The following is a 48998-nucleotide window of genomic DNA, read 5'->3' on the forward strand; positions in this document are numbered from 1 at the left end:
ACGCCAGCATCGGTCCCGCTCGGCGGTCAACCGTTCCCGGTCGAACCGGTCGGGGTCAAGCTGGTAGCGCCGGTGGCCGGAGGCCGTACGGACCGCGTCGGCCGGAACCCGGTCGGCACCGGGCGGGATGAACTTCAGCGCCTCCTCGATCGCGCTCGCGGCGCCGACGAGCAACCGAACCACCGCCTCGTCATCGGTGCCCGCGGGCTCCCGGTCGGCCCGCGTGTGGTCGGCCACCTTCCCGTCGTCGGTGCCCGCCGGCTCCCCGTCCTCGACCCCCGTCAGGCGGGCCGGCTCCCCGCCCGAAGATGCCTGCGCCCCGTCCGGGCGTGACGGCTCCTCCCGTGCCGGCTGCTCCTCCCGGCGTGCCGGCTCCTCGTCCGGGTCGGCCGGGACGCCGAGCAGGTCGAGCACCGTGCGGTAGTCGTCCGCGACGTCCAGCCACTGGCCGGCGTCGATCACCTCGGACGGTCCGTCCTCCGGGTAGCTGAACCGGTAGGGCGAGTCCGGCACGACGCCGGACCGCTGGGGAAGACGCATGGTGACCGCGCGCTGCCGGGCGCAGTCGTCGCAGGATCCGGCATAGCGGACCAGGATTCCCGCCTCGTCGTCCTGAAGGATCTCCATCTGCCCGCGGGGGAAGGACGCGCAGCCGCACACGCACGGGTGCAGGTCCAGGTAGAGATGGGCCTCGGCGAGGGTGCGTACCCGGATCGGCTCGCCGTCGGCCGTCGCCTCGGCGGCCTCCGCACCGGTCGGCGGAGCCTCCTGGTCGGCGAGCGAATCCGGCCGGTCGAACCGGGCGACGACGTCGTCCAGTTGGCGGCGGTACTCGGCGCGGACCGTGTCGAGCCGGGATCGGCGGAACAGCTCGGGTTGCTCGGCCCTCAGCAGCCGCCCGAGGTCGGTCCAGAACGCCGTGGCCGGCACTTCGTCGTCCTCCGCCGGGCCGCCGTCGACCGGTGGTGAGAGGAACTTCGCCACCTCGTCCGCCGCCGCCCGCGCGGCGTCCCAGGCGCCGAAGATCGCCCGGTACGTCCCGTCGTCCGGTGGCGCCCCGTCGAGTTGGGCCAGCCCGGTGTGGGCCATGCCGGCGTTGGCAAGCTCCAGCAGGCACCACTGCCCGGCGTCGATCAGCGTCGACCTGCCGTCCCCGTAGCGCAGGCGCGACTCCTCCCGGGCCTCGGCGGAGGGCACGGGTACGGACACCTCGACCGTGTGGTGTTGGTCCTCGTACGGCCCGTCGAAGCGGAGAAGATAGGTGTCGCCGAACCGGTGCAGGCTGGTGAAGCGGTCGAAGTCGATCCACTCGTCGCCGGGCGGCAGGCTCAGCTCGACGAAGGCGTACGCCTCGGCGAGCGTCCGCGCTTCCACCGGGGTGCCGGACCCGGGCGGGGTGGGGTTCGCGACCACCTCAGTCCCCGAGCGGTAGTGGACGGTCCGGCAGGGTCAGCGGCCCGGCCTGGAACGGTGGCGGCCGGTCCGCCTCAGGCAGGCTCTCACCGATCCGCTCCAACTGCTGTAGTCGGTGGAAGATCGTAACGGTCCGCCTCCTCAGGTGGTCGGTGTCGAAGGCGAAGACCGCCAACTGCTCCTCGGGCGCCGTGCCGAGGGTACGTTTGCGCAGCTCTTTTCGGGCCTGGGAGACGAGCGTCTCGTTGCCATCGTACGAGAGGTTGGATGCCTCCTGGGCGGCGATGAAGGTCACCACCTGCGCGGCGGAGGCGACGGGGTTGGAGACCGTACCGGCCGCCGCGGCAGCGATGGTGCCCGCCGCCTGCGTGGTTATCGTGCCGGCGAACTTCGTCAGCCGGGCGCGGGCGCTGGGCAGGCCCGCCGGCGCCGCGCCGACCCGGTCCATCTCCTGCTCAAGCCAGGCACGCACGCCGGTTGCGATGTCGTCGGGCGAGCCGGTCGGATCGACCCGGAGCATGTGGGTCACATCGGAGTTCACCCGGTACGCCATCAGCGTGTTGCCGTCGGTCTGGCCGGTGCCCAACTCGAACGTGAGCATCTCCGGCCGTCCCTTGACGCCCCGGAAGAGAACCCGGAACGTGTGATCGCTGTCTGGAACGGGCTCGACGCGCCCGTTGCGCGGCAGGTCCCGGAACGCCGCCACCCTGCCGGCGACATCGTCGGGCAGGCGGTGATCCGGAACCCGGCCCAGCTCGGCGGCCAGCGCCTCCACCTGCGGCTTGGTTCGGCCGTCCTGGGTCAGTCGCTCCTCGATCCGCCGTACGTGGTCCTCCAGGTCCCGTACTGCCGCGCGCTGCTCGGCGAGCGCCCGCCGCAGGTCCTGTGGGGACACGTCGTCGTCCTTGACGTCGAATTCCTTCCGCAGCGAAATGTCGTTCTTCCGCATGTCGTGGTACCGGGCATTCCACCGGGTCACCAGGTGTCCGGTCGCGGTGATGCCGGCCAGGGCCCCGATCCACGGTCCGCTGACGGCAGCGAGCGCCGCCGCACCGGCCAGGCCGACGCCGGCGGGCATGACGTCCTCCAACATCCGGCGACGTGCCGGCAGTGTCTGCTGCCGGTCGAAGAGGATGTTGTCGCAGGCGTGTCGCAGCCACCGCTCGATCTCCTCCGGCGCAGCCTTGGTGTTGACGGTGAACTCGAAATGGCCTCGCTTGAGCCGGCGGGTCACCGGCACCAGAGGCCGGTCACCCTCGACGGTGTCGGCGAAGGTGAGGGAGAGCGTCACGTCCCGCTTGATGCCGAACCGATCCGACCGGTAGACCCAGGTGTCGGTGTTTCCCTCTCGTGACCTGCGCCTCTCCGCGTCGAGATCACGGTCCAAGCGATGCTCAAGCCCTCGGTTGACCTCGTTGACGCCCCTCGTCACGGCAAGCTTGGCCGGCGCGAGTCCTGGGAACCTCCCCGTGCTGGCGGCCGGTCTGGTCCCGCCGACGGCCACGTCGATCGCCCGGGTGACCGACTCACCGCCCCGGACCAGCGCGACGATCTGATTGGCCACCGATCGCCGATCGGCGGCGGGCAGCCGGCTGGTGTGCTTCGTGTCGTGGTTCTCCCGCCGGTCTTCCAGATCCTTCTCACGGCGCCCGGCGGCGCGGTCGATTCCGGCCTGCACCGCCGAGCGGACGGTGGCTGAGATGCCGGTGGCGACTCCGAGGTTTTCCCGGACCTGTTCTCCCGCTGGCACGGTTGGCGAGACGCTGGTGACGGTGCTGGTCACGGCCTTCTCCACGTGGCCGGCGATCCCGGCCTCGCCCTGGCTGATCTTCTCCTGGCGGTCCGCCACCTCCTTGACCGCTTCCCGGGCTACCTCCTCGAACTTGTCGTCCGGGAGGTGGCGAAGGTCCGGCGGTACCCGGAGGACGACCTCGCTCTCGGCGAACTCCACCTCGATCTTCGTCGGGTCGTCGGTGTGCACGACCTCGACCCGGACCCGGGCGTCGTTACCCTCACCCGCGATCTTGAACCGGTACCGCTCGTCATCGCCGCGGTGCCGGACCCGGCGGAGGTGCTTGTCCTCCTTCGCCACCTTGGGGTCCGCCTTCAGCTCGGCGTCGAGCTTCTCGATCGCCGTGCGGAGACGCCTCCGGAGGTCCGTGGCCTGTTTCGGGTCGATCGGAGGTGGTGTCGGAGCCGGTGCGGGCGTCGGCTGGGCCGATGGACGACTGACCAGGTCCGGCCTGCCGACCGTACCGGCGGCCAGTTCGACTGCCTCGTCGAAGCCGCGGTCCACCAGGTCGCGTAGGCCGTCGCCGGTGTCAAGCTTCCCGCGGTCGGCCCGCAGGGCGAGTTGACGAGCGTGCTCACCGCTCAGCTTGTCGCGCTTACCGTCAGCGGCGAGGGCCTCCTGACCGGCCACCTCCGCCGCGCCGATCACTGCGGTCTTGACGGCCATCGCGGGAACGCCGACAGCGTCCGCGACCCAGAGCATCGTGAGGGTGCCGGTGACGGTCGGCACGCTCACCAGGGCCTTGTCCCGCAGGCGGCGGGACACCTCCGCAGGCCGGACACCCTGTTCATCGATCTTTCTCGTGAGGCTCGCCCGCAACTCGTTCCGGAGATGCGACAGCCCTCGGGGCAACCTCGGCGTCGCACCCGTACGGTCCACCAGGTTGGGGTCCACGACCAGGGTGAAGTGCCGGTCCACCGACGTGTTCTCGATGGAGAAGCTCTGCGGGGCCGAGCTGCCCCGCGTGGTGGAGGGAGCGGACCGGACTTCGATCGTGAACGGCGCCTGTCCCTTCTTGGCCCATCCCTCCGGCTCCACCTGGAAGAGGGCGCCCCGTCCCCCGGGCACCGGCTTGATCCGGGTGCTGTCGTTCAGGAGGCCGGTCTGGAGAACACTCCGGGTAACCGCGACGGCGGGATCTGAGCTGAACTCCCAGCGCGCCTCCTCGGTCAACGTCCGTTGCGCCGCGGGGGACAGATGTTCCCGCGCCAGCCGTTGGCGGTCCTCCGCGCCGGGGAAGCCCTCGCGAAGCCCGTACCGCTCGACGAAGTCGCGGATCCTGGCCCTGAACCGGATCTGATCGGGTCCGGTCGGCGCCGACGAGGCGAGGTGGGCCAATGCCTCGAACTCGCCGAGGCGTCCCACGTCCGAGTCGGTCAGCGCGGGACGGCGGCCGGGCGGCTGGTCTGCCAGGGCCGGCACCGTGGGAGTGATCTGCACCATCGTCGGCCTGGACGTGTCGGCCCGGCTGACCCGCGCGTTGACGTGCAGGACCGCCTGGGTCACGGTCAGTGCCAGGTCAGCCCGATTCAGGTCGTCGAGCTGGTCATGGAAGAACGTCAGCTCGTGCTTCCGGTGCTGGTCGAGCTGGAGTGCGAAGGCGTCGCCCGGTCCCTGAGCCGCGGTGCGCAGGTCGAGCTGGTAGGGCGCCCCGACCTCGGGCCGGACCTCGACGACTCCGGGGGTCGTCGGTGGCGAGATGTCCCGGATCCCGGGCACACCGCGCAACGCACCGACAACCTGCTGCTGGAGCACGTCGTTCAGCCGTTCGGCGAGTCGGCCGTCCACGTCGGTCGACCGGGGCGGCAACCAGTCGGCGACGCCGGTCAGGTCCAGTCCGGTCAGATCGATCGGGGTCCTGGTTACGTCGACCTTCTCCTGGGCGGGCGTGCCGGATGCCGGATGCGCGGGCGGCGGGGAGACCTTCACCTCCACCCGGTACGCCTGCACCGTCAGTTCGCCGCGCGCCAGCGCCCGGTGCAGCGCGTCCCTCAGGTGTGGATGGTTCCGCAGGTGCTCGTGCAACCGGCGGCTGCTCCGCAGCACGTGCCGGATATGCGCTGGGCTGCCCTGCTCGGCGATGCTGCCGTCCGCCAGCAGATCCCGGCGGCTCGGTGATTCGGTTTCCAGCACCACCAGTCGCTGGTTGTCCGGGTCGAACCCGGCGACCGCGAACTCGCCCGGCCAGCGCTCCCCGGAGACGCCCTGGGTCAGCTGGGCGTCACCGCTGATGCCGAAGTCCGCCGCGAGGATGTGCCGGGCCGCCGTCCGGGGCGTCTCGCTTCCGGCCTTCCTGCGCTCCGCCACCGTCCGGGTCACCGTGGCCGGATCGGCGAGCCGCTGCTTCGGTCCGGGCGTCCCGGCCATGACCGGGTGCTGGACCGGCTTGGTACGGGCGAGGAGCGGATCCGGGATCCGCTGGTTGGTCGATGCCGACACGAGCCGGAAGGTGCGGTCGTCGCGGTACGTTCTCTTGACGTCGTCCTGGTCGTGGTGCAGCCGCCCGGTCGCGTCGTCCCGGAAGCTGCCAGGTGGATCGCCGCGCCGGTGCAGCCGGTTCTGCGAGTCCCGGTAGGTGCCCACCTGGTCGTCGTCGGTCCGTCGGTCGCCCCTCAGGTCCGGCGGCAGCGGCCTCGCGGTCCGTTCCGTGGACCTGGTGGAGGTGCCGAGCCGGCCGGACGGGTCGAAGGTGCGCCAGCTTCCGTCCGGTCGCTTCTTCGGCCGGTGGGGCGTGCCGCGCTCGGGCTCGGCCACCACCACGCTGCCGTCCGGGTAGGTCCACACCTTCGCGCTGGCGCCGACGACGTCCTTCCCCAGCGTCCTGGCGAGCACGGAGGCGAGGGACGGCTGCCCCGGGAGGCCGATCCCCGAGTAGTTCGACACCAGGACGATCTGGCCGCTGTCCAGCTTGAGTTCGGTACGCAGTGCCTTCGCGGCCTCGGCGAAGTCACGCCCGCTCATCCGGGCGGTACCGAGGTTCACCTCTCCGCCGTCCGGGCCGCGGGAACTGGTCAGGACGATCTTGACCACGTTGGGCTCGGGACGTATCGCGGCGGCGTACCGGGAGGGCACGTGTCCACCGGTCAGATCGAACCCTGCCGGGATGGCTCGCATGGTGGCGCGTACCGCGTCGATGGCGTTCTGGCCCGTCACCAGCGGTGGCTGGTTGCCCGTACCGGGCTGACTCCCGGGCGCGTCCGGAACGGTCCGTCCGAGGCCGTCCGCGTCGTCCGCCGGGTGGTGGGTGGTCGGCTCCTCGGGTCGGGTGGACACCGCCGGATCGGCGTCCGGGTGCACCGTGGTCGGGTCGCCATCCGGGTTGAGGGGCAGTGCCCACACCTGGTCGGTCTTCTGCTGGTAGAGGGGCGCCTGGTCGGAGATCTCGCCGCTCTGTGGTTCGACCCAGACGACTGTGCCGTGCTGGTTGACGGCGGCCCACATGTGGGAGCCGCCCTCCGGCCAACTGGTGACGACGACGGTGGCGGCGCCGTGGCCCTGGGCCAGCAGGCGGGATCTGACGGTGTCGAGGCCGCGGGCGCCGGCGCCCTGGTGGGTGAATGTGCCGCCGAGCCATCGTTCGGTGCGGGTGGTGCCGTTGGCGACGCCGCCGGGGAGGTCGTGGTTGAGGGATCCCGAGACGCTGGGGTTGCCGTACCAGGTGGACAGGAAGGCGCGGACGGTGTCGGTGCAGTTGGTGGCGCGGCCGGGTCGGGTGGGGCCGCCGTCGTTGAGGTAGGCGACCCACCGGGAGGGGTGTCGGGGGTCGGGGTGCCGGACCGGGGTCCGCTGCCCGTCGTCGACGGGGACGCGGCTGCTCAGTTCCCGCTCGTCCCAGGCCGAGGCGGGGTCGAGGTCGTCGGCGGGGGCGGGCCGGTACGCCAGCGGACCAGGGGGTGTGGCCGCGTCGGTGACCGGCGCGGCGGGTCGGCGGTACGGGAGGTGGTGCTCGGGGTGTGCCGTGGCGGCCACGCCGAGCAGACCGGTGCTGGCGGCTGCGGTCGGCCCTTGGTCGGTGGCGGCGATCGGGGCTGGGGTTGGCCGGGCGTCGGTGCCGGTCGAGGTTGTGGTCGGGCCCGTGCCGGTCGGGCTGCCGGCCGGGCCATTGTTGCTGCTGGAGGGGCCGTTGCCGCTGCCGGCCGGCCCGGGGTTGCCGCTGTTCGCCGGGCCAGGGCTGCCGGTGCTGGCCGGGCCAGGGTTCGTCGGCCCAGAGTTGGTCGGTCCGGGGTTCGTCGGGCCAGAGTTGGTCGGCCCGGGGTTCGTCGGGCCAGAGTTGGTCGGCCCGGGGTTGCCGCTGTTCGCCGGGGCAGGGTTGACCGGGGCGGGCGCCGAGGGCGTACCGGCCTGGCCTACCGGGGTGGTCGAGACCTGCCCGGAGGCGGGGGCGGTCGACGTTGGCGTCGGTCCGGTTGACGTTGGCGGGGTGCTGGCCGGGGGGAGGTAGCCCCCAGCCGTGGCAGCCGGCGGGGTGACGCTGGTCGGGCCGGGTGCACCTGTCGGAGTGGGTCCGGTCGAGGCCGGTGGGGTGACGCTGGTCGGGCCGGTCGAGGCGGGTCCGACGGCGGGCGGTGCCGACGGCTGCTGCCGGCCGGTGGCGGGGTGCTGGTCGGGGTGGGCCGGCGGCACCGGCTCCGGCGGCGGTGGCTTCGGCGGATCCGGGGCGGTGGGCCGTGTGTCCACGCCGCCGCCGGGTGCCGGCCCGGGACGGCCGGGGTCGCCTGCGGTCGGGGGATCGGGTTGGGTGGGCGCCGGAGTGCCGGGCTGGCCGGGGCCGGGTTGACTCGGCTGCGGCTGCGGCTGCGCGGGCTGGCCGGGCTGCGCCGGAGGGCCGGCCGGGTCGGAGCCGTCCGGCCCGCCCGGTGCGGGTTGCCCGCCGCCCGAGGGGTTGGGCGGGGCGGGGACGGGTGTTCTCGGCTGGGCCGGGCCAGGGCCGCTGGGCTGCCCGCTTCCAGAGCCACCGGGGGGTGCCGGGACGGGCGTGCCGACCGGAGGAGCGCTCACCCCGCCCGAGTCCTGCTCCCCCGTCGGCGCGGGCGACGCGGGTGGCGGCCCGGTCGGGGCGACCGGCACCGGAAGCGGCTTGAGGGGAAAACTGGGGGTCGGAATGGCCGGGACGGCCGGCGTCTTGGCGAACTTGTCGAGCGCGTCGTCGCGGCCCTGGCCGAGTCGGCCGTGCAGTCCCTCGGCCGCCGCGTTGTTGACGAACCCGTCGGTGTCGATGCTCCAGTCACCGGTACGCAGACCGTTCACCCCGGCGCCGCCCAGTGCCTCCGCCCCCGCCTCGTGGGCGCCGTCGATTCCGGTGCGGAGAGCGTCACCGAGCAGGTTCTTCGGGGTGCGGTGACCCAGTGCGTTCGCGAACGGTCCGGTAGCGGCCGCCAACCCCCCGATGAAGATCCCGGCAAACGTCGCCCAGCCGGTGTTCTCGGCGTCCCATTCCGGCCGGGTGCCCTTGAGGGCCTGGATACCCTGCACGGTCAGATCGGTGGCCAGCTCCTGCAAACCCTCGAAGATCGCGGCCCGCAGCACGAACTGCCCAAGGGACTGCGCGGCCCGGGATTGCAGCCAGCGGAACACCGCGCTGATCGCGGCGCGGGCGATACCGATCGGCCCGGCCGCGGCGGCCAGCGCCGCGCCGAAAGTGAAGAACGACAGCACGATGATCGCGAAGATCTCCAGGCAGCAGGTGATGACCGCGATCAGGACCGAGAGCTTCTCGTACTCGATGTCCAACGCGGCCTGGTCCGCTGCCTGCGCCACCTGCTGGGTCAACGCGGCCAGTTGCGGCATGGCCTGGTCGACCACCTTGCTGAACTCGGCCTGGAACATCAGCCCGGACGGCCCGGCCCAGGACTCGGCCAGGGCGTTGCGCTCCGCGGACGCCTCCGCCACCGTCTGGCTCAGCCCGACGCCAGCCTCCCGCCACGCCTGCGCCAACTGCCGGACGAGGTCCTCGTTCGCCTCCGGCCAGGACGAACCCCCGGTGGACAGCCAGACCAGCAGGTTCCACACCTGCTGCCAGGGCTCACCCCAGTCAGGTGGCTCGATGGCCATTTTCGCCGAGCAGCTTCCGCGTCCGCAGGTCCACCTCGATCAGAGTGTCCACACTGGTCGACGCGACGGCGCCGAACGCGCTCACCGACTCGGCGATCCGGGTCAGCGCCACCTTCAACTCGGCGGTGGCGGCGAAGCTGTTCCGATACTCCTGCCCGATCTCGTCGTTACCCCACGGGTCGCCCGCCGCGTCCAGCGCGGCGACCGCCCGGGCCATGGCCGTCGACAACCGCTCGCCCACGCCGTTGAGCCGACCGGCGGCGGTGAGCGCGGCGTCCGGGTCCGGCACATGCGTCACGTAACTCATCGAGCACCCCGTTTTCGCTCACCGGCCCGCGTCTTCCCCCGGCAGTTGTTCGACCATGCGGCGGATCGCACCGTTGAAGTCGTTGTTGCGGAAGGCGGTCAGGGACTCCTCCGACACGTAGGGACTGCACGTGTCGAGCACCCGGCGCTCCGCCTCCTCCGCCGCCACCCTGATCGTCGCCTCGATCTCCTCGGCCAACTGGCGCGCGTCGGCGTGCTCGAAGACCTGCGGGGTGAGTTCCAGCCGCCGCAACCGGCCGTCCGGACCAACGGTGGCGGTGATCGAGCGGTCCGCCGAGGTCGCCGTCACGGTTACCGCCTGAACCCGGGTGGAGATGTCACCGAGCGCCGAGCTGGCCTGGCGAAGCTGGGCGGTGAGCTGTTCGGCTCGGGCTCGCAACGCGGCGACCTGCTCACCGTCCACAGTCATGGAACAACGGTACTGGAGGCCGATCAGCAGCCGCTACCCTCTGGACATGCCCAGCCCTCCCGTGGCCGTCGCGCTGATCGGCGTACTGACCGGGCTGCCGGCGCCGCCGGCCGCCGCCCCGGCCACGCTCGGTTGTCCCACCGCGGCGAACGCCACCTCGACTGTCGCCCGTGAGCCAACCTGGTCGCATCACTGGCTGGCGCCCGGCCGGCTCGCCCCGCACACCGGGGCGGGGATCACGGTCGCGGTGGTGGACACCGGTGTGAACACCAGTCATCCGCAGCTCGCCGGCAGGATCGCGAAGGGGTACGACGTGATCCGTGACCGGGCCGGGGCCACGGTCGACCACACCGGACACGGCACCGCGGTGGCCAGCATCATCGCCGCCAAGCCGATGCCGAACACCGCACTGATGGGCCTCGCCCCGGGGGTACGGATCCTGCCCGTCCGGGTAAGTGACTGCGCCCGTACGGTCCTCGACCGGGACGTCGATCCGGTACGCCTGGCGGACGGGATCCGGTGGGCGGCGGACAACGGCGCACGGGTCATCAACGTGTCGCTGGCCGTACCGGAGAGCCACGGGCGACTGCGCGCCGCTGTGGAACACGCCCTGCGCCGCGACGCCGTGGTGGTCGCGGCGACCGGCGACGCGCGGAGCAGCGCGACGTCGTACCCGGCCGGGTATCCGGGGGTCATCGCCGTCGGCGCGCTCGACGAGGAAGGGAACGTGGCCGGGATCCGGGCACAGATGGACCTGGTGGCGCCCGGCGACGAGGTGCTCGCCGCCGCCCCGCGCTCGGGGCACATCGTCTGGGCGGGCACGGACGCGGCGGCGCCGGTGGTGAGTGCCACGGCCGCGCTCGTCCGGGCTGCCACGCCGAGCGCCACTGTGGACCAGGTACGCACCCGGCTGGCCAACACCGCCACCCCGCTGCCGAACGCGCCGGGAGCGGTCGACCCTTACCGCGCCATGCGCGACCTGCTCGCCTCACCGGCTCCGGTGCCTCCCGTGGTGATGGACCTGCGGCCACCGGACCGGATCGAGTCGCCCTGGCCGCGACGGGCCGGCCCGTGGGCGGGACTGCTCGCCGTCGCCGCGTTGTTCGTGCTGACCGTGCTCTGGCTGCGGTCCCGCGCCGTCCGGGAGGATCGGTGATCGATCGGGTCGAGGCGGTGCGGCAGGCCCGGGAATGGGCCCGCCAGGAGCTGGGCAGCGAGGATCCGGGCATCGCCGAGTTCGAGGCGGGGTACGTCGTCTGGGACCGCTCGACGCACGTCGGCGATACGGCGCCGACCCAGGTTGGCGCGGCCCGCGGCGTGCTGGACCGGGCGACGGGTCAGTGGTCCCTGTGGCCGTGCCTGCCGGTGGACGAGGTGATCCGGCTCTACCTGAACCATCGCGCCGGATCGGCCCGCTTCCCGGACGACGTGCGGACGATGCTGCGGCTGTCCGGCTGGGTGCCCGGACGCGACGGCTCCGCACTGCTCGGAAGCTGGTGCCGCCGGCACGGGGTCGACGACGAGGTACTGTTCCCGGCGGCCCGGGCCAGCGCCGCCGACTTCGGCGGACTCACCATCGTCGGATATCGGTTCACCCCGACCCCCGACGACCTCGTCCCGCCGCCGCATTCGGACCTCGCGGAGCGGCTCGGCCTTCGGGTGTGGCAGATCGCGGCCGGTGACGCACGGCTGCTGGTGATGGACGAGTCTGGCGCGGTGCACCGACGTGACTCCTCGGGCGATCTGCCCTTCGCACCGACCGTGGACGAGGCGGTGGTCCGCCTGGTCCGGGGAGAGGACGACTGACCGGACACCTCCCCCGGCTGCGGCGGGACCGTCCCTACATGTGGTGCGCCCGCATCATCGTGACCAGTTCGCTCTCGGCGTCGGACATGAGCGCGTGCGACCCGCTGATCTTGCCCTGGATCTGGCCACCCATCTCCATCAGGACGCGCGCGGCGTCCCGCCATTCGGCGCGGAGCATCTCGTATTCCTGTACGGAGCTGCCCCGCCAGGTCGTCATCAGCTCCTCGATGTGCTTCTCGATGGAGGTGAGCCGCTGGTTCATGTTCTCCATGGCCTGCCCGTACGCGGCGGCGCCCGTGGTCATGGTCGCGCCGACCATACGAATCTGCATGACAGGTCCTCCCGATCAAACCTTCAGGGCGGCGTAGACGCCGCTGGACGTGTTGCCGTCGAGCGCGGTGCCGGGGATGCCCTCACCCAGGTCGATCATCGAGGCTCGGATCTGCGAGTCGGTGAACTCGTGCTTCTCGGCGACCCGGTTGAGGAGTTCGGCGAGCCCTTCCAGAGCCGTCCTGATCCGGTCGAGCTGCTGCTGGTAGCCGGTGTTGACCTCGCCGAACATCGCGCCACCGGCGCCCATCCAGTCCTCGGGCATCTGGCTGGTGCCGGTCTGGATGGCGCCCTTGACCTCGCTTTCGATCAGGTTGGCCTGGACGCGCACCTGACCGGAGGTTTCCCGCATCTCTTCGAGGTAGTTCTGCACCAGTTCCTCTGTGCCGCCTGCCACGGCCGCTCCCTTCACTGGTTGGGTCCCGTCCGGCGCGACGAGCTGACGCCAGAGTACTGTGGACGATTGCCTCGGACTGTCCCACCTATCTGGGACGCCCGGCCGTTACCACCCCGTGATTCGCGACGTTCCACCGACTCACGTCGGCGCCCGGGTCGCCGCCGCCGGATCCAGGGTCGGGCCGTGCGGTATCCGGGCCATCAGGCCGGTGGGGAGCGAAACCGCCTGTGTCGCCTGGTATCCGAGCTGGCCCAACACCTCCGTGGTCGGCACCGGATAGGCGATTCCGTGGTCCGTCACCAGCAACCACGTGCCGCCGGTGGCGTCCGGCGTCGGCTTTGCCAGCACCACCACGCCCCGCCCCGGCTCCACCGCCACGTGGTCGGCGAGCGGCACCCCGGCCGCCGTGGCCGGCGGGCGGGTCGCGGTGTCCGGGTTCCCGACGAGCGGCACGCCGACGGTCACGGTTCGCCCGTCGCCGGCGTCGGCGACCCAGGTGCACACCGCGCTACCCGCTACGACCGGTAGCACGGTCGGGGGTGGCCCGGTGGGCAGGAGGCCGCCGGTCGGCAGGTCCCCGTCGACCGTCAACGGCGTGCCGCCGACCAAAGCCGGGTTGGCCGGGCCGGGATAGGCCGGGTCGGCCAGCAGGATCCGTGCCTGCAACGCGGTGATCCGGTCGACGCTGTTCAGCTTCGCCAGGTAGTGCTGCTGGGTAGCCGGGTCGAGCAGCACCTCGCCGACCTTCGTGCCCTTGCGCCAGGCGGTCTCCCGCCCCCGGTTGGCGACCTTGACCGCGCCCAGCGGCGCGCCGGCCGGCAGTACGTCGAGCCAGGCGAGCGTCACCGGATGAGCCTGGTTCGGCGCGACCCGCAGCGCGTTGGTGACGATGGCGTCGTCCCGGATGGCGTGCCGCCGGCCGTACCAGATCAGGTGCCGGGCACCGGTCGGGTCCACCACCAGCACCGCGGCCGAGCCGAGCGGGCTGCCACCGGCCGGCTGCCAACCCGCGTACACGTGGGTGAGTGGCACCGGGTAGCCGGCCGCGTCGCGGGCGGCCAGACCGCAGACGGCCCAGGCACCGGTACGCAGCTTCTTCGGGTCGGGCAGGTTGTCCGGCGCCCCGGCGATGCCCACCTGCGGCCCCTTCGGCCAGGTCAACGATGCCCGGGCGACCTGGTACGGGTCCTTGGGCCGGGACAGCAGCAGCCGGGCCGAGGCGTAGTTCGCCACCGGGTACAGGGTGCGCAGGTCCGTCCGGCAAAAGTATTTGGTGCCGGTCTCCCGTTCGATGACGACCGCGTCGCAGGCCTGCCAGCGCTTGTTGCCGCTGGGGAAGAACTTCCCGTAGATGCCGACCGCGGCGAGCGCGATCACCGTCACCATCAGCGCGGCGAGCGTGGCGCCGCCGAGCCGCCGGCCGGGCCAGTCCAACGGGTCGGGCTTCTGCGCGATCAGGGCGGCGGTGAGCCGCCCGCGCAGGAACTGTCGGGAGTGGATGAGATCACGGCGGGTCAGCACGACATCGTCCCCGTCCGGTGCGTACCACTCATCCGAACAGCCCTCGGGCCAGACCGAACAGCCCCAGGACGGCGCAGGCGAACAGGGGAGCGAGGACGACACAGACGATCTCGATGATGTCGCCGACCCGGCCGAGGGTGGGCGGGAGCGGGCGTCGGACCGCCGCGGCGGCCACGCCGTACGTACCGGCGGCGACCGCGAGCAGCCCGGCCAGGACCGGGATGAGCAGGTCACCCCGGGTCGCCGGGGCGAGGGTCAGCCAACCCGCGCCGAGCAGCAGGTGCGCGCCGACCAGCGCGGTGAGCCCGAGCGGGATCCGGTGCCGGACCGCCGCGAAGGTGCGCATCCGCAGCGCGCAGATCAGCACCACCAGCGCGGCCAGGATGGACGCGCTGACGTCGGCTTCCCGGACGAGCACCGCCACGCAGAGCGTCAGGATCGCGGCGCTTCCGGCGAGCACGCCGGTGAGCAGTTCGTCCGCCCGCCGCACCAGCGCCGCCAACTGGGCCAGCGGCGGCAGCGTGGCGACCTCCGACAGGTCCTGCCCCGGCCGGGGTACCTCCGGGGTGGGCAGGCCGCCCTGCGCCGAGGCCAGCCGGGGCAGCACCGGGGCCAGCAGGACCAGCCCGGCGGCCACGCCGGCGGCTGCGGCGGCCGGGCGTACCTCGGTGGCGACCAGTGCCCAGATCGCGCCGAGCAGGCCGATGGTGAGACCGGCGTACCAGACCGGCCGGTGCAGGTCGAGCCCGGCCAACCCGAGCGCGGCGGCGAGCAGCAGCGCGGCGGAGCCCACCAGCAGTGGCCAGGGGGCCAGGGCGGCCCCGAGGTCCGTCGGGCCGGGCACCAGCGCGCCGCCGACGGCGGCGTAGCCCATCCCGTACGTCCCGAGCAGCGTGGCCAGCGGGGGTTCCCGGCGCCAACGGGCGACCGCGGCCCCGGCGCCGACCAGGACCGCGGCGACCGCCAGCGCCACCTGGCCGGTTCGGACCAGGGCGGGTCCGGCCAGCAGGAGCAGGACCAGCGCGCCACCGAGCACGACGGCGGTGGCGGCCAGCCCGGCCCGGAAGGTCGAGTTCGCGTTCCACACCCTGCCCTGCCGGGCGGCGCCCTCCGCCACGCCGTCGGCGAGGTCGTCGTAGCCGGGCTCCGGCCAGTGCTGGTCGCGTGGCGAGAGCAGCAGCACCTCGCCGTCCCGGACCCCGAGCGCGGTCAGCGACTTGACCGGCTCCAGCACGCTGCCGTCCAGCCGCCGGACGACCCAGCCGCCGTGCGGCACGCCGTCCTCGGCGAGTCCGTCGCCGCCGTGCCGCAGCAGCGCGGGTTGCAGGTAGGTAAGCGGCAGATGGTCGGGCAGGGCCATGTCCACCCGCCGCCTCGGAGTCATCAGGACGATACGGGTGAGACCGATCGTGGTCGACGTCGACATTGAACCTTTTTCAACCTCCCCTTGCGGTTCGTCGGACCGCAAGGTCGGACGCGGTTCGTGAGCGCCGCGCGGTTCAGGTTGAAAAAGGTTCATTGTGCAGCCTCACAAGGGAGCCGGTCGGCAGCGGAGGTTTCCGACGCTCTCGCCGTGGACCCGTATCCCCTACGATGCCCGGGTGAAAGCGTCCGCATGGGCACACTAGTACGCAGACGACCGGCGCGACGGCTGGCTCCGCCCTATCCGCAGGGCGAGGTGGTCCTGGAGCCGGTACCGGAGATCCCGCCGCCCGGTGGCCGGTCGTGGAGCCGACTGCTCATCATGCTGCCGATGCTGGCCGGTGCCGCCGCGATCGCGCTGATGTTCGCCGGAGGCGGCGGCAGCAACCCGTTCCGTTGGCTGACCGGCGGGCTGTTCGGGATCTCGATGCTCGGCATCGTCGCGGTGCAGTTCGCGACCTTCACCACCGGCGCCAGCAAACAGGAGATGCAGCAGCAGCGCCGCGAGTATCTGTTCCAGCTCGGCCAGCAACGGGGATCGGTGCGTCGGGTCATCCGGCGGCAGCTCGCGGCGGAATACTACGCGCACCCGGACCCGGACACCCTGTGGTCCTTTGTCGACAGTGCGCGGCTCTGGGAGCGGCGATACACCGAGGCGGACTTCGGCCAGGTCCGGATCGGACTCGGTCCGCGGGACCTCGCCGCCACCCTGGCCGTGCCGCCGCCCGTACCGGCGGAGAAGGCCGAACCGGTGAGCGCGCTGGCGCTGCACCGGTTCGTCGAGGCGTACCGGCGGGTGCCGGAGCTGCCGATGGTGCTGGCCCTGGGCGGATTCGCCCGGGTCTACCTCCGCGGCGACCAGCGCCGGGTGCGGGCGCTGGTCCGGGCCCTCCTCGCCCAGGCCGCCGTCTGGCACGCCCCGGAGGATCTGGTCATCGCGGCGTGCGCCGGCCGGGCCGCCCGGCCGCAGTGGGAGTGGGCGAAGTGGCTGCCGCACACCCTGCACCCCACCGCGACCGACGCCCTCGGCCCGGTACGCCTGATCGCCCCCACTGTCGTCGCGCTGGAGGCGATGCTGGAAAGCCTGGTCGCGGACCGGCCGAGGTTCGACCCGACGGCCACCGAGGCGCAGTTCGACGGCGCGCACCTGCTCGTGGTGATCGACGGCGGCGATCCGGCCGGCTCCGACCACCTGCTGATCGACGGCGGCGTCGAGGGTGCCACCGTCCTCGACCTCACCAGCGAGCCGCCACGCAACCTGGACCGGGCCACCATCGTCCTCGACGTGACCGCCGACGGCGAGTTGCGGGCGACCACGTACGCCTCGCAGCAGCCGCTGGGCCGGGCGGACGCGCTCAGCCTGGTCGCCACGGAGGCCCTGGCGTTGCAGCTCGCGCCGCTGCGGTTGGCCGGTGCGGGCGGGCCGGACCGGGCGATGAACGCCGAGCACGGCCTGGCCGAACTGCTCGGGCTCGGCGACCCGTACGAGTACGACGCGGCGGTGGGCTGGGCGCCCCGGCCGCACCGGGAACGGCTGCGGGTGCCGATCGGGATCGGGCCGGACGGGGCCAAGGTGGAGCTGGACCTGAAGGAGTCGGCACAGGACGGGATGGGGCCGCACGGCCTGCTGATCGGGGCGACCGGCTCGGGCAAGTCGGAGTTGCTGCGCACCCTGGTGCTGGCGTTGGCGGTGACCAACTCGTCGGAGACGCTCAACTTCGTGCTCGTCGACTTCAAGGGCGGGGCGACCTTCGCCAGTCTGGACCGGCTGCCGCACACCAGCGCGGTGATCACCAACCTCGCCGACGAGCTGCCGCTGGTGGACCGGATGACCGATGCCATCAACGGCGAGTTGATCCGCCGGCAGGAGCTGCTGCGCAGGGCCGGCAACTACGTCTCGCAGCGTGACTACGAGCGGGCCCGGGCGGCCGGGGTGCCGCTGGCGCCACTGCCGACCCTGCTGGTGGTCTGCGACGAGTTCAGCGAACTGCTCAGCGCCAAGCCCGACTTCATCGACATGTTCGTCCAGATCGGACGGCTGGGCCGGTCGCTCGGCGTCCATCTGCTGCTGGCCAGCCAACGGTTGGAGGAGGGGCGGCTGCGCGGGCTCGACACGCACCTGTCGTACCGGGTCGGGTTGCGTACCTTCTCGCCGGTGGAGAGCCGTACGGTGCTCGGCGTCAACGACGCGTACGAGCTGCCCCGCGCGCCTGGGCACGGGTTCCTCAAGTTCGGCACGGAGCCGCTGGTCCGGTTCCGGGCCGCGTACGTCTCCGGAGCGCACCGGCGGGCCGGCACGGCCGAGCCGGCCACCGGCGACGAGCGAATCCGGATCTACACCTCGGGGTACGTCCCGGTGGACGACCCGGCCGACAGCGAGGCCGAGGCTCGGCGGGGCGAGGCCGGCCCCGACGGCCAGGGCTCGGGCGACGAGCGGCGGGCCCAGGCGGGTCCCGACAAGGGCGGTGCGGGCGACGGGCGGCGGGCCGACGTCGAGCCGGACGAGCCGGCCGGGGAGACGCTGCTGGAGATCCTCACCAAGCGTCTGACCGGGCGCGGCGTGCCCGCGCACCAGGTGTGGTTGCCGCCGCTGTCCACCCCGCCCAGCCTCGGCGAACTGCTCGACGGCGGGGAACCCGAGCCGCTGCGCGTGGCGGTCGGGGTGGTGGACCGCCCGTTCGAACAGCGCCGCGACCCGCTCTGGCTGAACCTCTCCGGTGCCGGTGGCCACGTCGTCGTGGTCGGTGCGCCGCAGTCCGGCAAGAGCAGCCTGCTGCGTACGCTGATCGTCAGCCTCGCGCTCAGCCACACCCCGCGCGACGTGCAGATCTACTGCCTTGACTTCGGCGGCGGCGTGCTCGCCTCGGTCCGGGACCTGCCGCACGTCGGCGGGGTGGCGGCCCGCCGGGACGCGAACCAGATCCGCCGCACCATCGCGGAGGTGGAGACCGTCCTGGCCGCCCGCGAACAGCTCTTCACCGAGCGTGGCATCGACTCCGTGGCCACGCTCCGCCGGATGCGCGGCGCGGGCGAGCTGCCGGAGGAACGGTTCGGTGACGTCTTCCTGGTGGTGGACGGCTGGGCGACGATCCGGGACGAATTCGAGGACCTGGCCGAGCGGATCATCGCGCTGGCCGGTCGGGGACTGTCGTACGGCGTGCACCTGGTGGCCACCGCCGGCCGCTGGCTGGACCTCCGGTCGGCGCTGCGGGACTCCTTCGGCACCCGGCTGGAACTGCGGCTGGGCGATCCGTCCGACTCCAGCGTCGACCGCCGGGCCGCGGCGAACGTGCCGGCGCAGGCGCCGGGGCGGGGCATCACGCAGAGCCGGCACCAGTTCCTCGCCGCGTTGCCCCGGCTGGACGGCGGTTCCGACGTGGCGGACCTGCCGGCGGCGCTGAACGAGGTGGTCGTCAGGGTCCGGGAGGGCTGGTCCGGTGATCCGGCACCCCGGGTGCGACTGCTTCCGCCGATGGTGCCGTACGAGGTGCTGCCCGCCGCGACCGACGGGCCCGGACCGGCGATCGGCCTAGCCGAGCTGGACCTCGGCCCGGTTCACCTCGACCTGACAGCCGACCCGCACTGCTTCCTGATCGGTGACGTCGAGTGCGGCAAGTCGGCCTTCCTGCGAATGCTGGCCCGGGCGGTCGCCGATCGCCAGCCGCCGAAGCAGGCGAGGATCATCGCCGTCGACTACCGACGCAGCCTGCTCGGCGCGCTGCCCGAGGAGCACCTCCTCGGGTACGGCAGCTCCGCCAACCAGGCGACCGAACTGATCCGGGACGCGGCCCGCGCGCTGCGCGAGCGGCTACCCGGGTCGGAGATCACGCCGGAGCGGCTGCGTGCCCGGGACTGGTGGACCGGACCCGACCTGTACGTCCTGGTGGACGACTACGACCTGGTGGCCGGGGACCGGAACCCACTCGCCGTGCTGCACGAACTCCTGCCACAGTCACGGGAGATCGGCCTGCACGTGGTCGTCGCGCGGCGCAGCGGCGGCGCCAGCCGGGCCTTCTACGACCCGGTGCTCGCCCGGCTCCGGGACCTGGGCTCGCCGGCCATCCTGATGTCGTGCGACCCGCTGGAGGGTCCGCTGATCAGCGGTGTGCGCCGGCCTGGCCCGCTGCCGGCCGGGCGGGGATGGCTCTCCACCCGGCGGGAGGGCGCCCGACTGGTCCAGTTCGGATGGGTCGATGTGGACTGAGCGCCTGTGGTGCGTTTCGGGGACTCCCCCGAGGTGCGCTGTCTGGTTAGGATCGCAGGCACCACGCATGTCCCATTCCCATCCGGTCCTGACCAGGGAGGGGCAGATCCGGGCGTCAACGGCGAAGGAGCGGTGGCCCGATGTCTGATGACCTCAACCTTGAGGCGGATACGACCAGACTCGCCGACTACGGGGCGAAGCTGGGCAGTGCTTCGCAAGCGTTCCTGAAGGGCCTGTCGGCCGGCAACGCGGCCAACGGGATGGGCGCGATAGCCGGGGACCTCCGGTTTACCGAGATGGCCGCGTTCAGCAGCCAGTTGGCCAGCCAGACGAGCGAGCTCGCCAAGTTCGGCCAGGCAACCGCGAACGGCCTCTCGTCGTACGGCGGTGCCGCGATAGCCGCGTTCAACAAGTACGGCTGGGGAGACGACATGGCCCGGCTGTCGCTCCAGGATGTCCGCGACGCGATGCAACCGTCCCGGGGCGACGAGTCCAGTCGATCCGGCCAACCAGACCGTACGGCCTAGCGGTCGGTTCCTGAGATCATGGCTACCAACTGGGAGCAGTACACCCTCGACGACATCGCCGGCATGTTCAACAGTGTCGACCTCGGGGCCCTGGGCAACATAGCGACCCACTGGAAGAACTACCGGAAGGCGATCGGCGAAGGCGCGCAGACGCTGGACGCCGAGACCCGAGGTCTGGCCGGCCACTGGAAAGGCAAGGCCGCCTCCGCGTTCGTCGACAGCGCCGGCCAGGCGGTCGACCGGATGGAGCAGTGGCGGAAGCAGGCCGAGGTTCGGGCGGCCGGCATCGAGATGGTCGCGATGAAGGTGGAGTCGGCGCAGAACCAGCTTCTCCAACTCGTCCTGGAGCGCGACCAGGCGCTGGCGAGACTCCGCGAGGAGAACGCCGGGAAACAGCTTGGACAGGGATACGACCTGCTCGGCTATCAGGAGAGTCAGCTCCGCGAGGCGTTCGACAGGCAGGCCCGGGCGGTGGCTGCCGACGCGGCTGGGGAGATTGCCCGACTGACCCCCTGGGAGTCGCCCGGGCCGTACGTCGGGCTACAGGATGTCGTGGCCGCTCCGACGGCTCCCACCAGTACGAATGTGGATGCCCCGCCCGGTGGTCCGCCGGCTGGCCCGCCCGGCACGACCGGGCCGAACACCAAGCAGCCGGACACCAACCCGCCGGACACCAAGCAACCGAACGCGACCCGGACCGACGTCCCCATCGTGCCCCCGCAGAACACGACGCCGCAGAACAGCCCCTTCCAGGCACCGGAGCAGCAGACCGCGCCGCCGCAGAGTGACGTACCGCAGGTCGGCCAGCCACCGACGGCCGGCGATCAGTCCGGTACGGACGTACCGCCCCCGCCGACGGCTCCGAACATGCCGGGCAGCCCGGGGGTACCCGTCGTGCCGCCGCTCGTCCCGTACGTTCCCGGCGGTCGCGCGGACGGGTCGTCCGGCACCGGTTCCGGTGGCTCCGGTATCGGTTCGGGCGGAGTCGGCGGCGGGCCGGGTGGCGGTGCGGGTGCGGGACGCATCGGCAGCGGGGCTCCGGCCGTATCGACCGACCTCCTCGGGCGTCTCGCCGGGGCGGAGGGCGCCGGGACCAGCCTGGTCGGCGCGGTCCGGCCTCCGGTCGGTGCCGCCGGTGCGCCGGCGGTGCCGCCCATGATCCCGCCGATGGTTCCTCCCGCCGGGGGGCACGGGGGCGCGCTCTCGGGCCGGCAGGCGCGGCGTACCGCCCGCGGTGGCGGCGCCCCGCGCGTCGTGGGCCAGGAACCGGTCACCACGCCGCAGTCGATCAGCGGCCGGCCGGCGGACAAGAAGAAGGCGCCGCCGGCGCGACAGCAGGAATCGGAGCAACAGTCGGTCGTCACCTACAGCACCTGAGTTGAGGTCGGCCGTGACCCGGTGCGGCCCGATGCGGTAACCGGGTCACGACCGACCGTCCATGCCCGCATGACCAGCTACCCGTCTGGAGCGGTGAACATCCCGTGCCTGTGACCACCTGTCCCTCCTGCGGAGAGCCCGATGAGGACGGCTCGGTCTACTGCCTGAACCCGAGTTGCGGCGCGCTGCTGGTGGTTACCAAGCGGCCGGCGCAGCCGCCGACGTCCGACGCGGAGGCACGTCCGGCCCAGCCGGCCGAGAAGTCCGGACCGGCGGAGCCACCGATTCCGACCTCGACGGAGCAGTCAGCACCAGCCGGGTCCGTCGAGCCCGTGCGAAGGGGCGCCCGGAGCAAACCGGTCATGTCTGCCAAGGCGGCCAGGGTAAAGGCCGAGCCGACCCCCGAGCGGACCGGAACCGGTTTGGTGGGCCGGGCCAAGCCGGGATCAGCCGAGCGGACCAGGGCCGGTTTGGCGGGGCCGGCCAAGGCCGCCAGAGGCGGCGGGACCACCGACGGCGCCGCCGCGGGCAACCAGGCGAGGCGCGACCCGGAACCCACCGCCGACGGGGTCACGGCTGGCGGGGTCACGGCTGGCGGCACCTCTCTGCTGGACCCGCCATCCGAGCCCGCCGCCTCCGGTGTAGCAACCGCGCGTTCCGAGCCGCCGGCCGCACGTTCCGCAGCGCCGGTGTCCCGCTCCGCCGCGCCTCGGCCGCTGCCCCCCGCAGCGGCACCCGCCACGGCCGCTGGCACCACCGGCCCGGCGGCTCCTGGCGAGGGCGCCGGGCCGGCGGTGCCGGAGCAACAGGGCGGCACACCGGCGGCCCCGAAGGTTGCGGCCCCGCCGACCGCACCGATCGCCGAGCCGGCCAAGCCGACCGTGTCCGAGCCGGAGGCTTCCGCCATGTCTGTGCCGGCCGTGTCCGCGCCGACCGAACCGGAGGCCCCGCCCACGGCAACGCCGGGGGCTTCCGCCGTGTCCGCGCCGGCCGAGCCGGCGGCCCCGCCCACGGCTACGCTCGCCGGGATACGGGCCAGGTTCGGCACGTTGATCCGGGTCCGCGGGCACGCTGCCTCGTTGAAGGGGACGGACACCGTTGCACCCGCCGAGCCGACCGGTACCGGCCGGCAGACCATCCCTCCGGCAGCCGCCGACCCACACCCAACCGGCCCCCCACCGGCGGCGGAGAACCCACCGGCTGCCGCCGACCCACCCGCTGCGGCAGAGGCGACCCGACCGGCGGTAGCCGCGGGGCGACCCGAGACAGTGGAGCCGGCAGCGCCGCAGGCAGCGGTACGTTCGCACACCGTGCCCGTACCCGACCGGGACGTCCAGCCGGAGACGGCCGGTGCCGCCCCGGCGACGAGTACGTCCGCCGCGCCCACGCAGCACTCAGCCCGGCCCGGCCGCCGGTTGTTGCTGCCGCTGTCGGCCATCTCGGTGGTGTTGGTGGGCATCGGAGTGGCAATAGCGACAGGCGATCGGAACTCGACCGGCGACCCGAGGTCCGAGGCGGGATCGAGCGCGACCGCACCAGCGCTCGGTATCCCGCTCCCGCCACCGACCTCGAACCCGGCCACACCGCCGACGCCGACGCCGACGCGGGCGACCCCACGGGTCAGCACGTCCCCACCCCGGCCGCCCCGGGCCGCGCCGGCCAAGCCGCCACCGACGAAACGCAAGCCGCCACCGGCCCGTACCACGGCCCCAGCGCCGAAGCCCCCTGCCCCGCAGGCCCGGATGTCGGCGAACGGTCGGGTCGAGTGCACCCAACTTGACGAGGGCTGGGGCGTCTATGTCAGCGGCAGCGTGACCAACACGTCTGCGAACATCCGCAGCGTCCGGATCTCCTACGACACCAACGAATACGGTCCGGCGAGTAACGCCGGCACGGTCACGCTCAGCAAGAGTGGCCGGTCGTTCAGCGGCCGGATGCCGGACACCAGTGGCTGGGAGTTCGTCGGCGGGTCGTACGTGTCCTGGACCGTCACCGCCACGTTGACCGACGGCAAGACGGTCTCCGATTCCGGATCGAACGGGTACTCCTGCGGGTAGCGGGTTGACGTGCTCGGTGGTCCTTCAGCTCCACGATGCGGCTGACCCGCCGGCGACCGAGCCCATGAAGAAGCCGGTGCCGTCCACGGTCACCGGCGCACCGGTGGACAGGTCGGCGACCCCGTATCCCCGGCACCAGCCCAACTACCAGGAGCGAGCTGGCGAGATGACGACCAAGGTCTGCCCCGCCTGCGGCACCGTGGACAACAGCAACTCGGCCTACTGCCTGGAACCGGCCTGTGGTGCGCGGTTGCTGGCGGGCGCCAGCGACACCGGTGCGGGCCCCGCTCGCCGCCCGGCCGGCGAGCCGTCCGCGGTTCCCGACGATCCACCAGCGACCGGCGTGTCCAGTGTGGGCCGGACCGGCAATTCCGCCAGCGGCGGATCCGGTGCGGGCCGGATCGGCAACCCCACCGGCGACGGACCCGGGCGTGACCCGGCCGGCGATGCGGCGGCCGGACCGGTGGACCGTGCTGCCGGCAGCACGGCAACCGGGGTGTCCCGGACATTGCCGGCTGCGGCGGCGACGGGTGGGACGCCGGATCCGGAGACCGCCTCCGCCGGATCCGGCGACTCCTCGCGGTTTTCAGGCGGCCTGGTCGTCGGGGCCGCCGTACTGGTGGTCGTCGCGGTCGCGGTCGCGGGCTGGCTCGGCGCCGCTCCGTCCCCGCCGGAACGGGACATCGCCGCACCGCCGAGCGCGGCGCTGCCGCTGCCCGCCGTGCCTCTACCACCGCCGGGCGCCACTCCGCTGCCCTCGCTCACCCCGCCGGCCGGCAGTACGCCCACCACCGTCAGGACCACCCCGCCCCGGGCCCGGCCCCCGGCCAGAACCACGCCGGTCCGCACCACCAGACCGCCGACCGCGACCCGGCGCCCCACGCCGACCCAGGCCCAGGTCCAGCCGTACGTCACCGCGAGCAGCGCGCCGTTCTGCGACGGCGGGAGCTTCAGGCTCGGGGTGACCGCGCAACTGCACAATGGCAGCCGGGCAACGGAGGCATGGCTGCGCATGTTGTTCAGCAGCGACACCTGGGCGGGCTCCCCGATGAGCGGCGGGCCCACCCGGTTCACGGAGTACGACACCGGGCTGGTGGACGGCCCGCCGACCCAGCGCTGGTACGTGGTGATCGTCCTGCCGGACGGGCGCGAGATCAAGTCGGCGACGAAGACCAGCACCAACCCCTGCTGAACGGAGCGTAGCCATCGGTGTCGGGCTCGGACGTCCCAACTCCGCCGGTCAGATCACCACCGGAGGCAGGACCAGCGAGTTCACCGCGTACGCCGGCCACGTCGGCGCGGTCGGTGGCATCCCGCAAGCGCCGCCGGATGACACCGGCGAAGCGCTCGGGCTGCCACCGTCTCAGCTCACCCTGACCATCGGCTTCGGCCCGTCACTGTTCCGCGACACGGCGGAGCACGACCGCCGAGACCACCGGACAAGCCGAGAGGACGAGCCCTCCCCCTGATCGATCCGGCGTCCCAGGATCTCCGGGAATCCGCCCAGCGCCGCCGGCGGTGGGCCGGGGTGGTCGAGATGGCTGCGGAGGACAGTGCCGGGGCGGCGATGATGCCGATGGCGGCGGCGATGATCACGGCGGCGGCGCGTTGTTGGAGGCGCGGGCCGGGAATGCGTCGGGGTTGGTGACGGATGCCGCCGGGGCGGCGGCTGCGGAGCTGTGTGGGTATCTCGATGACGACGGCGACCAGGAAGCTGATCCAGCCCCAGCCCGCGATTCGCGCAGCGGCACGTGGAACTGACCCGCCAGACGGTTGCGATGCTCGCCGGCGCCAGCCGACTGCACGACTGTCTCGCGACCGAGGCGGGTGTGCGGGAGGGATAGCCTCGCGGCATGCGAGATCGAGAGTCGTCCGGTCGGTCAACTCTGTTCGGACAGGTCCGGGGGTGGGCCGCACGGTGGGCCTGGCAGTCCACGGGGGATCTGGCGGTGATGCCGCCGGTGCTGGGGGTGGGGCGGCCCGCGCCGCTCCCGTACCGTGCGGGCGGTCGCCGTGGCGACCCTCGACGGCCGACCGGTGGTCGTCGCCGGACAGGACAAGGCGATACAGCTCTGGGACCTCACCACGAAGCAGCGGATCGGCGAGCCGCTCACCGGGCACACCGCCTGGGCACTGTGGCCACCGTGCACGGCCACCCGGTTGCCGCCGTCGCTGACCGGTGGGGGGCGGTGTGGGTATGGGACCTCACCACACGACGGCAGATCGGTCCGGCCCTGGTGGTCCCCAACCACGTGACCGCGCTGACCGTCTCCCCGGACGGACACATTGTCGTCTGCTTTGGCCGGGACATCGCGGTGTTCACCAGCGACTCACTCCGGCAGGGGTGAGAGTCTCGATGGACTCTTCCCCGATAGCCGGCCTGTACGACGTCGACTGGCGCATACTCCTGGATGGTCGTGGCGATCGTGGCGAGGTTCCCCGGCTGTTGCATGCCCTGTGGGGCCACGACGACCCTTCGATCGGGGAGGACTGGAGTGACCTGGGGAGTCGCGCCGTACGTGAACTGGAGGAGCGCCTCGTCCGGACCTCCGGCGAACTCGCCACGTACTGCATGCGGGATGCGACTCCTCCGAGCGTGCCGTTCCTGGTGCGGTTGGCCCAGGATCCGAGGACCACGTACCGCGACGGCAGCCTGCACCTGTTGACGCGCATCGCTGACGCCGTCGACGAGGGGCCGCAGTCCAGTTGTTGGGGGCAGGACTATCGTTCGCAGACCCTCGTCCTGTTCCGGGCGGCCGGGAAAGCGTTGGTCGATACGAACGTGGCCGGGTGGTTCGACCTTCTCGACGACGTCGACGAACCGGATCGGCGCCGAGATGTCCTTCGCATTCTGGCGACCGTCAACCGATGCGACAGAAACCGGCTGCTCGGCCGGCTCTGGGAATCGGTGCTGGCCGCCGACGACGTGGAACGTCTGGTGGAACGCCTGATCTGCCTGGCGTACGCGAACGCCGAGCGTTCTCACCTCGCCGAGACCCTGGCCGAAGCCAACCGGTGGTGGGGTTCCGGCCGCCCGGACTCGTGGGTTCTCTCGCTGAGGGACTGGCTGGAAGCCGCAGCCTTCCGGCAGCCCTCCCCGGAGCGCACCACCGAGGCCGTACGCATCGCCCTCGACCACCTTCCCGAGTGGATCGATGCCGAGACGGTTCAGGCGCTTGGGGAGCTGGTCTCCGAGGAGCTTCCCCGACTCACGAGTTGATCCGAGCGGAGTCGATGCGGGCGACCGGGTTGCGGTACCTGCGAGGGCTGATGCTGGACGGCCGGCGTGGGTCGATGCAGCGGATGGCGCAGCGACTCGGGGTGGACCACGTCGAGGCGCCACCAGCGCCCTCGGCGCCGAATGCGTTCGGCGCGGATGAGGTCGGCCAGGTGGTTCAGGGTGCGGCTGGACAGCGCGATCGTGGACGGGTAAGGCAGCACAGCGAGGCTCCCGGTTGGGGCATCTGATCTTGGTCGACTGCTGTCTTACCGGGAGCCTCGTCCTATGTCGACACCGGCTCCGCGCACCCATCGCGACCAGGCCCATCACGATGAAAAGGGCTCACTGATACAGCCGGCGGCATCGGCATCGAGCATGACCATCTCGACCCCCGCGATGTCGACGGCCATCAGACGGGCAGGAAACGCAGTCTGGGCACCGTGATGCGCCCAGGGCTCGTCATCGAAACCCTCGCGCACTTCGCCTCGCCGTGGCCACCTCGGCGTTTGGTCGCCATGCTGATCTTCTTCATCTTCGGCGCCCACGTGCTCGGCTGGCACACGAGCTCGATCACCATCAGGCAGCGCGCGGTCCCGGTGCACCTCCAGGGCCGCGCACCACCATCAGCGTGTACGGCGGCCTGGTGGTCGGTTCGACCGTCGGCGGTATCCTGGGCAGCCATCACGGAGGCACGGCACCGTTCTGGTTCGCGTTCGCACGCTCGGCAGTCTTCGTCGTCCGGCTTTGGCGGGAGATGACCCGCACCGGGCACGCTGACGAGCGGCCACGGTGTGACGGCAACGCGTCCGCCATCCGACGCACCCTCATGACCGCGTTCGGGCGTGATCCTTCATCAGGGTGGCGAAGCCGTCGAGATGGCGTGCGAGACCATACTCGAAGAGTCCACCCAGGTCCGACGCTGTTTCCGTCGGGATCGTCGCCAGCAGTGGAAATCTTCCGCTGTCGAGGAGTTGGTCGGTTCGCTTCTGCTGTGCCAGCCGCCACCCATCGAGCGTGACACCGGTTTCCTGCTCCGATTCGACCTCGGCAGCCAAGGACAGCGCGACGGTGGCGACCAGTCCGTGGAGCGTGAGCGCCTCGCGGATACGTGTCGCCATGGGCAGCCCGAGCCCGTCGAGCGCGCGCAGGGTCCACTCGGTTTGCGCCATCAAGTTGGGCGCGAGCGCCGGACGGGTGAACGACACGGCCCTGGGCAGCCAAAGGTGTCGCCTGCACAGTTCCCACTGTTGGCGGGCGACCAGTTCGAGTTTCGCCCGCCACCCCGGCGGTCCTGGGACGGGCAGTTCGGATTCGCCGAAGACCTCGTCAGCCATCTGCGTCACCAGTTCGTCCTTGTTCGCCACGTGCCGGTAGAGCGACATCGGGCCCACGCCGAGGTCGGCCCCGAGACGTCGCATCGACACTGCGTCGAGCCCCTCGACGTCAGCGATTGCGATGGCGGCGCGGAGAACATGCTTCCGGCTCAGCGGCTGCTTTGACGTGCCGGCTTGCCGCGACCTCTGTGCTGCGGCCGGGCTGACCGGGCGCTTGCGGCTCGTGTGGTTACTGACCACCGTGCCGGAACCGACCCTCGCTTCGACCAGCCCGTTGTCGCGGAGGGTCGCCATCGCTCTGGTCGCGGTCGCGGTCGCGACGCCCCATCGCTGGGCGATTTGCCGGACGGAGGGTATCCGGTCGCCAGGCCGCAGATCACCGGTCAGGATGCGGGCACGGATCTCCTCGACGATCCGCCGATATGGCGGATCCAGGCGCGGCGTCGGCGAAGGCATGGGTACTCTCCGATCTGCTGGTGCGGTCGTCGTGCACCTGGAATGTACTAGTTCGATTCTCGTCGGACTAGCACACTTTCTCTGCTGTAGCTGGAAGATAACGGTCCAATTCCGCCGTCTCGGGCGATACGGTGTACGCATGGTAGAGGTTACACCGCACGCACTACTCGTGCGGCGGGCGGCTGACGCCGACCGGAGTGTGCTAGTTCAATTCTGGTCCGGCTAGTGCACTTTCTCGGCTTGGGCAAGGGACATTGCCGCAATCCTCGCCGGTGTGGCGATACGATGTACGCATGCCAAAAGATACACCGTACGCATTCGTGCGGCGGGCGGATGACGCAGACCGGCAGACGGTATCGGACATCCTCACCGAGGCGTTCATGGACGACCCGGTCGCCTGTTGGCTCTTCCCCGCATCGGGTGAACGCGGTCGCCTCCAGTCGCACTTCTACGGCCGCCTCCTGGATCGGCACGCCGCCGAGGCATATCTGGCCGGCCGTGGTGAGGGTGCCTCGGTGTGGCTGGCGTTGACTCAGGGCCAGGCACCCGACGAGGAACGTCCGGACGCGCCCGACCCGGACCAGAACTCGGTTTTCGGTGAGAACGGCGCACGGTTGTGGACTCTGGGGCGGGCCCTGGCCGAGCGGCATCCACTTGGTGAACCGCACCTCTACCTCTCGTGCATGGGGGTGGTGGGCGGGCGCCAGGGCGCCGGACTCGGCTCGGCGATGTTGCGCCACCGGTTGGAGCAAGCGGACACCGATGGGCTCGCCGTGTATCTGGAGGCGAGTTCGCCCCGGAGCCGTGCCCTCTACCTCCGGTACGGCTTCGAGGACCTCGGCGAACCGGTTCGCGTGGCGGACAGCCCGCTCCTGTGGCCGATGTGGCGCCAGACGCGCCGTTGACGACTCCACCAATTTCACGAGCACAAGGGAGAATTTCGATGACGACGAAAGACACCACCGCTGGCGATCGTCGACCGCCGACCCTGGTCTTCGTACATGGCACCAACTCCTCCTCGCATCTCTGCTCAGCACTGATCACCGAACTCACCTTGCGGGGGCACCGCTGCGTGGCCGTCGACCTTCCGGGACACGGCGCCGAAGGTTTCTTCCCCCGCTCGTACCAGGCCCCGCAGGACCTCGAAGGGTTGGCGACCGAGCCGTCACCGCTCGCCAAGATCACCATCGACGACTACGTCGAGCGCGTCGTCGACGTGGTGCGCCGCGCCCGCCGACACGGGCCGGTGATCCTGGCCGGCGCCAGCCAGGGCGGCGTCACCGTCAGCAGGGTCGGCAACGCCATCCCCGAACTGCTCGATCGGGTCGTCTACATGGCGGCGTACTGCTGTGTCGACCTGCCGAACATGGCCGCCTACCTGACCACGCCAGAGAACAGCGACAGTCTGCTCCCCCTGGTGACCCGGGCAGTGGTCGCCGATCCGGCGATTCTGGGGGTGGCCCGGATCAACTGGCGTTCGGCCGACCCGTCCGTGATCGACGGCATCAAGCAGTGCCTCGCCGGCGACTTCACCGACGAGGCGGTAAGCCGGCTGCTCAACACGCTCGAGCCTGACGAGCCCGCCAGCATCCCCCTGGCCGACGCCCGCGGCGAAGCGCACACCTGGGGACGGATTCCCCGGACGTACGTGCGCTTCACCCACGACCGGCTGATCCCTCCCGCGCTACAGGACCGGTTCATCACCGAGGCCGACCGCCTCACCCCGGACAACCCGACCGACGTGCGAAGCGTCGCGGCACCCCACGTCGGCCCGTTCGACCGACCCGAGCTGGTGGAGATCCTCGCCGAACTCGCCGACCGCTGACCAGACACACAACGACCCTCACAGCCTCGACCAGCCTCCACGCCATGGCTGGCTCAGTGGGCGAAGTCCCAGCGGGTGGCGCCGGGTGGCTCGGCGGGGGCCACGCCGGCCCGCGCGTCGCGTCGCTTACCGGCGGCTGGACGGCCAGGTCGAACGCGCGGTGTTCGACCTGGCCGTCCGGAGCGGCTGTGGATCATGGACATTTACGGGTTCCTGGTCGCCGGCCTCCTCATCACCATGGGAACGCTCGGTGACCGGATCGGGCGGCGCAAACTGCTGCTGACCGGTGCCGCCGCCTTCGGCGTCGCCTCGGTGCTCGCCGCGCTGTCCACCAGCGCCGAGATGCTGATCGTGACCCGGGCGCTGCTCGCCGTCGCCCGTGAGGCGTTCACCCACGGGCTGCATGTCACGGCCCTCGTCGGTGCCGGCGTCGCGCTCGTCCTGGCACTGCTGGCAACGACGCTGCTGCCCGGCGTCAAGCCGAGCGTCAGCGGTCATGACGAGGCCGCAGGGGGCGCCCCGCAGGCCGGAACCGCCGACGGCGCGGCCACGACGGAGACCGCGGCGAACTCCGAAGCGGTGAAGACGGGGACCGCGCTCGGAACCAACATCTGAACCTGTACCGCGCCACAATCTGCCGCACAGGCTGTGAGCTGGGAGTTCTCGGCTCGGGCTGATGATCTCCGCTCTGGACATGCGGTTGCAGTACTTGGGAATGATCCGCCTGTTCAGCGGGTTTCCCCTCTCCCGCCGGGCCGACCCGACCGCCACGGCGCCTACGGACTGACAGGTCGACCGCCTGTCACCGATCGTGGCAACCGTTCAACGTCTGCGGCTCAGTCTCGGGGATGACAGTCCCGGGCCCGATGTGCCGACCTCGGCCCCTGGGCCATTCTTCGGGCCATGATCGAGGTATGTGACCTGACGAAACGGTATGGGGATGCGGTCGCCGTCGACGGGCTCTCCTTCAAGGTGAAGCCGGGCCAGGTGACCGGTTTTCTCGGCCCGAACGGGGCGGGCAAGTCGACCACGATGCGGGCTCTGCTCGGACTGACCCGGCCGACCCGGGGTGCGGCACTGATCGGCGGGCGGCCCTATCGCGAACTGGCGGAGCCGTTGCGGCAGGTTGGAGCCCTGCTCGAAGCGAGGGCGGTGCATCCGGGGCGGACGTCGTACCACCACCTGCTCGGGTTGGCCCGCAGCAACCGGATTCCGGAGAGCCGGGTCCGGGAGGTACTCGGAACGGTCGGCCTGGAAGGCGTGCTTCGGCGGCGTGCCGGCGCTCTCTCCCTCGGCATGGCCCAGCGGCTCGGCGTCGCCGCGGCGCTGCTCGGCGACCCGCCGGTACTGCTGCTGGACGAGCCGGTGAACGGGCTCGACCCGGAGGGCATCCGCTGGATCCGCGACTTCATGAAGCGGTTGGCGGCAGAGGGCCGGACGATCCTGGTGTCCAGCCACCTGATGAGCGAGATGGCACTGACCGCCGACCACCTGATCGTGGTCGGCAAGGGTCGGCTGCTGGCAGACACCACCGTCGAGGCGTTCATCGCCGCCAATTCCCGTTCCTACATCCGGATCCGTACGCCGGAGCCGGAGCGGCTTCGGGACGTACTGGCCGGGGCGGGTGTCCGGGCCGACAGCGGTCCCGATGCAACGTTGGAGGTGACCGGTGCGCCGGTCGAGACCGTGGGTGCACTGGTCGCGCAGAGCCGGGTGACGGTCCACGAGGTGAGCGTGCAGTCGGCGTCGCTGGAGGAAGCCTTCATGCGGCTCACCGCCGACTCGGTGGGTCATCGGGCGGAGCGGTCGGCCGTGCGGTCGACCGGAGGGGCGGAATGACCATGGCATCCACTGGATCGGCCGTCGGATCGGCTTCCGCACCGGCTCTCGGATCGGCTCTCGGATCGGCAATCGCGTTCGAATGGACCAAGGCCCGTACCCTGCGGTCGTCGCTCGGGTCCCTGGTGCTGTGCTTCGCGGCGAGCGTCGGCATCGCCCTACTGTTCGGGATGGTGCTGCGCGGCGCGTACGACGGGATGAGCCCGGAGGGGAGAGCGTCATTCGACCCGGTCGGTTCGGGATTCAACGGTCTCCGGCTCAGCATGATCGCCCTGGTCGTCTTCGGCGTGTTGCTGACCAGCGGTGAGTACGCCACCGGGACGATCAGCTCCTCGCTGGCGGCAGTGCCCCGGCGGGGCGTTTTCTACACGGCGAAGGTGGTCACCGGGACGTCGATCGCGTTCGTCGTTGCCGCCGTCGTCACCCTCGTCACGTTCTTCACCGCGCAGGCGGCCATCGGCGGTGCGCACAACGCGGCCGTCACCGACGACGGCGTACCCCGGGCGATCATCGGTGCCGTCCTCTACCTGACGTTGGCGTGCGCGTTCTCGATGGGGCTGGCGACCATGCTGCGCAGCTCAGCCCTGACGCTGGGTATCCTGGTGCCGATCTTCTTCATGGGGTCGGAGATCCTGAACAACCTGCCGAAGGTGCGTACCGTGGCCCAGTTCCTGCCCGACGCGGCCGGCAGCATCATCCTGCGCCGGGAGCCGCCGGACGACACCGTCCTCGGCCCGTGGAGCGGGATCGGAGTGCTGCTGCTCTGGACGCTCGCGGCCGTACTGGCCGGCTATCTGAGCATGCGGCGCCGGGATTCGTGAGTTCGGTCAACCGACCGGGTCACCGACGACTGGTCGCGCTGGACTGCCTCGGCGCGGCCGGTTACGTCGGGGCGCTCCTGCTGCTGCGGCACACCCAGGGGTCCGCCCCAGTATCGGCGGAACTGCCCGGCTGGGCGGCGGACGCGATGACCGCCGCGATCGGACTGCCGCTCGCCGTACGACGGCCGTGGCCGTTGCCGGTGCTGGCCGTGGTCCTGAGCGGGTCGGTGCTGGCGTTGCCGCTCGGGGTGCTGACGGACCCGTTCCTCGCCACGGCGGTGGCGCTCTACACCGTCGGGGTCGCCGCGGCGGGGCGGTGGTGGGTGCCGGCCGCCGTTCTGACGGCGCTCGGGATCGCCGGAACGGTACCGTCGCGCCCGGCCAGCAGCGCGCACGCGTACTGGTGGCAGGAGGGGCCAGGCCTGATCATCATCGGTTGGCTGCTCGTCGGCGGCTCGTGGCTGCTGGGCAGCGCCGTCCGGCAGCAGCGGACCACCGCGGCGCGGGCGGCCGAGCAGTTGGCCCGGTCGGCGGTGACCACGGAACGGTTGCGGATCGCCCGCGAGCTGCACGACATCGTCGCGCACAGCGTCGGCATCATCGCGGTCAAGGCCGCGGTCGCCAACCACGTGGTACGGACCCGACCCGGTGAGGTGGCCGATGCGCTGCGGGTCATCGAGGAGACCAGTCGGAACGCCCTCGCCGAGATGCGGCAGATGCTCGGGGTGCTGCGCTCGGAGGCGTACGACGAGGACGGGTCGACGACGCAACGGGCGGTGGACGGTCCTACGGAGGATGGGGCGGCGCCGGACCTGGCACCGGCGCCGGGGCCCGAGGGACTGCCCGCGCTCGTCGAGCGGGCGGCGACCTCCGGCGTACGGGTGGAGTTGGCGGTCGACGGTATGGATCAGGTGTCCGAGGCGATGGGGTTGACGATCTACCGGATCGTGCAGGAGTCGTTGACGAACGCCGCCAAGCACGCGGCGCCGACCCGGTGCCGGGTGACAGTCGAGGCGACCGGAGTCGAGGTGCGGATCCAGGTGACCGACGACGGGCGCGATGGCGGTGCGCGTGAGGCCGGTGGGCACACCGGCGACGGACTCACCGATGCCGGACACGGCCTGACCGGGATGCGGGAGCGGGTCCTGATGTACGGCGGGCAGTTCGCCGCCGGACCACGGCCGGAGGGTGGTTATCAGGTCACCGCCCGGATCCCCTGCCAACCGGCGCGGCGATCGGTCCAGGGGCGGCCATGAGCGGCCATGAGCGGACGCAGCGAGGGAATCAGCCAGCCCAGTTCAAGGCTCACGCCGCCGACGAGCGAAGCGAGGAGACGGCATGAGTGATGCCGTCCGGGTGCTGGTTGCCGACGATCAGGCACTGCTGAGGGGCAGCTTCCGGGTCCTGATCGAGGACGAACCGGGCTTCGTGGTTGTCGGCGAGGCGGACACCGGCCGCCGGGCGGTGGAGCTTGCCCGGCTGACGGCACCAGACGTCGTGCTGATGGACGTCCGGATGCCCGAACTGGACGGGATCGAGGCCACCCGGCGGATCTGCGGCTCGCCGGAGACGGCGAAGGTCCGGGTGTTGATGCTCACCATGTTTGATCTCGACTTGTACGTCTACGCCGCGTTGCGGGCCGGGGCGAGCGGCTTTCTGCTCAAGGACACCCCGCCGAGTGATCTGTTGTCGGCCATCCGGGTGGTCGCGGCCGGTGACGGTCTGCTGGCTCCGTCGGTCACCCGGCGGCTGATCGCGGAGTTCGCCCGCAGCCACGAACCGGTCGGCCCGTTCGGTGGGAGGATGGCGGACGTCACCGGGCGGGAACGCGAGGTCCTCGTCCTCGTCGCCCGTGGGCTCTCCAACGCCGAGATCGCGCAGCGGCTGCGGGTCAGCCTCGCCACCGTGAAGACCCACGTCAGCCACCTGCTCACCAAACTCGACGCCCGCGACCGTACCCAACTGGTGATCGCCGCGTACGAGTCGGGACTGGTCTCCCGACGGACAGGATCGATAAGTTGATCTCACGCTACCTTGCCGATCGGGCCGCCCGGGTAGGCGGTGGCCTCGTAGGCGGCGGGGCCGAGGTAGCCGAGAGTGGAGTGCTGTCGGCGGCGAGGCTGCGCAACCGCGCCTCGACTGCCGCGCTGGGCTGGTACAGCCGGCACAGCGCGGTCAGCTCACCGGGACGGACAGGACGGGTGCCGGTCTCGATGCCACGAATGATTCTCACGCTGCTCCCGATGGCAGCCCCGGCCTCGACTTGGCTTATCCCCCTCGCCGTCCGAAGCAGGTCCAGGCATCGGCCGACGAGCCACAGCGCCACCGGTGCGGGCCCTGAAACGACGACTCTCAGTGGTAGTTCAGTTCGGTGAAGATGCCCTCCTTGGTCCAGGCGGCGAAGTAGGCGTAGACGGTCTGGTGGGGCGGCAGGTCGTGGGGCAGGTATCGCCAGGCTATGCCGGTGCGGTTGACGTACAGGATGGCGTTGAGGATCTCGCGCAGGTCGTGGGCGGCGACGCGGCCACCGACGCCGGCGTCGGTGCGGGCCTGTCGCCAGGCGGTGAGTCGGGCTTCGACCAGCGCCCAACGGGCGTCGGACAGGTCGGACGGGTAGGCGCGACGTTCAGACATGATGGTGTCGTACCGCCACGGCCCGCTGGTCCGGCGGACCGCCGGTGCGCTGCTTTCACCATGAAGGCGAACGAGACACGATTGAGGGATCGAAAGCCCTCGTATCGATCGGATGTGAGTCACCTGCCAGCACCGATTCCGGTCATACTGGACCTGCTCGACGGCAGGTGTCGATATATGAACCCACTGTTACCGCAAGGAAGAGGGACTAAACGTCCAGTCAAAGGGTGGTTCGGTCGGACTTGGGTGGTGTCGTCGCAGCACTCGGTCAGGTGGGCTGCGGCGGCCCGAGGGCGGGTCCGGTGCGCCCCTGAGTCGAGCCCGGCCCACCGGCGCCCACGAGGTCCGGTCGGTCGCTGTCGCTCGCGTTGGGGCGACGCCGGCGGGGGGCCAACCCCGCCGGCTGCCTCCGCTACTGAACGACCACGTCGAAGCGGTCTACGAGCATGTACGTGCCCGATCGTTTGACGCCGCGCAGGGTGTGTGAACCCTGCGGTAGTCCGCGGACGGTGTAGACGACCTGTTGTGTGAGGCGGGTGCTGCTGCCGGTGTCTACTGTGGCTCGTAGGACACCGTCGAGGTAGATGTCCACCAGGCCCTGGTCGGAGTTGCGCTCCGACAGGTAGTCGATGCCGGTGCCGTTGAACGTGTAGGTGAACGACGCACCGTTGTTGGTCGTGTAGTGCACGTCGTCGTTGTAGTCGCCAAGGCCGCGGCCGCTGCTGACCGCCCAGCCAGTGCTGTACGTCGCCACGTTGTCGTTGAACCGCTGGACCGTGCCGGTGGTCGGATAGAGCTGCGACCGCGGCACGATCTGGGCGGGTGTGTTGGGGCTGCTCCAGATGAGCTTCATGTATGCCGAGCCGCCTTGGTCGGTCTGTTCCAGGCGGATGTCGTGACGGCCGGCGGTGAGTGTGACACTGCCCTGGTCGACGGTGGGTGCGTGGGGCACGGTGTTGTCGATGATGAGTTGCCCGTCGATCCACAGCCGGATGGTGTCGTCGGAGACGGCGGTGAAGGTGTACCTCTCGGAGTATCGGGGCTCGATCGAGCCGGTCCAGCGGCTGGCGAAGTTGTCGGTGCCGATCGAGGGGGCGGGGGAGCCGCTGAAACGCCAGGCGTAGTTGACGGTGGGGTCCGTACGGGTGACCGCTGGTGCGCCGGTGAATGTGGCGTTGTTCCAGAATTCCGCCTTGAGCCCGGAGCCGGTGCCGACCGCCGCGGGTGTGGGGGTGGTGATGTCGGCCTCGATGACGGTGGCGATGACGTTGGTGGCGCCGCCGCTCGGCAGGAAGTCGTACCCGTCGCCGGAGGGGCGCACACTCACCGGTGACGCGCTGCCGAGCACCCGGGCGCCCGTGACTGTGAACGGCGACCGTTGGCTGAGGTGCAGAGTCGTGGCCCAGTTGTTGACGACGAGGTAGAGCTTGTTGCCCTTGCGGGTGACCTTGCCCCAGGTGGGCTGGCCGACCAGGCCCGTGTAGCCGGCGCCGGTGATGGCCGCGCCGTTGGTGGTCATCCAGGTGCCGACGCCGTTGAGGGCGGCGGACTGTCCCGCCGTGACCGTCCCGGTGGGGGTGGGACCGATGTTGAGCAGGAGGTTGGCGCCGTTGCTCGTGAGGTGGGCCAGGTCGCGCACGAGTTGGGTGGGTGACTTGAAGTTGGTGTCCCAGGCCGCGTACCCCCATGTGTTGTTGATGGTCATGCAGGTTTCCTGGAGTTGCGCCGATGGCGGGGAGCCGGCGAGAGCCTGCTCAGGCGTGCCGTAGTCGCCGTCGACGAGGCGGCGCTTGCCGATCCGGTTGTTGGTGACGACCTGGGGTGAGATGGCGCGAACGAACCGCTCCAGATCCTCGCCGTTCTGTTCCGACCACGGGTTGGTGGGGTTGGTCTCGGCCCACTCGCCGTCGAACCACAGAAGCGCGGGATCGTAGTTGGTCACGAGTTCCTGCAGTTGCGCCTTCATCTTGGTGACGTACGCCGGGAAGTTCGCGACGAAATCCGGATCGTGCCAGTCCCAGATCGAGTAGTAGAACCCGAGCTTGATGCCGTTGGCGGTCGCGGCGTCCTTGAGCTCGCGCAGCAGGTCGCGGGAGAAGCCGGAGTGGTCGCGAAGGTTCCACCGGTTGACGCTGGTGGGCCACATAGCGAACCCGTCGTGGTGCTTGGAGGTGATGACGATGTACTTCTGGCCTGCCTGTTTGGCCATCTGCACGATCGCGTTCGCGTCGAACGACGTGGGCCTGAAGGTGGCGGCCTTGGCCTCGTAGTCGCTCCACGGGATGTTGCACTGCCGCTTGATCCACTCGACCTCGCGACACGTCCCGTATTGACCCTGGTAAACGGCGTACGGGCCGAAATGGATGAACATGCCGAAGCGTGCCTCGTCGAACCAGCGGGTGCGGGTTCCACTCAACGCGTCATCGACGACGTAGTTGTCGCCCGGCGCGGCGGCGACCGGTGCCGATGGGATGACGATCGTCGCCGCCATCGCCACCAGCAACGACAGTCCGATCCGGATTGTTGATCGCATGGCGTCCTTCCCTGCGCACGCGCCATCCACACGCCGGCCTGGACGGCCGGCGGTAGATGTTGAGAGATGGAGATGACTCGATAATGTTCTCGAAACATCGGACGTATGTCAATGGGTCGCGCCACCGAACAGGAGGTAGAGGTGAAGACGTGATGGATTCATCGGAGGAGTCCTCCTTCAAGCGGGTGCGACCCCTCGGACTAGGTCGATCGGTACCCCACCGGTCGCCTCGACCGGAGCCGTTACCGTCCCACCCGCCGCCTCCCGTGTCTGCCTGGAGGACGCGAACCTCCGGTACTTCGCCACCGACGGTGATGATCTCGGAGATGCGTGCGAACTTGCCGTAGGCGACCCTTCGATCCACGGTCATCTCGACACCCTTCCCACCACCCGCTGCACCCAGTCGCACACGCTGGGCCAAGCTGTCCTTGAAGGCCAACGAACGGTTGCACGGCGAGGAACCGTGGGATCGGACACGGATGCTCGGGCACAACCTCATGCTCCGAATGTGGGTTGTCGAGCACCTGGGCCCCGACCGTCGGGCGCGAGAGAGCTGGGAGCGGTTGCTCTCGTCATGCATCTGACCCTGACCCGCCGGGCCCGTCCTGATGGAGGCCTTGGCCGTCAACGGGGCGAACCAAAGGGACGGTTGGACTGAGCGAGCCGAAAGTCCGGCGGGCGCCAGGTTGTCTTCCGCATGAGCACGCACGACGAGGTCCGCCGACCGTGGGACCTCAAGGCCCGGGTCAACCGGCCGTTAGGCTCTGTGGCGTTTGTTGCGCCGGCTGCGCGGCGTCCTGAGTGGATCTCCACCCGGGTGGGCCGGGACGACGGCCCAGCGGTGTGCGGACAACCAGCGGTGTACGAAAAATGTGCGGCCCGCCCCCCACACTGACGGCCATCCACCCTTCCCTATCTCACGCCGGTCCCGCTGGTAGCGCCGAAGTGTCGCCCTCGACGGTGTGGCCCTCGACCAGCTCAGGCGGTCCGGTCCACGTCGTCGAACGTCCTGGGAGCCGCACGTCATGAGAACTCGGTCACGATTCCCGGTCCGGCGGTCGCGACTCGCCGGCCCGGTGGCGCTGGTCACCACCCTGGTCGGCGGGGTACCGGCGGCGGCTGCGGTCGCTTTCAGCTGGACCACGTCGGCACCGGCGGAGCGGTCGGTACCGGGACGGGACGCCCCGACCCGGCCGCTCCCGCCGGACCCGGCCGAGGAGATGGCCGTCACGTCGGCCCCGACGGTGTCCTGGCCGGCGCCGGCTCGGGCCGTCGTCGACCTGGCGGCGGCGTCCACCCGGGCCGCGGGCGGCGCCGCCGCCCGGACCCGAGCCGGCGCGCTGCCGGTCTACGTCGGCGCCGCCTCGGCCGATCCCGCGGCCGGCTCCCCGCCCGGCCCGGCGGCGACAGCGGCCGGGCCCGCCGGGGCGGTGGCCGCCGAGATCGCCATCCCGGCTCGGGTCGAGGTGAACCTGCTCGGCCGGCACGACGACGGACTGCTGCTGCGGATCCGCCGCGCCGACGGCATCGGCACGGCGGGGCAGGTCTCGGTGGAGGTGGACTACTCGGGGTTCCGGGACGCGTTCGGCGGCGACTGGGCGACCCGGCTGCGCCTGGTACGGCTGCCGGAATGCGCCGCGCGGACCCCGGCCGCCCCGGAGTGCCGGGGCATACCGGTGGCCACCCGCAACAACGGCTCGGGACGGCTCAGCGGCGACCTGCCGGTCGGCGGCGCGGAGTCCGGCCTGTTCGCGGTCCTGGCGGCCGCCGCCGGCACCGCCGGTGACTTCGGGCAGAGCTCGCTCTCCCCGTCCGCGACCTGGCAGGTCGGCGGACCGTCCGGCGACTTCAGTTGGCAGTACCCGATGTCGGTACCGCCGTCGCTGGGCGGCCCCACGCCGGAGCTGAAGCTGTCGTACTCCTCCGGAAGCGTGGACGGCCGCACCACCGGAACCAACAACCAGCCGTCCTGGGTCGGCGAGGGGTTCGAGTTCGCTCCGGGCGGATACGTCGAACGCCGCTACGTGCCGTGCTCGCTGGACATGAAGGGCGGAAACAACACGACCAAGACCGGCGACCTCTGCTGGAGCAGTGAGAACCTGACCCTCGTGCTCAACGGCCGGGGCGGCGAGCTGCTGTACAACAGCGAGACGAAGCGCTGGCACATGCGCAGCGACGACGGGTCCAGGGTGGAGCTGTGGAAGGACACCAGCCTCGGCAACGGCGACTACGACGGCGAGTACTGGGTGGTCACCACCCGGGACGGCACCCAGTACCACTTCGGCCGGAACAAGCTGCCCGGCTGGGCCGGTGGCACGCAGGCGCAGACCCAGTCGGCGTGGACCGTCCCGGTCTTCGGCAACCACGAAGGCGAGCCGTGCCACAAGTCGACCTTCGACGCCTCGCACTGCGCCCAGGCGTGGCGGTGGAACCTCGACTACGTCGTCGACCCACACGGCAACACGGCGAGCTTCTTCTATGGCCAGGAGAAGAACAACTATGCCCGGAACCTGGTCGCGACCAAGGTTTCCGGGTACGTCCGCGGCGGCTATCTCACCAGCATCGAGTACGGCCAGCGCGACGGCCAGGTCTACACCTCGCCCTGGGTCGGCCGAGTGCTCTTCGAGCCCGCCGACCGGTGCATCCCGGACACCACCTGCGTCAAGACGTCGCCGGCGAACTGGCCGGACGTGCCCTGGGACCAGGACTGCGCCAGCACCACCAACTGCAACAACAAGTTCGACCCCACCTTCTGGTCGCAGAAGCGGCTGAAGAGCGTGACCACCCAGGTCTGGGGCGGCAGCGGGCCGCGGGATGTGGACCGCTGGGAGTTCGTCCACTCGTACCCCAGCCCGGGCGACGGCACGAAGGCCCGGCTCTTCCTGGCGTCACTCCAGAACAAGGGCCTGGTGAACGGCGAGCAGGCGCTGCCCGCGGTGAACTTCGACGGCGTACAGCTGAACAACCGGGTCGATGGCAACGACTACATCCCGCCGCTGAACTGGTGGCGGGTCCGGGCGATCCGCTCGGAGAGCGGCGGCGAGGTCGCGGTCACCTACTCGCCGAAGGAGTGTACGCACCAGACCGACCTGCCGGCGCCGGCCACCAACGACAGGCGCTGCCATCCGGTGCGGTGGACCCCGGAGGGGCTGACCGAGCGGACCGACTGGTTCAACAAGTACGTGGTCACCAGGGTCGTCGAGAGCGACCGCACAAACGGCTTCACCCAGGAAATCTCCGACGTCGAGTACGTGGGCGCTCCGGCGTGGCGGCACGACGAGGAGGACGGGCTGGTCCCGGAGAGCCGCAAGTCGTGGAGCCAGTGGCGCGGCTACGAGCGGGTGCGGGTCCGCATGGGCCTGGCGAACCAGATCCGGTCACTGACCGAGATGGTCTACTTCCGGGGCATGGACGGCGACAAGACCGCCACCGACGGGGTCCTCAAGCGGGTCGACGTGGTCGACTCGACGAACACCCCGTGGCGGGACACCGACCAGTACTCGGGCATGCTGCGGGAGTCCATCACCTACACCGCCGACGGCGGCACCGTCCTCTCCCGGTCCATCACCGATCCGTGGCTCTCCCCCGCGAGCGCCACCCGGTCCCGGCCGTGGGGCACCACCACCGCGCACAACGTGCAGCAGAAGCGGCTGGTACAGGGCGAGGTGATCGGCGGCCGGTGGCGGGAGACGGCGACCATCCACACCTACGAGCCCGACGGCACCCTGGTACAGGAGCAGCAGCAGGGCGACCTGGCCAACGCCGACGACGACAGCTGCACCCGGTACAGCTACGCCCGCAACACCACCACCTGGCTGATGGAGCCGGTCGCCCAGAAGCGCACGGTGCTGGGCGACTGTGACCGGGAGCCGACCTCCGCCGCGGACATCGTCTCGGACGAGCGGTTCTACTACGACGGCAACGACACCCTGGATGCCGCGCCGGTCCGGGGGGCGGTCACCCGGCGGGAGGAGTTCTCCGGCTGGTCCGGCGGCACCACGACCTACCTGACCACGCTGCGGGCCAGCTACGACCAGCACGGGCGGTTGGCCGAGAAGACCGACGTGCTCGGCGCCCGGGAGCGGACCACCTACACCCCGGCCACCGGCGCCACCACCCGGGTCAGCTCGACCAACCACCTCAACCAGACCACCGTCACCGAGCTGGACCCGGCCACCGGAGCCGAGCTCTCGGTCACCGCCCCCAACGGCGCGCGCAGCGTGGCCGAGTACGATCCGCTCGGCCGGGTCGTGAAGACCTGGCTGCCCGGCCGGAACCCGGGCACGGACAGCCCCAACGCCACCTATGCGTACGAAACCCGTACCGACGGGCCGAACGTGGTGATCGCCCGAACGCTGGAGTCCGACGGCGGCTACCGGACCGAGTTCCAACTCCTGGACGGGAAGATGCGGCTGCGCCAGACCCAGGCGCCCTCACCGCTCGGCGGTCGGGTGATCACCGACGTCGACTACGACGCCCGCGGGCAGAAGGTGCGGGAGAGCGGCCCCTACTACAACGACGCCCCACCCGGCACCACCCTGTTCGTCCCGGACCAGGCGCTGCTGCCGGCCCAGACCGTGACCGTCTTCGACGGCGCCGACCGGCCCACCGCCGAGATCTTCCTGGTGTACGGGGTGGAGAAGTGGCGGACCAGCCACGTCCACGAGATCGACCGGCAGCACACCACGCCGCCGGCCGGGCAGACCCCGACCACCCGGATCCTGGACGCGGAGGGCCGGCTGGTGGAGCTGCGCCAGTACAAGGGCGCCACGGCCAGCGGCGAGTACGACTCCACGAAGTACACCTACAACCGGCGCGGCCAGCCGGAAACGGTCGTCGACCCGGCCGGCAACGTCTGGCGGTTCGGCTACGACGCCCGGGGCCGGAAGATCCGCAGCGAGGACCCGGACCAGGGTGTCATGACGTACACCTACAACGACCGCAATGACATCGTCAGCGAGACCGACGCCCGGGGCGCGACGCTCTGGTACGAGTACGACCTGCTCGGCCGCAAGACGGCGCTGCGGCAGGGGTCGGCGACCGGGCCGAAGCTCAGCGGGTGGACGTACGACAAGCTCGTCGACGGTACGCCCGCGCCCGGCATGCAGGCCAGCTCGACGCGGTACGTCGACGGTGCCGCGTACACCACGGCGATCACCGGGTACGACGCGGGCAACCGGGTCACCGGTCGGACCGTCACCATCCCGGCCGGGGAGGGAGCGCTCGCCGGGACGTACACGTTCCGGAACACCTACCGCGTGGACGGTGAGGTCGACACCGCCACCCTGCCGGCCGGCGGCGGGCTGCCGGCGGAGACGCTGCGGTACGGCTACAACAAGCTCGGGATGCCCACCACCCTCTCCGGCACGACCAGCTACGTCACCGAAACCCTCTACTCGGCCTACGGCGACGAGGAGGAGATCACCCTCGCCGCGGGCGGCAAGTCGATGCGCCGGTCGTTCCGGTACGAGGCCGGCACCCGGCGGCTCTCCCTGGCCGAGACGAGGCGGGAGACCGGCCCGCAACTGATCTCCAGCGTGGAGTACAGCTACGACCCGGCCGGCAACGTGACCCGGATCAGCGACACCCCGGACCCGGCGAACGGAGTGGCCCCGGACACCCAGTGTTTCCGGCACGACTACCTGCGCCGGCTCGCCGAGGCGTGGACGCCGGCCTCCGGTGACTGCGCGGCGGCGGCCAGCGCCACCGGGCTGGGCGGCCCGGCGCCGTACTGGCACTCGTGGACCTTCGACAAGCTGGGCAACCGGCTTTCCGAAACCCGGACGTCGGCGACCGGGGCCCGGACGACGAGCAGCTACGCCTACACCGCGGCCGGCGAGGCCCAGCCGCACGCGCTGCGTTCGGTGACCACGGCCACCCCGACCGGCAGCAGCGTGGACGAGTACGACTACGACGCGGCCGGCAACCTCACCCGGCGGGTCCGAGCCGGTGTCGGGCAGACCCTGGAGTGGGACGCCGAGGGTCGACTGGCGAAGGTGACCGAGAACGGCAAGGCGACGTCGTACCTGTACGACGCGACGGGCGACCGGCTGATCCGCCGGGACCCGACCGGGACCACGCTGTATCTCGGGGAAACCCAGCTCACGTTGCAGAACACCGGCGGGGTGACCGGCCTGCGGTACTACACCCACGACGACCGCGCGGTGGCGATGCGCAGCGGCCAGACCGGCAAGGTCACCTGGCTGGCCTCGGACCACCACGGCACGGCGGAGTTGTCCGTCGACGAGTCCAGCCAGTACGTCACCCGGCAGCGGCGGGACCCGTACGGCGGCAGCCGTGGCCCTGGCGACCCGAACCTGGCCGGGGACCGGGGCTTCGTCGGCGGCACCAACGACCCGTCCACCGGTCTGACCCACCTGGGCGCCCGGGAGTACGACCCGACGACCGGACGGTTCGTCTCGGTGGACCCGGAGATCAGCTACGACGATCCGCAGACCCTGCAGGGCTACGCCTACGCCAACAACAGCCCGGTCAGCTTCACCGACCCGGACGGCCGGGCGTACGTCACCAAGCGGGTGGTCACCTACAAGACGGTCTACCGTACGTTGATCAAGAAGAAGGTCGAGACGATTAAGCGCCTGGCCGTCATGTGGATCCTCTTCGTTGTACTTACCATTTTCATGGCCCTTGTCCCCATGATGGCCCCGGTGTACTACTGGGTCACTAAGATCATCATTAGGTACATCAAGGTGTTGGAGAAACGCCTGGTTAAGCTGACCAAACTGATCCGGGTCTTCGTGAAGGATCCGCCCAAGCGGAAGGCGGATCTGCTCAAGTTCAGTAACGGGCTCGATGAGATGTTCCGGCGGTGGCAGGAGTTCGAGCGGGGGTTCAAGGAAACGCTTCGGCAGGTGGGAAAGCTGGTGATCAGCGCCGTCTGGAACGGCATCCTGATGGGCGCGCAGAAGGGGCTCGGGATCTTTGCCCGGTTCGGCCACCCGCTGAAGTTCCTGATCAACCCCGCAGAGTCCTGGGCGCTGGGCAAGGGGGTGCAGTTCGGTACCTGGCTCACCGGCGGGCAGTGCAACACCCAGCACGGCATGCGGGTGTGCTCGGGTGGCTGGGCCAGCCTAGTCGGCTTCAATGGAGGCACCACCTACGGCGACACGTTCGCAACCGACGATCCTGATAAAACCGCGGACTACATTGCGCACGAGAAGGCGCACCGTCGCCAGTGGCGGCGCTACGGAAGCACCTTCGCCGCCATGTACCTCCTGGAGGCGTTGCGCACGGGCGGTAACCCATGCCGGAACTCGTACGAGAACGACGCCGATCTCAAGAAGGGCGGCTACGACCATTGCTGACCAGTCCCGTGTCACCGTGGCGGCGGCGCGCGGCGGGCGGGCTGCTGGGGCTGCTCTGCCTCGGTCTGACGGCCGCGCACTGCGACGGGCAACAGGTCGACGACGTCCTCGGGTACGTCGAGATCGGTGGCCGGACCGCGGTCTACGCGCCGCTCTGCCCCGGCGACGAGATACGGAAGGTGCGGGTCTACACCGCGCCGGACCCGGAGCGGGGTGGAGACTTCACCCCGCTCTGGGAGGCCGAGGGCCCAACCACCGATCTGGTGCGGCAGGGGTTGTTCGTCCTAGGGGACGACAGCCAGTTCAGCACGGTGATCCGGGAACCACCGGCCGCCTTCCCACGTCGGCTGTCGGTGGCTGCGGACACCGTCAGCGGGGTGATCCGCGACGAGGCTCGCGAGCACCCGGCCGAGCTGCCCCGATATCCGCTCGGGACCCCGCTGGAGGAGCTGACCTTCGACACTGAGGACGGCCCGATGTCCGCCGCCCAGCTACGCGAGACGCTCGAGAGCCAGCCGACCGCCTGCCCGACCAACCGCTGACGGGTCCGGCGCGGATCCACGCTAACTTTACGGTTGTCGCCACAGCTGGCCGAGAGAGTGGTTCCGGTATTCGTACCCGCCGCCGTGTTGCACTCCGCCGTTGTCGGCCTGGTCACGCTGTTCGCCGGCTGCGCGGTGCTGGCCGCCTCGACCGCGTACGCCGAGGCGGCGCGGCTGACCGCCGGCTACGTCGAGGCGTCCACCTGGAGCACCGGCTACGGCGGTGGCTACACCGTGACCAACGCAGGCGACGCCATGGCCGAGGGCTGGACGGTGGAGTTCGACCACCCGGCCGAAGCGTGGATGCACACCCGGATGACCACACATCACTCGGGAGCAGCCCATGGCTTGGATAGAAAGACGCGCACCCGCTACCGGGTCCGGCTCCGGCTACCCGACGGCACCGTCACCACCGACTCCTCCCACCCCACCTACAAGGCCGCCGACACCGCCACCGGCCCGGCGGACCGGCCGTGGGAGCAGGTGCTCGACCCGCGCCCCGGTCGACACCGCCAAGTACAAGAAGCCGGGACCGGTCGGGCAAGTCGAACGTCGTCAGCCCTGGCGACCTAGCTTTCGCCGAGACCGGTCCAGGCGACGGGACCTGTCGAAGTTCCTGGATCGTCTGGAACTCGCCAGTGCTGGCGATGCATCGATGCAGATACTCCTACTCGTGGGTAGTAGGTTGGGTCCGGGTGGTCGCCGCTGGGGCGATCTTGGGGAGGATCCACATGTCTTTCCGACATCGACGGGCCCGTGGGGTGGTGGGATCGGCGCTTCTGGGGGCGGCCATGCTCACCGCGGTTCCGGCCGCACAGGCATCGGTCCACACTGTCGCGCCGGCGCCAGCCGCCGTGACGACTGACTCGGTCGACGTTGCGGCGGAGCGGGTCCTGCGGGTCTACAACAACAACATCGAGAACCTCGTACGCAATAATCCGGACGGCACGTGTACCCGAATCTCCGGCCCGGACCACCTCACCTCGATGCTGGTCGACGACGGCGGGATGACGGGTACGTCAGGGGTGCAGGCTCCGGACCTGCTGATCGTGCAGCAGGTGCGGGGTATCGGGCAGGCCACGGCCTACGCCGACCAGCTCGGGGCGAAGTTCGGGTACTCGGCGGGCGCCTACAAGGCGATCGTGGCCTGGGACAACCCCGAGGAGTGGGGCGGCTCGCACCACTGCAGCTCGCAGGCGCTCGGTGACCTGAAGAAGCGGCAGACCAACGCCATCATCTACAACACCAGGACACTGAGCCTCGCCTCCGGCGACATTTCGAAGTACTGGAGCGCCGGGTGGTTGAAGGACGCGGAGTACGAGGACGGGAAGGGGTGCACGCTGTACAAGCCGCCGAACGCAGATACGGGGGCGACGTACCAGTACAAGTGGAAGCGGACGAGCGCCATCGCGGCCCGGTTCACGATCAAGGCCACCGGCACCACGGTCTTCGCCGCGACCATGCATCTGCCGGAGGAGAACCGGCGGTACGCGTGTGCCGGTGACGGGATCAAGGGCATCGCCGATTCGGGTATCCGCCTCGGAGCGGACGCGACGAGTCTGATGAACGCCTCGACGATCCGGGTGGTCGGCATCGACGCGAACCGTACCGACATCGCCGCGTCGACGTTGAGTGGCTACGGGATGACCGGCTACGGCACGAAGCAAACCACCAGCGCCAGCAAGATTGACTATCTGTTCATCAAGGGCAGCGTGCAGCCATCGAGCATCGGGTACACCGTGGACAGCACCAAGTCCAACCACCTGGCGTTGTACGGCTTCATCAACTTCTGACCGGTGCTCCACCTCGTCGTGACATCGTGACGCCCTGGCTGCCCAGTCGGTGCGGTCAGGGCGACACGCTGTCAGGCAAGGGACTGGTCGAGTTTCATCTGCACGTACGCCGACTCGATGTGCTTGCCGCCCAGCGAGACGCCGTTCGCCGTGGTGGAGAACTCGAAGAACGACCGGTAGACGGCACCGGTGTCCGGGTTCAACCCCACCCGGGCCGCGCTGTAGTCGGTGTTCGACGAGCCGTTGTTCGTCGCGTACGCCCACTTCGTCTTGTACACCGACCACGCCGGATCGACGTACATCGGAAACACCGCGTCCGGGGCGGTCAGCAACTCCGTGTCCGGGCGCAGCACCAGGTCCCCGCCCGACACCTCCACCTCCACCGGTGCGATCCGGGCAGCATCACCCGCCGCCGCAAACGTCGACTCCGCCCCCTCGGGCGATGCCTTCTGCCCAGAGGTACGCGCCGCGCCCGCGCCGGTGCGCGAGTCCCACATCACCGGCGGCTCCGCGGAGGCGATCACCCTCGTACCCGCCGCCACCCGAAGCCGCCCATCCGGACCAGAACGAACCTGCGCACTTCCACCAAGCCCGAACCGGATCCGACGCACCGCCGGATTCGCCGCCGCAGCCGCCGACTTGACCACGAGCACGTGACTGAACCCCGTCCACGTCGCCCGCACCACCAGATCCACTCCGGCCATCACATCCGGATAGGTCGCCGAATCACCCGACACGACCGGTGTGGGCAGCGCACCGCCCGGCCACGACATCTCCATCGTCTGGCCGTCACGCGCAAGCACCACCAAGGGCCCAGAGCCGCCCCCGGAGAACGCCACATCGGCCACTGACGCGCCGGGCCGCAACAAGCCGTCTGCCTCACGGACAAGCCCCAGATCGACGTCCGCCCAACGTCCCGCCTTACGGGTCCGCTGCGGCACGACTCCGGACTCAAGCCGCAGGCGCCCATCCGGCTGTGCCACCACCTGCGCGAACTCCGTACGCGAATCGTCGACCACGACAGGTTCGGCACAAGCGGCGGG

General features: G+C 70.9%; 32 protein-coding genes and 4 pseudogenes (1 of these 36 cut by a window edge). 21 read left to right on the forward strand and 15 right to left on the reverse strand.

Features of this window, described 5'->3' with window-relative positions:
- The 4 genes in view from Pma05_RS34175 to Pma05_RS34190 are tightly spaced (at most 18 nt apart) and all read right to left on the reverse strand, a layout consistent with a single transcriptional unit that may run on beyond the window.
- Window positions 1-1413 carry the 5' portion of a hypothetical protein gene (locus tag Pma05_RS34175; RefSeq protein ID WP_203861654.1) on the reverse strand. The gene continues 36 nt to the left of window position 1, outside the view, so 1413 of the gene's 1449 nt are visible here — the first part of the coding sequence; it begins with the start codon at window positions 1411-1413; its stop codon lies off the left edge, out of view.
- Between the two features lies 1 nt (window position 1414).
- Window positions 1415-9256, reverse strand: coding sequence for a toxin glutamine deamidase domain-containing protein (locus Pma05_RS34180; RefSeq protein WP_203861655.1), 7842 nt, complete (start codon window positions 9254-9256; stop codon window positions 1415-1417).
- Window positions 9237-9563 (reverse strand): PE domain-containing protein, encoded by a 327-nt coding sequence (locus Pma05_RS34185; RefSeq protein ID WP_203861656.1) that lies wholly within the window; start codon window positions 9561-9563, stop codon window positions 9237-9239. Before Pma05_RS34185 ends, Pma05_RS34180 begins: the two co-directional genes overlap by 20 nt.
- Before the next feature lie 18 nt (window positions 9564-9581).
- Window positions 9582-9992: a YbaB/EbfC family nucleoid-associated protein gene (locus tag Pma05_RS34190; RefSeq protein ID WP_203861657.1), complete on the reverse strand. Its 411-nt coding sequence runs from the start codon at window positions 9990-9992 to the stop codon at window positions 9582-9584.
- Between the two features lie 46 nt (window positions 9993-10038).
- Here Pma05_RS34190 and Pma05_RS34195 point away from each other — a divergent pair, with 46 nt between their 5' ends.
- Both Pma05_RS34195 and Pma05_RS34200 read left to right on the forward strand, forming a co-directional pair.
- Complete coding sequence (locus Pma05_RS34195; protein WP_203861658.1) at window positions 10039-11148, forward strand: S8 family serine peptidase; 1110 nt, start codon at window positions 10039-10041, stop codon at window positions 11146-11148.
- A complete protein-coding gene (locus Pma05_RS34200) occupies window positions 11145-11798 on the forward strand; it encodes an SUKH-4 family immunity protein (RefSeq protein WP_203861659.1) in 654 nt (217 codons plus the stop codon). The genes Pma05_RS34195 and Pma05_RS34200 overlap by 4 nt, the downstream gene beginning before the upstream one ends.
- Window positions 11799-11832: 34 nt before the next feature.
- Here Pma05_RS34200 and Pma05_RS34205 read toward each other — a convergent pair whose 3' ends face one another.
- The 4 genes from Pma05_RS34205 to eccD all read right to left on the reverse strand — a co-directional run bounded on the left by Pma05_RS34205 (window position 11833) and on the right by eccD (window position 15565).
- Window positions 11833-12129: a WXG100 family type VII secretion target gene (locus Pma05_RS34205; protein ID WP_203861660.1), complete on the reverse strand. Its 297-nt coding sequence runs from the start codon at window positions 12127-12129 to the stop codon at window positions 11833-11835.
- 15 nt (window positions 12130-12144) lie between these two features.
- Window positions 12145-12525: a WXG100 family type VII secretion target gene (locus tag Pma05_RS34210; RefSeq protein WP_203861661.1), complete on the reverse strand. Its 381-nt coding sequence runs from the start codon at window positions 12523-12525 to the stop codon at window positions 12145-12147.
- Between the two features lie 138 nt (window positions 12526-12663).
- Complete coding sequence (gene eccB / locus Pma05_RS34215) at window positions 12664-14046, reverse strand: type VII secretion protein EccB (protein ID WP_203861662.1); 1383 nt, start codon at window positions 14044-14046, stop codon at window positions 12664-12666.
- A gap of 28 nt (window positions 14047-14074) precedes the next feature.
- Window positions 14075-15565 carry a type VII secretion integral membrane protein EccD gene (gene eccD / locus Pma05_RS34220; RefSeq protein WP_307836978.1) on the reverse strand — a complete coding sequence of 497 codons (1491 nt, stop codon included), beginning with the start codon at window positions 15563-15565 and terminating at the stop codon, window positions 14075-14077.
- Between the two features lie 96 nt (window positions 15566-15661).
- Here eccD and eccCa point away from each other — a divergent pair, with 96 nt between their 5' ends.
- The 8 genes from eccCa (at window position 15662) to Pma05_RS34260 (ending at window position 26853) form a co-directional block, all read left to right on the forward strand.
- Window positions 15662-19672 (forward strand): type VII secretion protein EccCa, encoded by a 4011-nt coding sequence (gene eccCa / locus Pma05_RS34225; RefSeq protein WP_203861664.1) that lies wholly within the window; start codon window positions 15662-15664, stop codon window positions 19670-19672.
- 140 nt (window positions 19673-19812) lie between these two features.
- Window positions 19813-20199, forward strand: a complete 387-nt coding sequence (locus tag Pma05_RS34230; RefSeq protein ID WP_203861665.1) for a hypothetical protein — start codon at window positions 19813-19815, stop codon at window positions 20197-20199.
- 18 nt (window positions 20200-20217) lie between these two features.
- A complete protein-coding gene (locus tag Pma05_RS34235) occupies window positions 20218-21576 on the forward strand; it encodes a hypothetical protein (RefSeq protein ID WP_203861666.1) in 1359 nt (452 codons plus the stop codon).
- Between the two features lie 1310 nt (window positions 21577-22886).
- Entirely contained in the window at window positions 22887-23633 is a 747-nt protein-coding gene (locus Pma05_RS34240; protein ID WP_203861667.1) for a hypothetical protein, read from the forward strand.
- Window positions 23634-23697: 64 nt separating this feature from the next.
- The gene (locus Pma05_RS34245) at window positions 23698-24825 is read left to right on the forward strand and encodes a hypothetical protein (protein WP_203861668.1); all 1128 of its coding nucleotides are present in this window, start codon (window positions 23698-23700) and stop codon (window positions 24823-24825) included.
- A 118-nt stretch (window positions 24826-24943) separates the two neighbouring features.
- Window positions 24944-25102: a Dyp-type peroxidase domain-containing protein gene (locus Pma05_RS43055; RefSeq protein ID WP_275414799.1), complete on the forward strand. Its 159-nt coding sequence runs from the start codon at window positions 24944-24946 to the stop codon at window positions 25100-25102.
- Between the two features lie 720 nt (window positions 25103-25822).
- Entirely contained in the window at window positions 25823-25981 is a 159-nt protein-coding gene (locus Pma05_RS34255; RefSeq protein ID WP_203861669.1) for a hypothetical protein, read from the forward strand.
- Window positions 25982-26229: 248 nt separating this feature from the next.
- Entirely contained in the window at window positions 26230-26853 is a 624-nt protein-coding gene (locus Pma05_RS34260; protein ID WP_203861670.1) for a hypothetical protein, read from the forward strand.
- 110 nt (window positions 26854-26963) lie between these two features.
- Here the strand turns inward: Pma05_RS34260 and Pma05_RS34265 are convergent.
- From Pma05_RS34265 to Pma05_RS34275, 3 genes and pseudogenes are all read right to left on the reverse strand, one after another.
- A pseudogene (locus Pma05_RS34265) lies at window positions 26964-27074 on the reverse strand (IS5/IS1182 family transposase); the annotation flags it as partial.
- Window positions 27075-27179: 105 nt separating this feature from the next.
- Window positions 27180-27413, reverse strand: coding sequence for a hypothetical protein (locus Pma05_RS44130; protein ID WP_203861671.1), 234 nt, complete (start codon window positions 27411-27413; stop codon window positions 27180-27182).
- A 264-nt stretch (window positions 27414-27677) separates the two neighbouring features.
- Window positions 27678-28643, reverse strand: coding sequence for a GntR family transcriptional regulator (locus tag Pma05_RS34275; RefSeq protein ID WP_239313678.1), 966 nt, complete (start codon window positions 28641-28643; stop codon window positions 27678-27680).
- Window positions 28644-28936: 293 nt separating this feature from the next.
- On the opposite strand from Pma05_RS34275, the gene Pma05_RS34280 reads away from it, so the two are divergent.
- The 7 genes and pseudogenes from Pma05_RS34280 to Pma05_RS34310 all read left to right on the forward strand — a co-directional run bounded on the left by Pma05_RS34280 (window position 28937) and on the right by Pma05_RS34310 (window position 35150).
- Window positions 28937-29548: a GNAT family N-acetyltransferase gene (locus tag Pma05_RS34280; protein WP_203861672.1), complete on the forward strand. Its 612-nt coding sequence runs from the start codon at window positions 28937-28939 to the stop codon at window positions 29546-29548.
- Window positions 29549-29586: 38 nt separating this feature from the next.
- Window positions 29587-30468, forward strand: a complete 882-nt coding sequence (locus Pma05_RS34285; protein WP_203861673.1) for an alpha/beta fold hydrolase — start codon at window positions 29587-29589, stop codon at window positions 30466-30468.
- 183 nt (window positions 30469-30651) lie between these two features.
- Window positions 30652-30855 (forward strand): annotated as a pseudogene (locus Pma05_RS34290) (MFS transporter); the annotation flags it as partial.
- Between the two features lie 516 nt (window positions 30856-31371).
- On the forward strand, window positions 31372-32307 hold the full coding sequence (locus Pma05_RS34295; RefSeq protein ID WP_203861674.1) for an ABC transporter ATP-binding protein: 936 nt from the start codon (window positions 31372-31374) through the stop codon (window positions 32305-32307).
- A 2-nt stretch (window positions 32308-32309) separates the two neighbouring features.
- A complete protein-coding gene (locus Pma05_RS34300; RefSeq protein WP_203861675.1) occupies window positions 32310-33128 on the forward strand; it encodes an ABC transporter permease subunit in 819 nt (272 codons plus the stop codon).
- Window positions 33125-34384 (forward strand): sensor histidine kinase, encoded by a 1260-nt coding sequence (locus tag Pma05_RS34305; protein ID WP_203861676.1) that lies wholly within the window; start codon window positions 33125-33127, stop codon window positions 34382-34384. Before Pma05_RS34300 ends, Pma05_RS34305 begins: the two co-directional genes overlap by 4 nt.
- A gap of 82 nt (window positions 34385-34466) precedes the next feature.
- Window positions 34467-35150: a response regulator gene (locus tag Pma05_RS34310; protein ID WP_203861677.1), complete on the forward strand. Its 684-nt coding sequence runs from the start codon at window positions 34467-34469 to the stop codon at window positions 35148-35150.
- A 7-nt stretch (window positions 35151-35157) separates the two neighbouring features.
- On the opposite strand, the gene Pma05_RS44135 is transcribed toward Pma05_RS34310, so the two are convergent.
- The 3 genes and pseudogenes from Pma05_RS44135 to Pma05_RS34325 all read right to left on the reverse strand — a co-directional run bounded on the left by Pma05_RS44135 (window position 35158) and on the right by Pma05_RS34325 (window position 38295).
- A complete protein-coding gene (locus Pma05_RS44135; RefSeq protein WP_203861678.1) occupies window positions 35158-35454 on the reverse strand; it encodes a helix-turn-helix domain-containing protein in 297 nt (98 codons plus the stop codon).
- 32 nt (window positions 35455-35486) lie between these two features.
- Window positions 35487-35762 (reverse strand): annotated as a pseudogene (locus Pma05_RS34320) (transposase); the annotation flags it as partial.
- A gap of 412 nt (window positions 35763-36174) precedes the next feature.
- Complete coding sequence (locus Pma05_RS34325; RefSeq protein WP_239313679.1) at window positions 36175-38295, reverse strand: alpha-L-fucosidase; 2121 nt, start codon at window positions 38293-38295, stop codon at window positions 36175-36177.
- Between the two features lie 1025 nt (window positions 38296-39320).
- Here Pma05_RS34325 and Pma05_RS34330 point away from each other — a divergent pair.
- The 4 genes from Pma05_RS34330 (at window position 39321) to Pma05_RS34345 (ending at window position 47955) form a co-directional block, all read left to right on the forward strand.
- Window positions 39321-45620, forward strand: coding sequence for an RHS repeat domain-containing protein (locus tag Pma05_RS34330; RefSeq protein WP_203861679.1), 6300 nt, complete (start codon window positions 39321-39323; stop codon window positions 45618-45620).
- Window positions 45614-46162: a hypothetical protein gene (locus tag Pma05_RS34335; protein WP_203861680.1), complete on the forward strand. Its 549-nt coding sequence runs from the start codon at window positions 45614-45616 to the stop codon at window positions 46160-46162. The genes Pma05_RS34330 and Pma05_RS34335 overlap by 7 nt, the downstream gene beginning before the upstream one ends.
- Window positions 46163-46219: 57 nt before the next feature.
- Entirely contained in the window at window positions 46220-46735 is a 516-nt protein-coding gene (locus tag Pma05_RS34340) for a cellulose binding domain-containing protein (RefSeq protein ID WP_203861681.1), read from the forward strand.
- A gap of 281 nt (window positions 46736-47016) precedes the next feature.
- The gene (locus Pma05_RS34345) at window positions 47017-47955 is read left to right on the forward strand and encodes an exonuclease/endonuclease/phosphatase family protein (RefSeq protein WP_203861682.1); all 939 of its coding nucleotides are present in this window, start codon (window positions 47017-47019) and stop codon (window positions 47953-47955) included.
- A gap of 80 nt (window positions 47956-48035) precedes the next feature.
- On the opposite strand, the pseudogene Pma05_RS43065 reads toward Pma05_RS34345, so the two are convergent.
- Window positions 48036-48998, reverse strand: a pseudogene (locus Pma05_RS43065) (LamG domain-containing protein); the annotation flags it as partial.

The sequence above is a fragment of the Plantactinospora mayteni genome, assembly GCF_016862935.1.
GTDB classification, from domain to species: Bacteria; Actinomycetota; Actinomycetes; order Mycobacteriales; family Micromonosporaceae; genus Plantactinospora; species Plantactinospora mayteni.

Excerpts from the sequence above, each read along its gene's own strand:
- Pma05_RS34180 (WP_203861655.1), bottom strand. The coding sequence starts at position 9,256 with ATGGCCATCGAGCCACCTGACTGGGGTGAGCCCTGGCAGCAGGTGTGG.
- Pma05_RS34185 (WP_203861656.1), bottom strand. The coding sequence starts at position 9,563 with ATGAGTTACGTGACGCATGTGCCGGACCCGGACGCCGCGCTCACCGCC.
- Pma05_RS34190 (WP_203861657.1), bottom strand. The coding sequence starts at position 9,992 with ATGACTGTGGACGGTGAGCAGGTCGCCGCGTTGCGAGCCCGAGCCGAA.
- Pma05_RS34195 (WP_203861658.1), top strand. The coding sequence starts at position 10,039 with ATGCCCAGCCCTCCCGTGGCCGTCGCGCTGATCGGCGTACTGACCGGG.
- Pma05_RS34205 (WP_203861660.1), bottom strand. The coding sequence starts at position 12,129 with ATGCAGATTCGTATGGTCGGCGCGACCATGACCACGGGCGCCGCCGCG.
- eccD (WP_307836978.1), bottom strand. The coding sequence starts at position 15,565 with ATGAACCTTTTTCAACCTGAACCGCGCGGCGCTCACGAACCGCGTCCG.
- eccCa (WP_203861664.1), top strand. The coding sequence starts at position 15,662 with ATGGGCACACTAGTACGCAGACGACCGGCGCGACGGCTGGCTCCGCCC.
- Pma05_RS34230 (WP_203861665.1), top strand. The coding sequence starts at position 19,813 with ATGTCTGATGACCTCAACCTTGAGGCGGATACGACCAGACTCGCCGAC.
- Pma05_RS34235 (WP_203861666.1), top strand. The coding sequence starts at position 20,218 with ATGGCTACCAACTGGGAGCAGTACACCCTCGACGACATCGCCGGCATG.
- Pma05_RS34245 (WP_203861668.1), top strand. The coding sequence starts at position 23,698 with ATGAAGAAGCCGGTGCCGTCCACGGTCACCGGCGCACCGGTGGACAGG.
- Pma05_RS34275 (WP_239313678.1), bottom strand. The coding sequence starts at position 28,643 with ATGCCTTCGCCGACGCCGCGCCTGGATCCGCCATATCGGCGGATCGTC.
- Pma05_RS34280 (WP_203861672.1), top strand. The coding sequence starts at position 28,937 with ATGCCAAAAGATACACCGTACGCATTCGTGCGGCGGGCGGATGACGCA.
- Pma05_RS34285 (WP_203861673.1), top strand. The coding sequence starts at position 29,587 with ATGACGACGAAAGACACCACCGCTGGCGATCGTCGACCGCCGACCCTG.
- Pma05_RS34295 (WP_203861674.1), top strand. The coding sequence starts at position 31,372 with ATGATCGAGGTATGTGACCTGACGAAACGGTATGGGGATGCGGTCGCC.
- Pma05_RS34300 (WP_203861675.1), top strand. The coding sequence starts at position 32,310 with ATGGCATCCACTGGATCGGCCGTCGGATCGGCTTCCGCACCGGCTCTC.
- Pma05_RS34310 (WP_203861677.1), top strand. The coding sequence starts at position 34,467 with ATGAGTGATGCCGTCCGGGTGCTGGTTGCCGACGATCAGGCACTGCTG.
- Pma05_RS34325 (WP_239313679.1), bottom strand. The coding sequence starts at position 38,295 with ATGCGATCAACAATCCGGATCGGACTGTCGTTGCTGGTGGCGATGGCG.
- Pma05_RS34330 (WP_203861679.1), top strand. The coding sequence starts at position 39,321 with ATGAGAACTCGGTCACGATTCCCGGTCCGGCGGTCGCGACTCGCCGGC.